The 48,432-nt window shown below is 61.9% G+C and carries 58 protein-coding genes and 2 tRNA genes (1 of these 60 only partly in view); 18 read left to right on the forward strand and 42 right to left on the reverse strand.

What is annotated here, in order from left to right; all coding sequences use genetic code 11:
• The 3 genes from mnmA to MJ643_RS09155 form a co-directional block, all read right to left on the reverse strand.
• Window positions 1-391, reverse strand: partial view of a tRNA 2-thiouridine(34) synthase MnmA gene (gene mnmA / locus MJ643_RS09145; RefSeq protein ID WP_013973295.1) — the 5' portion only. The gene continues 734 nt to the left of window position 1, outside the view; only the first 391 of its 1,125 coding nucleotides appear in the window; the start codon lies at window positions 389-391; the stop codon falls past the left edge of the window.
• Between the two features lie 60 nt (window positions 392-451).
• Window positions 452-892, reverse strand: coding sequence for an NUDIX hydrolase (locus MJ643_RS09150; RefSeq protein ID WP_023662388.1), 441 nt, complete (start codon window positions 890-892; stop codon window positions 452-454).
• A gap of 191 nt (window positions 893-1,083) precedes the next feature.
• Window positions 1,084-3,309: an NADP-dependent isocitrate dehydrogenase gene (locus tag MJ643_RS09155; RefSeq protein WP_013973293.1), complete on the reverse strand. Its 2,226-nt coding sequence runs from the start codon at window positions 3,307-3,309 to the stop codon at window positions 1,084-1,086.
• 427 nt (window positions 3,310-3,736) lie between these two features.
• Here MJ643_RS09155 and icd point away from each other — a divergent pair, with 427 nt between their 5' ends.
• Window positions 3,737-4,993 (forward strand): NADP-dependent isocitrate dehydrogenase, encoded by a 1,257-nt coding sequence (gene icd / locus MJ643_RS09160; RefSeq protein WP_013973292.1) that lies wholly within the window; start codon window positions 3,737-3,739, stop codon window positions 4,991-4,993.
• Between the two features lie 73 nt (window positions 4,994-5,066).
• On the opposite strand, the gene cspD is transcribed toward icd, so the two are convergent.
• Window positions 5,067-5,327 carry a cold shock domain-containing protein CspD gene (gene cspD, locus MJ643_RS09165; RefSeq protein ID WP_013973291.1) on the reverse strand — a complete coding sequence of 87 codons (261 nt, stop codon included), beginning with the start codon at window positions 5,325-5,327 and terminating at the stop codon, window positions 5,067-5,069.
• A 229-nt stretch (window positions 5,328-5,556) separates the two neighbouring features.
• Here cspD and clpS point away from each other — a divergent pair, with 229 nt between their 5' ends.
• Together clpS and clpA are read left to right on the forward strand one after the other, a co-directional pair.
• A complete protein-coding gene (gene clpS / locus MJ643_RS09170) occupies window positions 5,557-5,919 on the forward strand; it encodes an ATP-dependent Clp protease adapter ClpS (protein WP_208209150.1) in 363 nt (120 codons plus the stop codon).
• A gap of 30 nt (window positions 5,920-5,949) precedes the next feature.
• Entirely contained in the window at window positions 5,950-8,220 is a 2,271-nt protein-coding gene (gene clpA, locus MJ643_RS09175) for an ATP-dependent Clp protease ATP-binding subunit ClpA (RefSeq protein ID WP_013973289.1), read from the forward strand.
• 84 nt (window positions 8,221-8,304) lie between these two features.
• Here clpA and infA read toward each other — a convergent pair whose 3' ends face one another.
• From infA to aat, 3 genes are all read right to left on the reverse strand, one after another.
• Window positions 8,305-8,523 carry a translation initiation factor IF-1 gene (infA, locus tag MJ643_RS09180; protein ID WP_002553999.1) on the reverse strand — a complete coding sequence of 73 codons (219 nt, stop codon included), beginning with the start codon at window positions 8,521-8,523 and terminating at the stop codon, window positions 8,305-8,307.
• A 102-nt stretch (window positions 8,524-8,625) separates the two neighbouring features.
• Complete coding sequence (locus tag MJ643_RS09185) at window positions 8,626-9,333, reverse strand: arginyltransferase (protein ID WP_013973288.1); 708 nt, start codon at window positions 9,331-9,333, stop codon at window positions 8,626-8,628.
• Between the two features lie 55 nt (window positions 9,334-9,388).
• Window positions 9,389-10,069, reverse strand: coding sequence for a leucyl/phenylalanyl-tRNA--protein transferase (aat, locus tag MJ643_RS09190; protein ID WP_013973287.1), 681 nt, complete (start codon window positions 10,067-10,069; stop codon window positions 9,389-9,391).
• A 445-nt stretch (window positions 10,070-10,514) separates the two neighbouring features.
• Between aat and MJ643_RS09195 the strand changes: the two genes are divergently transcribed.
• The 6 genes from MJ643_RS09195 to cysG all read left to right on the forward strand — a co-directional run bounded on the left by MJ643_RS09195 (window position 10,515) and on the right by cysG (window position 18,114).
• Window positions 10,515-13,004: a DNA translocase FtsK gene (locus MJ643_RS09195; RefSeq protein ID WP_024087387.1), complete on the forward strand. Its 2,490-nt coding sequence runs from the start codon at window positions 10,515-10,517 to the stop codon at window positions 13,002-13,004.
• A 62-nt stretch (window positions 13,005-13,066) separates the two neighbouring features.
• Window positions 13,067-13,702, forward strand: a complete 636-nt coding sequence (gene lolA / locus MJ643_RS09200; RefSeq protein ID WP_003258873.1) for an outer membrane lipoprotein chaperone LolA — start codon at window positions 13,067-13,069, stop codon at window positions 13,700-13,702.
• A gap of 12 nt (window positions 13,703-13,714) precedes the next feature.
• A complete protein-coding gene (locus MJ643_RS09205; RefSeq protein WP_013973284.1) occupies window positions 13,715-15,040 on the forward strand; it encodes a replication-associated recombination protein A in 1,326 nt (441 codons plus the stop codon).
• Window positions 15,037-15,411 carry a fluoride efflux transporter CrcB gene (crcB, locus tag MJ643_RS09210; protein ID WP_013973283.1) on the forward strand — a complete coding sequence of 125 codons (375 nt, stop codon included), beginning with the start codon at window positions 15,037-15,039 and terminating at the stop codon, window positions 15,409-15,411. Before MJ643_RS09205 ends, crcB begins: the two co-directional genes overlap by 4 nt.
• Window positions 15,412-15,441: 30 nt before the next feature.
• Window positions 15,442-16,722: a serine--tRNA ligase gene (serS, locus tag MJ643_RS09215; RefSeq protein WP_003258877.1), complete on the forward strand. Its 1,281-nt coding sequence runs from the start codon at window positions 15,442-15,444 to the stop codon at window positions 16,720-16,722.
• Entirely contained in the window at window positions 16,723-18,114 is a 1,392-nt protein-coding gene (gene cysG / locus MJ643_RS09220) for a siroheme synthase CysG (protein ID WP_013973282.1), read from the forward strand.
• 116 nt (window positions 18,115-18,230) lie between these two features.
• Here the strand turns inward: cysG and MJ643_RS09225 are convergent, their stop codons facing one another.
• The 8 genes from MJ643_RS09225 to MJ643_RS09260 all read right to left on the reverse strand — a co-directional run bounded on the left by MJ643_RS09225 (window position 18,231) and on the right by MJ643_RS09260 (window position 24,135).
• Window positions 18,231-19,190, reverse strand: a complete 960-nt coding sequence (locus MJ643_RS09225; protein ID WP_013973281.1) for a glutathione S-transferase family protein — start codon at window positions 19,188-19,190, stop codon at window positions 18,231-18,233.
• A gap of 92 nt (window positions 19,191-19,282) precedes the next feature.
• Window positions 19,283-20,287, reverse strand: a complete 1,005-nt coding sequence (locus MJ643_RS09230) for a glycosyl transferase family protein (protein WP_013973280.1) — start codon at window positions 20,285-20,287, stop codon at window positions 19,283-19,285.
• Window positions 20,284-20,619 carry a TusE/DsrC/DsvC family sulfur relay protein gene (locus tag MJ643_RS09235; protein WP_013973279.1) on the reverse strand — a complete coding sequence of 112 codons (336 nt, stop codon included), beginning with the start codon at window positions 20,617-20,619 and terminating at the stop codon, window positions 20,284-20,286. Before MJ643_RS09235 ends, MJ643_RS09230 begins: the two co-directional genes overlap by 4 nt.
• Window positions 20,616-20,912, reverse strand: coding sequence for a sulfurtransferase complex subunit TusB (tusB, locus tag MJ643_RS09240; RefSeq protein WP_013973278.1), 297 nt, complete (start codon window positions 20,910-20,912; stop codon window positions 20,616-20,618). The genes MJ643_RS09235 and tusB overlap by 4 nt, the downstream gene beginning before the upstream one ends.
• Window positions 20,912-21,271 carry a sulfurtransferase complex subunit TusC gene (gene tusC, locus MJ643_RS09245; protein WP_024087386.1) on the reverse strand — a complete coding sequence of 120 codons (360 nt, stop codon included), beginning with the start codon at window positions 21,269-21,271 and terminating at the stop codon, window positions 20,912-20,914. The genes tusB and tusC overlap by 1 nt, the downstream gene beginning before the upstream one ends.
• Before the next feature lies 1 nt (window position 21,272).
• Window positions 21,273-21,665 (reverse strand): sulfurtransferase complex subunit TusD, encoded by a 393-nt coding sequence (gene tusD / locus MJ643_RS09250; RefSeq protein WP_013973276.1) that lies wholly within the window; start codon window positions 21,663-21,665, stop codon window positions 21,273-21,275.
• Between the two features lie 184 nt (window positions 21,666-21,849).
• Window positions 21,850-23,229: a uracil-xanthine permease family protein gene (locus tag MJ643_RS09255; protein WP_013973275.1), complete on the reverse strand. Its 1,380-nt coding sequence runs from the start codon at window positions 23,227-23,229 to the stop codon at window positions 21,850-21,852.
• A gap of 234 nt (window positions 23,230-23,463) precedes the next feature.
• Window positions 23,464-24,135: a Bax inhibitor-1/YccA family protein gene (locus MJ643_RS09260; RefSeq protein WP_003251184.1), complete on the reverse strand. Its 672-nt coding sequence runs from the start codon at window positions 24,133-24,135 to the stop codon at window positions 23,464-23,466.
• Window positions 24,136-24,269: 134 nt separating this feature from the next.
• Between MJ643_RS09260 and MJ643_RS09265 the strand changes: the two genes are divergently transcribed.
• Window positions 24,270-24,357, forward strand: a tRNA-Ser gene (locus MJ643_RS09265).
• Between the two features lie 389 nt (window positions 24,358-24,746).
• Here MJ643_RS09265 and MJ643_RS09270 read toward each other — a convergent pair.
• The 4 genes from MJ643_RS09270 to MJ643_RS09285 all read right to left on the reverse strand — a co-directional run bounded on the left by MJ643_RS09270 (window position 24,747) and on the right by MJ643_RS09285 (window position 27,896).
• Window positions 24,747-24,932: a hypothetical protein gene (locus MJ643_RS09270; protein ID WP_013973222.1), complete on the reverse strand. Its 186-nt coding sequence runs from the start codon at window positions 24,930-24,932 to the stop codon at window positions 24,747-24,749.
• A 320-nt stretch (window positions 24,933-25,252) separates the two neighbouring features.
• The gene (locus tag MJ643_RS09275; protein WP_013973221.1) at window positions 25,253-25,453 is read right to left on the reverse strand and encodes a hypothetical protein; all 201 of its coding nucleotides are present in this window, start codon (window positions 25,451-25,453) and stop codon (window positions 25,253-25,255) included.
• A 120-nt stretch (window positions 25,454-25,573) separates the two neighbouring features.
• Entirely contained in the window at window positions 25,574-26,152 is a 579-nt protein-coding gene (locus MJ643_RS09280) for a cysteine hydrolase family protein (protein ID WP_013973220.1), read from the reverse strand.
• 838 nt (window positions 26,153-26,990) lie between these two features.
• Entirely contained in the window at window positions 26,991-27,896 is a 906-nt protein-coding gene (locus tag MJ643_RS09285; protein ID WP_208209151.1) for a LysR family transcriptional regulator, read from the reverse strand.
• A 98-nt stretch (window positions 27,897-27,994) separates the two neighbouring features.
• Between MJ643_RS09285 and MJ643_RS09290 the strand changes: the two genes are divergently transcribed.
• Window positions 27,995-28,756 carry a TSUP family transporter gene (locus MJ643_RS09290; protein ID WP_023662099.1) on the forward strand — a complete coding sequence of 254 codons (762 nt, stop codon included), beginning with the start codon at window positions 27,995-27,997 and terminating at the stop codon, window positions 28,754-28,756.
• 1 nt (window position 28,757) lies between these two features.
• Here the strand turns inward: MJ643_RS09290 and MJ643_RS09295 are convergent, their stop codons facing one another.
• From MJ643_RS09295 to MJ643_RS09315, 5 genes are all read right to left on the reverse strand, one after another.
• Entirely contained in the window at window positions 28,758-30,182 is a 1,425-nt protein-coding gene (locus MJ643_RS09295; protein ID WP_208209200.1) for a GGDEF domain-containing protein, read from the reverse strand.
• A 137-nt stretch (window positions 30,183-30,319) separates the two neighbouring features.
• Window positions 30,320-32,149, reverse strand: coding sequence for an SLC13 family permease (locus MJ643_RS09300; protein WP_024087381.1), 1,830 nt, complete (start codon window positions 32,147-32,149; stop codon window positions 30,320-30,322).
• A gap of 138 nt (window positions 32,150-32,287) precedes the next feature.
• Entirely contained in the window at window positions 32,288-32,671 is a 384-nt protein-coding gene (locus MJ643_RS09305; protein ID WP_013973215.1) for a glycine zipper domain-containing protein, read from the reverse strand.
• A gap of 74 nt (window positions 32,672-32,745) precedes the next feature.
• Window positions 32,746-32,937: a hypothetical protein gene (locus tag MJ643_RS09310; protein WP_003257401.1), complete on the reverse strand. Its 192-nt coding sequence runs from the start codon at window positions 32,935-32,937 to the stop codon at window positions 32,746-32,748.
• Between the two features lie 129 nt (window positions 32,938-33,066).
• Window positions 33,067-33,357, reverse strand: a complete 291-nt coding sequence (locus tag MJ643_RS09315; RefSeq protein ID WP_013973214.1) for an RcnB family protein — start codon at window positions 33,355-33,357, stop codon at window positions 33,067-33,069.
• Between the two features lie 114 nt (window positions 33,358-33,471).
• On the opposite strand from MJ643_RS09315, the gene MJ643_RS09320 reads away from it, so the two are divergent.
• Together MJ643_RS09320 and MJ643_RS09325 are read left to right on the forward strand one after the other, a co-directional pair.
• Window positions 33,472-33,822 (forward strand): hypothetical protein, encoded by a 351-nt coding sequence (locus tag MJ643_RS09320; RefSeq protein ID WP_016498900.1) that lies wholly within the window; start codon window positions 33,472-33,474, stop codon window positions 33,820-33,822.
• 232 nt (window positions 33,823-34,054) lie between these two features.
• Window positions 34,055-34,876, forward strand: a complete 822-nt coding sequence (locus MJ643_RS09325; RefSeq protein ID WP_013973212.1) for a class I SAM-dependent methyltransferase — start codon at window positions 34,055-34,057, stop codon at window positions 34,874-34,876.
• Here MJ643_RS09325 and MJ643_RS09330 read toward each other — a convergent pair whose 3' ends face one another.
• The 4 genes from MJ643_RS09330 to MJ643_RS09345 all read right to left on the reverse strand — a co-directional run bounded on the left by MJ643_RS09330 (window position 34,877) and on the right by MJ643_RS09345 (window position 38,038).
• The gene (locus tag MJ643_RS09330) at window positions 34,877-35,644 is read right to left on the reverse strand and encodes an SDR family oxidoreductase (RefSeq protein WP_015270905.1); all 768 of its coding nucleotides are present in this window, start codon (window positions 35,642-35,644) and stop codon (window positions 34,877-34,879) included. It lies immediately after the preceding gene.
• Between the two features lie 36 nt (window positions 35,645-35,680).
• Window positions 35,681-36,748, reverse strand: coding sequence for a phosphotransferase family protein (locus MJ643_RS09335; protein WP_013973210.1), 1,068 nt, complete (start codon window positions 36,746-36,748; stop codon window positions 35,681-35,683).
• A 205-nt stretch (window positions 36,749-36,953) separates the two neighbouring features.
• Window positions 36,954-37,271: an SCP2 sterol-binding domain-containing protein gene (locus MJ643_RS09340; RefSeq protein ID WP_003257405.1), complete on the reverse strand. Its 318-nt coding sequence runs from the start codon at window positions 37,269-37,271 to the stop codon at window positions 36,954-36,956.
• A gap of 56 nt (window positions 37,272-37,327) precedes the next feature.
• Entirely contained in the window at window positions 37,328-38,038 is a 711-nt protein-coding gene (locus MJ643_RS09345) for a histidine phosphatase family protein (RefSeq protein ID WP_013973208.1), read from the reverse strand.
• A gap of 197 nt (window positions 38,039-38,235) precedes the next feature.
• Between MJ643_RS09345 and sohB the strand changes: the two genes are divergently transcribed.
• Both sohB and MJ643_RS09355 read left to right on the forward strand, forming a co-directional pair.
• On the forward strand, window positions 38,236-39,255 hold the full coding sequence (gene sohB / locus MJ643_RS09350) for a protease SohB (RefSeq protein WP_013973207.1): 1,020 nt from the start codon (window positions 38,236-38,238) through the stop codon (window positions 39,253-39,255).
• A gap of 154 nt (window positions 39,256-39,409) precedes the next feature.
• A tRNA-Cys gene (locus tag MJ643_RS09355) sits at window positions 39,410-39,483 on the forward strand.
• Window positions 39,484-39,585: 102 nt separating this feature from the next.
• On the opposite strand, the gene MJ643_RS09360 is transcribed toward MJ643_RS09355, so the two are convergent.
• The 10 genes from MJ643_RS09360 to MJ643_RS09405 are packed head-to-tail and all read right to left on the reverse strand — an operon-like array spanning window position 39,586 to window position 44,104.
• The gene (locus MJ643_RS09360; protein ID WP_247726769.1) at window positions 39,586-40,650 is read right to left on the reverse strand and encodes an integrase; all 1,065 of its coding nucleotides are present in this window, start codon (window positions 40,648-40,650) and stop codon (window positions 39,586-39,588) included.
• Window positions 40,651-40,653: 3 nt separating this feature from the next.
• Complete coding sequence (locus MJ643_RS09365) at window positions 40,654-40,890, reverse strand: DUF4224 domain-containing protein (protein ID WP_085590818.1); 237 nt, start codon at window positions 40,888-40,890, stop codon at window positions 40,654-40,656.
• Window positions 40,891-40,929: 39 nt separating this feature from the next.
• Window positions 40,930-41,427 carry a hypothetical protein gene (locus tag MJ643_RS09370; protein ID WP_247726770.1) on the reverse strand — a complete coding sequence of 166 codons (498 nt, stop codon included), beginning with the start codon at window positions 41,425-41,427 and terminating at the stop codon, window positions 40,930-40,932.
• A gap of 51 nt (window positions 41,428-41,478) precedes the next feature.
• The gene (locus MJ643_RS09375; RefSeq protein WP_196171147.1) at window positions 41,479-41,676 is read right to left on the reverse strand and encodes a hypothetical protein; all 198 of its coding nucleotides are present in this window, start codon (window positions 41,674-41,676) and stop codon (window positions 41,479-41,481) included.
• A gap of 46 nt (window positions 41,677-41,722) precedes the next feature.
• Window positions 41,723-42,073: a hypothetical protein gene (locus MJ643_RS09380; RefSeq protein ID WP_247726771.1), complete on the reverse strand. Its 351-nt coding sequence runs from the start codon at window positions 42,071-42,073 to the stop codon at window positions 41,723-41,725.
• Window positions 42,070-42,489, reverse strand: a complete 420-nt coding sequence (locus tag MJ643_RS09385; protein ID WP_247726772.1) for a hypothetical protein — start codon at window positions 42,487-42,489, stop codon at window positions 42,070-42,072. The genes MJ643_RS09380 and MJ643_RS09385 overlap by 4 nt, the downstream gene beginning before the upstream one ends.
• 11 nt (window positions 42,490-42,500) lie before the next feature.
• On the reverse strand, window positions 42,501-42,752 hold the full coding sequence (locus MJ643_RS09390; RefSeq protein ID WP_247726773.1) for a hypothetical protein: 252 nt from the start codon (window positions 42,750-42,752) through the stop codon (window positions 42,501-42,503).
• Window positions 42,749-43,072: a hypothetical protein gene (locus MJ643_RS09395; protein ID WP_247726774.1), complete on the reverse strand. Its 324-nt coding sequence runs from the start codon at window positions 43,070-43,072 to the stop codon at window positions 42,749-42,751. The genes MJ643_RS09390 and MJ643_RS09395 overlap by 4 nt, the downstream gene beginning before the upstream one ends.
• Window positions 43,073-43,121: 49 nt before the next feature.
• Window positions 43,122-43,382: a hypothetical protein gene (locus MJ643_RS09400; RefSeq protein WP_247726775.1), complete on the reverse strand. Its 261-nt coding sequence runs from the start codon at window positions 43,380-43,382 to the stop codon at window positions 43,122-43,124.
• Window positions 43,379-44,104 (reverse strand): hypothetical protein, encoded by a 726-nt coding sequence (locus MJ643_RS09405; protein ID WP_247726776.1) that lies wholly within the window; start codon window positions 44,102-44,104, stop codon window positions 43,379-43,381. Before MJ643_RS09405 ends, MJ643_RS09400 begins: the two co-directional genes overlap by 4 nt.
• Before the next feature lie 47 nt (window positions 44,105-44,151).
• Here MJ643_RS09405 and MJ643_RS09410 point away from each other — a divergent pair, with 47 nt between their 5' ends.
• Window positions 44,152-45,156, forward strand: a complete 1,005-nt coding sequence (locus MJ643_RS09410; protein ID WP_247726777.1) for a hypothetical protein — start codon at window positions 44,152-44,154, stop codon at window positions 45,154-45,156.
• A 23-nt stretch (window positions 45,157-45,179) separates the two neighbouring features.
• Here the strand turns inward: MJ643_RS09410 and MJ643_RS09415 are convergent, their stop codons facing one another.
• Window positions 45,180-46,103 carry a DNA cytosine methyltransferase gene (locus MJ643_RS09415; RefSeq protein WP_247726778.1) on the reverse strand — a complete coding sequence of 308 codons (924 nt, stop codon included), beginning with the start codon at window positions 46,101-46,103 and terminating at the stop codon, window positions 45,180-45,182.
• 121 nt (window positions 46,104-46,224) lie between these two features.
• Between MJ643_RS09415 and MJ643_RS09420 the strand changes: the two genes are divergently transcribed.
• A complete protein-coding gene (locus MJ643_RS09420; RefSeq protein WP_247726779.1) occupies window positions 46,225-46,908 on the forward strand; it encodes a hypothetical protein in 684 nt (227 codons plus the stop codon).
• Window positions 46,905-47,201: a hypothetical protein gene (locus MJ643_RS09425; protein ID WP_247726780.1), complete on the forward strand. Its 297-nt coding sequence runs from the start codon at window positions 46,905-46,907 to the stop codon at window positions 47,199-47,201. Before MJ643_RS09420 ends, MJ643_RS09425 begins: the two co-directional genes overlap by 4 nt.
• A gap of 53 nt (window positions 47,202-47,254) precedes the next feature.
• Here the strand turns inward: MJ643_RS09425 and MJ643_RS09430 are convergent, their stop codons facing one another.
• The 3 genes from MJ643_RS09430 to MJ643_RS09440 all read right to left on the reverse strand — a co-directional run.
• The gene (locus tag MJ643_RS09430) at window positions 47,255-47,764 is read right to left on the reverse strand and encodes a hypothetical protein (RefSeq protein WP_247726781.1); all 510 of its coding nucleotides are present in this window, start codon (window positions 47,762-47,764) and stop codon (window positions 47,255-47,257) included.
• On the reverse strand, window positions 47,761-48,030 hold the full coding sequence (locus MJ643_RS09435; RefSeq protein WP_247726782.1) for a hypothetical protein: 270 nt from the start codon (window positions 48,028-48,030) through the stop codon (window positions 47,761-47,763). The genes MJ643_RS09430 and MJ643_RS09435 overlap by 4 nt, the downstream gene beginning before the upstream one ends.
• A gap of 19 nt (window positions 48,031-48,049) precedes the next feature.
• A partial coding sequence (locus MJ643_RS09440; RefSeq protein WP_247726783.1) for a helix-turn-helix transcriptional regulator occupies window positions 48,050-48,432 on the reverse strand: 383 nt, incomplete at its 5' end.

Genomic DNA, 48,432 nt, shown 5'->3' on the forward strand with positions numbered 1-48,432 from the left:
TGGCGATCAGGTCGGCACCCAGCGACAGGGCGTAGTCGAGGAACGCCTTGAACTTGATTTCGCGGTTGCAGAGGATGTCCGGGTTGGGCGTGCGGCCGGCCTTGTACTCTTCGAGGAAGTGCTCGAACACGTTGTCCCAGTATTCGGCGGCGAAGTTGGCGGTGTGCAGCTTGATGCCGATGCGGTCGCACACGGCCTGGGCGTCGGCCAGGTCTTCACGGGCGGTGCAGTATTCGGTGCCGTCGTCTTCTTCCCAGTTCTTCATGAACAGCCCTTCCACCTGGTAGCCCTGCTCCATGAGCAGAAGGGCGGAGACGGAAGAGTCCACGCCGCCGGACATGCCGACGATGACGCGGGTCTTGGCGGGGTCTTTGAGTGCTGGGCTGGTCATGGGTACCGGTGTGTATCAAAGGGGGAAAAACGCCAATTCTATCAAACCTGCGGCGGCGCGTCAGTCGCGCAGCAGGTCGAGGCTGTGCAAGGGGCCTTTGAGGTAATCGTCGAGACAGCGTGGCACCAGTTCGCTGCGCCAGCGGGCAGGGTCGGCCAGCAGTTCGTCGCGGGTCAGCCACACGGCGCGGACGATGTCGCTGTCCAGTGCCAGGTCGGCGTGATGGCGCACGGGGCGGGCGGCGAAGCAGACGCGCTGGTAGGTCACGCCGTTGCTTGGGGCGGTGTACAGGTAGATGCCGACCACGCCGGTGAGCTCGACTTCCCAGGCGGTTTCTTCGAGGGTTTCGCGCAGGGCGGCCTGGGGCAGGGTCTCGTTGGGTTCGAGGTGGCCGGCGGGCTGGTTGAAGACGTGCTGGTTGGCTTTGAACTCTTCGACGAAAAGGAACTTGCCTTCGTGTTCGACGATGGTGGCGACGGTGATGTGGGGTTGCCAGGTCATGAACAGCTCCTTAGAGGCCTGCACAGCCCTTGTGGGAGCGGGTTTACCCGCGAATGCGTCAGTGGATTCGCCATCGCATTCGCGGGTAAACCCGCTCCTAAAGAGTCCGCGCTGGCGGCCAGAAATCGTTTATCCAGAAAGCACAAACCCCGGTGCGTGGCCGGGGTTTGTGCTGTTACTTCAAGCGAACCTTACAGGGCGGCAATGGCGCTGTTCAGGGTCTGGCTTGGGCGCATCACCTTGGCGGTCAGCTCGGCATCCGGAGCGTAGTAGCCACCGATGTCGGCCGGCTTGCCCTGGACGGCGTTGAGCTCGGCGACGATGGTCTCCTCGTTCTCGGTCAGGGTCTTGGCCAGTGGTGCGAAGCGTGCCTGCAGGGCAGCGTCGTCGTTCTGCGCAGCCAGGGCCTGGGCCCAGTACAGGGTCAGGTAGAAGTGGCTGCCGCGGTTGTCGATACCGCCAACTTTGCGCGAAGGCGACTTGTTGGTGTCGAGGAACTTGCCGGTGGCCTGGTCCAGGGTATTGGCCAGCACTTTGGCGCGCGGGTTGTCGTAGGTGTTGCCCAGGTGCTCCAGGGAAGCGGCCAGGGCCAGGAATTCACCCAGCGAGTCCCAGCGCAGGAAGTTCTCTTCCACCAGCTGCTGCACGTGCTTCGGTGCCGAACCGCCGGCGCCGGTTTCGAACAGGCCACCGCCGTTCATCAGTGGCACGATCGACAGCATCTTGGCGCTGGTGCCCAGTTCCATGATCGGGAACAGGTCGGTCAGGTAGTCGCGCAGTACGTTGCCGGTCACCGAGATGGTGTCCTTGCCTTCGCGGATGCGGGCCAGGGAGAACTTGATGGCGTCGACCGGTGCCAGGATGCGGATGTCCAGGCCGGTGGTGTCGTGATCCTTCAGGTACTTCTGCACCTTCTCGATCATCACGCCGTCGTGGGCGCGGGCCGGGTCCAGCCAGAACACTGCAGGGGTGTTGCTCAGGCGGGCACGGTTGACGGCCAGCTTGACCCAGTCCTGGATCGGCGCGTCCTTGACCTGGCACATGCGGAAGATGTCGCCGGCTTCGACGTTCTGCTCGAGAACGACCTGGCCTTTGCTGTCGACCACGCGCACGACACCGTCGGCCTTGATCTGGAAGGTCTTGTCGTGGGAGCCGTATTCTTCGGCCTTCTGTGCCATCAGGCCGACGTTCGGTACGCTGCCCATGGTGGTCGGGTCGAAGGCGCCGTTGGCTTTGCAGTCTTCGATGGTGGCCTGGTAGATGCCGGCGTAGCAGCGGTCCGGGATGATCGCCTTGGCATCCTGCAGTTCGCCAGCGGCGTTCCACATCTTGCCCGAGTCACGGATCATGGCCGGCATCGAGGCGTCGACGATGACGTCGCTCGGCACGTGCAGGTTGGTGATGCCTTTGTCGGAGTTGACCATGGCCAGGGCCGGACGCTGGGCGTACAGGGCCTGGATGTCGGCTTCGATCTCGGCCTGCTTCTCGGCTGGCAGGTCCTTGATGCGGGCATACAGGTCGCCGATGCCGTTGTTGGCGTTGAAGCCAACTTCAGCCAGGGCGGCGGCATGCTTGGCCAGCACGTCGTTGTAGAACTCTTCGACGATGACGCCGAACATGATCGGGTCGGAGACCTTCATCATGGTGGCTTTCAGGTGTACCGACAGCAGCACGCCGGAAGCCTTGGCATCGGCGATCTGCTCGGCGATGAAGGCTTTCAGGGCCTTGCGGCTCATGGTGGCGCAGTCGATGACTTCGGCAGCTTTTACCGCAGTCTTTTCTTTCAGTACGGTGGTGTTGCCGTCTTTGCCGACCAGCTCGATGCGCAGGCTGTCGTCAGCTTCGATCAGTGCGGCTTTCTCGCTGCCGTAGAAGTCGCCCTGGGTCATGTGGGCAACGTGCGACTTGGAGTCGGCAGCCCAGGCGCCCATCTTGTGCGGGTGCTTGCGGGCGTAGTTCTTGACCGACAGCGGCGCGCGGCGGTCGGAGTTGCCTTCGCGCAGGACCGGGTTCACGGCGGAACCTTTGATGCGGTCGTAGCGGGCGCGGGATTCTTTCTCTTCCGCGGTGGCCGGCTCGTCGGCGTAGTCAGGGATGTTGAAGCCCTTGCCTTGCAGTTCCTTGATCGCGGCTTTCAGCTGCGGTACCGAGGCGCTGATGTTCGGCAGCTTGATGATGTTGGCTTCCGGGGTGGTAGCCAGCTGGCCCAGTTCCGCCAGGTGATCGCCTACTTGCTTCTCTGCGCCCAGTTGCTCCGGGAAGGCGGCGAGGATGCGGCCAGCCAGGGAGATGTCGCGGGTTTCGACGGCGATGTCAGCCGAAGCGGTGAAGGCTTCGATGATTGGCAGCAGCGAGTAAGTGGCGAGGGCGGGGGCTTCGTCGGTGAAGGTATAGATGATCTTGGAACGGGTGGGCATGCGGGTTAACTCTCTGTGTGCTGAGCGTGCTCGAGTCTCGTGGTGCGCAGGGTAGGCGCATCGCCCTGGCAGCGCCATGAGCAGAAAGTCGAGAGGCTGCGAGCGGTGATGGTGGATGCATCAGTCGAGCGTCAAGTGCTGAGCTGCGGTAACAACCCAGGCTTTATGGCCAGGCTTTGTGTCCATTCATGGCCAAGGGCGGTCCGCATTTTTCCAAGGGATCGCCCCGATGACCCTTCGGTCGCGGCGGAGTATACCAAACCATTCGGGCTAATCAGCAAGGCCAAGTGATATCGGCCCATTTATAAGACCAAAGACTAAGCGGCAATGTGGCGGGTTGTCGCATGCCTTGCAGGTCGGCAGATGTGGTTTAGGCTCAGTGGATCGCATGATGTCCAATCACACCCGACAGCGGAGTAGTGCAAGCATGGGATACCAGAAAATCAAGGTTCCGACCGACGGCACCAAGATCACCGTCAATGCCGACCATTCGCTCAACGTTCCTGACAACCCGATCATTCCCTATATCGAGGGCGACGGGATTGGCGTCGATGTCTCGCCGGTAATGATCAAGGTGGTCGACGCCGCCGTGCAGAAGGCCTACGGCGGCAAACGCAAGATCGCCTGGATGGAGGTGTACGCCGGCGAAAAAGCCACCCAGGTGTACGACCAGGACACCTGGTTGCCGCAGGAAACCCTCGATGCCGTGCGTGATTACGTGGTGTCGATCAAGGGGCCGCTGACCACGCCGGTGGGCGGGGGTATCCGGTCGCTCAACGTGGCCTTGCGCCAGCAACTGGACCTGTACGTGTGCCTGCGCCCGGTGCTGTGGTTCCAGGGCGTGCCCAGCCCGGTGAAGAAGCCAGGTGATGTGGACATGGTGATCTTCCGCGAGAACTCCGAGGATATCTATGCCGGCATCGAGTGGAAGGCCGGCTCGCCAGAGGCGAACAAGGTGATCAAGTTCCTCAAGGAGGAAATGGGCGTTACCAAGATCCGCTTCGACCAGGACTGCGGCATTGGCGTCAAGCCGGTGTCTCGCGAGGGCACCAAGCGCTTGGTGCGCAAGGCCCTGCAGTACGTGGTGGATAACGACCGCGAGTCGCTGACCCTGGTGCACAAGGGCAACATCATGAAGTTCACCGAGGGTGCCTTCAAGGACTGGGGTTATGAAGTGGCGCGCGACGAGTTCGGGGCCGAGTTGCTCGATGGTGGCCCGTGGATGAAGTTCAAGAACCCCAAGAGTGGGCGCGAGGTCATCGTCAAGGACGCCATCGCCGACGCCATGCTGCAGCAGATCCTGCTGCGCCCGGCCGAGTACGACGTGATCGCCACCCTCAACCTCAACGGTGACTACCTGTCCGACGCCCTGGCGGCGGAAGTGGGTGGTATCGGCATTGCGCCGGGTGCCAACCTGTCCGACACCGTGGCCATGTTCGAGGCCACCCACGGCACCGCGCCCAAGTATGCCGGGCAGGACAAGGTCAACCCGGGTTCGGTGATCCTGTCGGCGGAGATGATGCTGCGGCACATGGGCTGGACCGAGGCGGCAGACCTGATCATCAAGGGTACCAACGGCGCGATTGCCGCCAAGACCGTGACGTATGACTTCGAGCGCCTGATGGACGGCGCCACACTGGTGAGCAGTTCAGGCTTTGGCGATGAAATGATCAAGCATATGTAGGGCAATGGAAAACCGGCCGCTTCCATTAAAGAAGCGGCCGGCTTGTTCGTATACCGGCAGGCGGCTCAGCAGATCAGGCGTCGGCAGTGCTGCCGGCTGGCCGTGCGCTGGTCGGCGCAGGCGCGGCAGTGGAAGCGCTGCAGATCTTGACTGCGTGCAGGCCTTTGGGGCCTTGGATAATCTCGAAACTCACGGCCTGGCCGGCCTTGAGCGTCTTGTATCCGTCCATCTGGATGGCTGAGTAATGAGCGAACAAGTCTTCATCCTTGCCCTCTTCATTGATGAATCCGTAGCCCTTGGCATTGTTGAACCACTTGACTTTACCGCTTGCCATCCCTATGTCCCTCTGCAAAGGACTCCATCACTGGAGTATCATCCACTCATCCGCATACGAACCATGCGAAAAATCTGGTTGACTGCGCGGATCTTTATCGACCACGGTGGGTTCTTATTGGTTGTAACACCGTTTTGCCGATAGTCAAGGTCGCCCGGCGCCTGCGCTGGCCGTGCCCTTCGCAGTCAACCCACAACCTTAACCTGTCGCTCATGATGAAATTCTTTCCATGCATGCACCTAGTGAGATTCGACTAACATTCAATCAGGATCGCTCGCAATCGAATGAGGACGACGGCTCAGGTCTTGCAGTTCAGGAAGCCAAGCCGATCCTGCAGGCGCCACCTATGTACAAGGTGGTTTTGTTCAACGATGACTACACGCCGATGGATTTCGTCGTCGAAGTGCTCGAGACGTTCTTCAATCTGAACCGCGAGCTGGCGACCAAGATCATGCTGACCGTCCATACCGAAGGGCGGGCAGTGTGCGGATTGTTTACCCGTGACATCGCCGAAACAAAGGCTATGCAGGTCAACCAATACGCCAGGGAAAGCCAGCATCCGCTACTCTGTGAAATCGAGAAGGACGGTTAATCGCCGACCACTTGGGTATGAGGTGAAGCTATGTTAAACCGCGAGCTCGAAGTCACCCTCAATCTTGCCTTCAAGGAGGCCCGTTCGAAGCGTCATGAGTTCATGACCGTCGAACATCTGCTGCTGGCACTCCTTGACAATGAGGCTGCCGCGACCGTTCTGCGCGCCTGTGGCGCCAATCTCGACAAACTCAAGCACGACCTGCAAGAGTTCATCGATTCCACCACGCCCCTGATTCCGGTCAACGACGAAGATCGTGAAACCCAGCCGACCCTGGGCTTCCAGCGTGTACTGCAGCGTGCCGTGTTCCACGTGCAAAGCTCCGGCAAGCGTGAAGTCACTGGCGCCAACGTGCTGGTTGCGATCTTCAGCGAACAGGAAAGCCAGGCCGTGTTCCTGCTCAAGCAGCAGAGCGTGGCCCGTATCGACGTGGTCAACTACATCGCCCATGGCATCTCCAAGGTGCCGGGCCATGGTTCGCATTCCGAAAGCGACCAGGAAATGCAGGACGAAGAGGGCGGCGATACCGCCTCTTCGAGCAACCCGCTGGATGCCTATGCCAGCAACCTGAACGAGCTGGCCCGTGCCGGCCGTATCGACCCGCTGGTAGGTCGCGAGCAGGAAGTGGAGCGCGTGGCGCAAATCCTTGCCCGTCGGCGCAAGAACAACCCGCTGCTGGTGGGTGAGGCAGGTGTGGGCAAGACCGCCATCGCCGAAGGCCTGGCCAAGCGCATCGTCGATGGCCAGGTGCCCGACCTGCTGGCGCAGAGCGTGGTGTATTCCCTCGACCTCGGCGCACTGCTGGCGGGTACCAAATACCGTGGCGATTTCGAGAAGCGCTTCAAGGCGCTGCTCGGCGAGCTGCGCAAGCGCCCGCAGGCGATCCTGTTCATCGATGAAATCCACACCATCATTGGTGCCGGTGCGGCGTCGGGCGGGGTGATGGATGCGTCCAACCTGCTCAAGCCGCTGCTGTCGTCCGGTGAGATCCGTTGCATCGGTTCGACCACCTTCCAGGAATTCCGCGGCATTTTCGAGAAGGACCGTGCCCTGGCACGGCGCTTCCAGAAGGTTGATGTCAGCGAGCCGTCGGTCGAAGACACCGTGGGCATCCTGCGTGGCCTGAAAGGGCGCTTCGAAAGCCACCACAACATCGAGTACAGCGACGAAGCCTTGCGCGCCGCCGCTGAACTGGCCTCGCGCTACATCAATGACCGGCACATGCCGGACAAGGCCATCGACGTGATCGACGAAGCCGGTGCCTACCAGCGCCTGCAGCCGGAGGCCAACCGCGTCAAGCGCATCGACGTGCCGCAGGTCGAAGACATCGTCGCCAAGATTGCGCGCATTCCGCCGAAGCACGTCACCAGTTCCGACAAGGAACTGCTGCGCAACCTCGAGCGTGACCTGAAGTTGACCGTATTTGGTCAGGACCAGGCGATCGATTCGCTGGCCACCGCTATCAAGCTGTCCCGCGCCGGCCTCAAGTCGCCGGACAAGCCTGTCGGTTCGTTCCTGTTCGCCGGCCCGACCGGCGTCGGCAAGACCGAAGCTGCACGGCAGCTGGCCAAGGCGCTGGGGGTTGAGCTGGTGCGCTTCGACATGTCCGAGTATATGGAGCGCCACACCGTGTCGCGCCTGATCGGTGCGCCTCCTGGCTATGTTGGCTTCGATCAGGGTGGTTTGCTGACTGAGGCGATCACCAAGCAACCGCACTGCGTATTGCTGCTCGACGAAATCGAGAAGGCCCACCCGGAAGTCTTCAACCTGCTGCTGCAGGTGATGGACCACGGCACCCTGACCGACAACAACGGGCGCAAGGCCGACTTCCGCAACGTGATCCTGATCATGACCACCAACGCTGGCGCTGAAACCGCCGCGCGGGCCTCGATCGGCTTTACCCATCAGGACCATGCGTCCGATGCCATGGAAGTCATCCGCAAGAGCTTCACGCCGGAGTTCCGCAACCGCCTGGACACCATCATCCAGTTCGGCCGCCTGAGCCACGAGACGATCAAGAGCATCGTCGACAAGTTCCTTATCGAACTGCAGGCGCAGCTGGAAGACAAGCGTGTGTTGCTGGAGGTCAGCGATGATGCGCGCGGTTGGCTGGCGGCCTCGGGCTACGACGTGCAGATGGGTGCGCGGCCGATGGCGCGGCTGATCCAGGACAAGATCAAGCGGCCGCTGGCCGAGGAGATCCTGTTTGGCGAACTGGCCGAGCATGGCGGCGTGGTGCACGTCGACCTGCGCGATGGCGAGCTGGTGTTCGACTTCGAGACCACGGCTGAGGTTGCGTGATAGATGGGGCTGCAAAGCAGCCCCCTACAATCCTGAAGGCACAAAAAAGCCCGGCACATGGCCGGGCTTTTTCATGGCTTGAGCTTAGCGCGCACGGTAGGTGATGCGGCCCTTGCTCAGGTCGTAGGGCGTCAGTTCGACGCGGACCTTGTCGCCAGTGAGAATACGGATGTAGTTCTTGCGCATCTTTCCGGAGATGTGCGCGGTTACGACGTGCCCGTTTTCCAACTCCACGCGGAACATGGTGTTGGGCAGGGTGTCGACGACAGTACCTTCCATTTCGAAGCTGTCTTCTTTCGACATGCAGTAGAGCCCTCGGATCCAGTGTTGGCCCGACGCATAACCGCACCGGGCAAAAAAGTGGCGTGGATTATGCCCGAAAACTGTGTGTCAAGCCAATGCCTTTCAGTTGAGGGTGACCCAGCGCTGGTTTATCAGCAATTCGATAGGTCGATACTGTGTCTTGTAGTTCATTTTCTTGCAGTTCTTGATCCAGTAACCCAGGTAAACCGCTTCCAGGTCCTGGCGCAGGGCTTCGGTAATCTGCCAGAGAATGGCAAAGCGGCCCAGGCTCCGGCGTTCTTCGTCCGGCTCGTAGAAGGTGTACACAGCCGACAGGCCGTTGGGCAGCAGGTCGCACACCGCCACCGCCATCAAGCGGCCTTCCAGGCGGAACTCATAGAACCAGCAGAACGGCAGGTCGCGCACCAGGAAGGTGGAGAACTGATCGCGGCTGGGCGGGTACATGTCACCGTCGGCATGGCGCGTTTCGATATAGCGCCGGTACAGTTCGAAGTACTCTTCCTTGAACGCTGGACGTGCGGCGGTCACGGTCAGGTCGGCGTTGCGCTTGAGGATGCGCCGTTGCTGGCGGTTTGGGATGAAGCGCGCCGCCGGGATGCGTGCCGGCACGCAGGCATTGCAGTTCTGGCAGTGCGGGCGGTACAGGTGGTCGCCACTGCGGCGGAAGCCCATTTCCGACAAATCGGCGTACACGTGCACGTCCATCGGCTGGCTGGGGTCGAGGAACAGCGTGGTTGCCTGTTCGTCGGGCAGGTAGCTGCAGGAGTGGGGTTGAGTGGCATAGAACTTCAACCGCGCCAACTCTGTCATGATCAACCCCCTCGGTGAGACTTTGTTTAAGTGTAAGCCAGCTACGGGAACTCGCCTAGGAAAGCCATGTGGCGCTGTTGGGCTGGTCGAGGTGGCGTGCCAGGTAGTCGGCAAACTCGGCGCGGCTGATGGCGTGGGCTCCCAGGCTGTGCAAATGGTTGGTTGGCATCTGGCAGTCGATGAGGACGAAACCGGCTTGGCGCAGGTGGTTGACCAAAGTCACGAAGCCGACCTTGGAAGCGTTGTCGGCGCGGCTGAACATCGATTCACCGAAGAACAACTGGCCCATGGCCAAGCCATACAGACCACCGACCAGCTCGCCGTCCTGGCGCACCTCCACCGAATGGGCGATGCCGCGTCGGTGCAGCTCGCAGTAGGCGGCACGCATGGTGTCGGTGATCCAGGTGCCGTCGGCGTAGTCACGTGGCGCGGCGCAGGCGGCGATCACCGCGGGGAAGTCTGTGTCGAAGCTGACCTGGTAACGGCCCTGGCGCATCAGCTTGGCCAGCGAGCGCGACACGTGCAGCTGGTCCGGGAGCAGCACCGTGCGCGGGTCGGGTGACCACCAGAGGATCGGCTGGCCGTCCTGATACCACGGGAAGCAGCCATGGCGATAGGCCTGCACCAGGCGCTCGGGGCTCAGGTCGCCGCCGGCAGCGAGCAGGCCGTTGGGGTCATGCAGGGCCTTTTCCAGAGGCGGGAAGGTCAGCGAGTCGCGGGTCAGCCAGGTGAGCATGGTCTATCGTGCGGTGGGGGAGGGGAGAGGGCAGCATGGCGCGGGTGAAAAGCAGGGTCAATCTCTTTGGCTTCTTCGCGGGCGCGCCCGCTCCCACAGGCCATGTGCAGGCTCTGAAGCCTGCGGGGTACCTGTGGGCGCGGGCAAGCTCGCGAAGAGGCCGGCACAGGTGATGAAAATAGGCAATTTCCTACACATTCATGAAGCCGCAGGCACCATCCGCTACATTTGCTGTCACACCTGTGCAAAAACACAGCATAAGCCTTTGTCACAAAAGAAAATGCATGCTCAAATTGCAGCTATATGAAAGTCGCCCCCGGCCAAATCCCCATCTGGCGTGCCGCCATGGCGGCTGGCGGGCAGTAATGTTAAAAGTAGTGGTTCATTGGCCGCACCGTCGGCCGATCACTATTGGACGCGCAGCACGCGCAGGAATAGACGCGTTTTGAAGAAATCCACCGCAACTCCAGCTCCCTTGCCCGTCCCTCTGTGGCGGCAGCAGCTGCATTATCGCCTCAAGGAAGGTGCGTTGATCGCTGTCGGCGCCCTGTGCCTGTACCTGTGGATGGCGCTGCTGACCTACGATACGTCGGACCCGGGCTTCAGCCACACCAGCAACGTCGACCAGGTGCAGAACGCCGCCGGGCGTGCCGGTGCCTACTTCGCCGACATCCTGTTCATGGTGCTGGGGTACTTCGCCTACATCTTCCCGCTGCTGCTGGCGATAAAGACCTGGCAGATCTTCCGCGAACGCCACCAGCCCTGGGACTGGAGCGGCTGGCTGTTCTCCTGGCGGCTGATCGGCCTGGTGTTTCTGGTGCTGTCTGGTGCGGCGCTGGCCCATATCCATTTCCACCCGCCTGCGAGCATGCCGTTCTCCGCCGGTGGTGCATTGGGCGAGAGCCTCGGCGACCTGGCGCGCAACCTGCTGAACGTGCAGGGCAGCACGCTGATGTTCATTGCCCTGTTCCTGTTCGGCCTGACCGTGTTCACCGACCTGTCGTGGTTCAAGGTGATGGACCTGACCGGCAAGATCACCCTCGACCTGTTCGAGCTGGTGCAGGGCGCCGCCAACCGTTGGTGGGAAGCGCGCAACGAGCGCAAGCGCCTGGAGGCGCAGCTGCGTGAGGATGAACCGGTGGTCAAGGCCGCGCCAATGACCGCCGACAAGCGCGAACCGGCCAAGCCGGCGCTGCGCGAGCGCATTTTCAAGCGTGAAGAAGCACCTGCCCAGCCGGTCGAACCACGTGAGCCAACCCTGTCGCGCGAGCCTGTGGTGCCACGCGAGTCGCCGGCACCTCGTGAGCCGGTAATCTCTCGCGAACCACCTGCCGCGGCCCCGATGATCGTGCCGCCGACACCCGCCAGGGCGCCGGAGCCGAGCAAGCGGGTGATGAAGGAGAAGCAGGCGCCGCTGTTCGTCGACAGCGCGGTGGAAGGCACCTTGCCGTCGATCTCCATCCTCGACCCGGCCGAACAGAAGAAGATCGAGTACTCGCCGGAATCCCTGGCCGGTGTCGGCCAGCTGCTGGAAATCAAACTCAAGGAATTCGGCGTGGAAGTGGCGGTGGACTCGATCCACCCGGGCCCGGTGATTACCCGTTACGAAATCCAGCCGGCCGCCGGTGTGAAGGTCAGCCGTATCGCCAACCTGGCCAAGGACCTGGCGCGTTCGCTGGCAGTGACCAGTGTGCGTGTGGTCGAGGTCATCCCCGGCAAGACCACCGTGGGTATCGAGATCCCCAACGAGAACCGGCAGATGGTGCGTTTCTCCGAAGTGCTGGCCACGCCGCAGTACGACGAGCAGAAATCGCCGGTCACCCTGGCCCTGGGCCACGACATCGGCGGCAAGCCGGTGATCACCGACCTGGCCAAGATGCCGCACCTGTTGGTGGCCGGTACTACCGGTTCCGGTAAGTCGGTGGGTGTGAACGCGATGATCCTGTCGATCCTGTTCAAGTCCAGCCCGGAAGACGCGCGGCTGATCATGATCGACCCGAAAATGCTCGAACTGTCGATCTACGAGGGCATCCCGCACCTGCTGTGCCCGGTGGTCACCGACATGAAGGACGCCGCCAACGCCTTGCGCTGGAGCGTGGCCGAGATGGAGCGGCGCTACAAGCTGATGGCGGCCATGGGCGTGCGTAACCTGGCCGGCTTCAACCGCAAGATCAAGGACGCCCAGGAAGCCGGCGAGATCATCCATGACCCGCTGTACCGCCGCGAGAGCATGGACGACGAGCCGCCTGCGCTGAAAACCCTGCCGACCATCGTGGTGGTGGTCGACGAATTCGCCGACATGATGATGATCGTCGGCAAGAAGGTCGAAGAGCTGATCGCCCGTATTGCCCAGAAGGCGCGGGCCGCCGGTATCCATCTGATCCTCGCTACCCAGCGCCCGTCGGTGGACGTGATTACCGGCCTGATCAAGGCCAACATCCCGACCCGCATGGCATTCCAGGTATCGAGCAAGATCGACTCGCGGACCATCATCGACCAGGGTGGTGCCGAGCAGTTGCTGGGCCACGGTGACATGCTGTACATGCCGCCGGGCACTAGCCTGCCGATTCGTGTGCACGGCGCGTTCGTCTCCGACGACGAGGTGCACCGCGTCGTCGAAGCGTGGAAGCTGCGCGGCGCTCCGGACTACAACGACGACATCCTCAACGGTGTCGAGGAGGCCGGCAGCGGCTTCGAAGGCGGCGGCGGTGGTGGCGATGGCGAAGATTCGGAAAGCGACGCCCTGTATGATGAGGCCGTGCAGTTCGTGCTGGAAAGCCGCCGCGCGTCCATCTCGGCCGTGCAGCGCAAACTGAAGATCGGCTACAACCGCGCCGCCCGCATGATCGAAGCCATGGAAATGGCCGGCGTGGTCACCCCCATGAACAGCAACGGCTCGCGGGAAGTGATCGCCCCGGGCGGCCCGCGCGACTGACGAACACCTTGCCGGGCGCCAACGGTGGCGCCCGGCCTTTTCAATGCTCGATGAGGACTCCCATGCGCGCGATTCGCATGCTGTTGGTTTCTGCCCTGGCCGCGGCTTCTGTGTCGGCCACCGTATCGGCTTTTGCCGGTGAGCAAGACGTACAACGCCTGACCCAATTGCTGGAAAAGTCGCAGACCATCGAGGCCAACTTTTCCCAGCTGACCCTGGACGCCGGCGGCACCAGCCTGCAGGAAACCTCCGGCAAGATGACCGTCAAGCGCCCGGGCCTGTTCTACTGGCACACCGATGCGCCGCAGGAGCAGGTGGTGGTATCCGACGGCAAGAACGTCACCCTGTGGGACCCGGACCTGGAACAGGCGACCATCAAGAAGCTCGACCAGCGCTTGAACCAGACCCCGGCGCTGCTGCTGTCCGGTGACGTGTCGAAGATCAGCCAGAGCTTCGACATCAGCTCGAAGGAGCAGGGCGAAGTGATGGACTTCACCCTCAAGCCGAAGACCAAGGACACCCTGTTCGACTCGCTGCGCGTGTCGTTCCGCAAGGGCCTGATCAACGACATGCAACTGATCGACAGCGTCGGCCAGCGCACCAACATCCTGTTCAATGGCGTGAAAGCCAACCAGGCGGTGCCGGACAGCAAGTTCAAGTTCGACATCCCCAAAGGCGCGGACGTCATCAAGGAGTAACCAGAGCTCGCCATGGACCTGTTTCGAAGCGAACCCGTCGCCCAGCCCCTGGCCGCTCGTCTGCGCCCGTCCAACCTGGACGAGTACGTCGGCCAGGAGCACCTGCTGGCGCGCGGCAAACCGCTGCGCGAAGCGCTGGAGCAGGGTGCGCTGCACTCGATGATCTTCTGGGGGCCGCCGGGGGTGGGCAAGACCACCCTCGCGCGGCTGCTGGCGCAGTTCTGCGATGCGCACTTCGAAACGGTGTCGGCGGTATTGGCCGGGGTGAAGGAGATTCGCCAGGCGGTCGAGGTGGCCAAGCAGCAGGCTGGCCAGTACGGCCGCCGAACCATCCTGTTCGTCGACGAAGTGCACCGCTTCAACAAGTCGCAGCAGGATGCCTTCCTGCCCTATGTGGAAGACGGCACCCTGCTGTTCATTGGCGCCACCACCGAAAACCCGTCGTTCGAGCTGAACAACGCACTGCTGTCGCGGGCGCGGGTGTATGTGCTCAAGAGCCTGGACGAGGCGGCGCTGCGCAAGCTGGTCAACCGCGCGTTGACGGAAGAGCGCGGCCTGGGCAAGCGCAACCTGCGGGTTGGCGATGACGCCTTCAAGATGCTGATGGCCGCCGCCGACGGCGATGGCCGGCGCATGCTCAACTTCCTGGAAAACGCCTCGGACCTGGCTGAAGACGGCAGCGAGATCGATGTCGAGATGTTGCAGAGCCTGCTCGGCGACAGCCGCCGCCGCTTCGACAAGGGTGGCGAGGCGTTCTACGACCAGATTTCCGCGCTGCACAAGTCAGTGCGTGGCTCCAACCCCGATGGCGCCCTGTACTGGTTCGCGCGCATGCTCGATGGCGGCTGCGATCCGCTGTACATTGCCCGCCGCGTGGTGCGCATGGCCAGCGAAGACATCGGCAACGCCGACCCGCGCGCGCTCAGCCTGTGCCTGGCGGCCTGGGATGTGCAAGAGCGCCTGGGCAGCCCCGAGGGCGAACTGGCGGTGGCCCAGGCCATCACCTACCTTGCCTGTGCGCCGAAGAGCAACGCGGTGTACATGGGCTTCAAGACCGCCCTGCGCGAGGCTGCCGAGCATGGCTCGCTGGAAGTGCCGTTGCACCTGCGCAACGCCCCGACCAAGCTGATGAAGCAACTGGGCTACGGCGACGAGTACCGCTATGCCCACGATGAACCCGACGCCTATGCCGCCGGCGAAGACTACTTCCCCGAGGAACTCGAGCCGCGCCAGTACTACCAGCCGGTGCCCCGTGGCCTGGAACTGAAGATTGGCGAGAAGCTGCGCCACCTTGCCGACCTTGACCGCAACAGCCCCCGCCAACGGAGAAAGCCGTGATTGCACTGATTGCCGCCGTCAGCGCTGGCGGTATTGCCGGTACCTTGTTGCGCTTTGCCACCACCAACTGGGTGTCTGCCTACTGGCCACGGCACTTCTATCTCGGTACGCTGGCGGTCAACCTGGTTGGCTGCCTGCTGATCGGCCTGCTTTATGGTCTGTTCTTGCACAAGCCGATCGTGCCGGTCGAGCTGCGCGCCGGGCTGATCGTCGGCTTCCTCGGCGGCCTGACGACTTTTTCCTCCTTTTCGCTGGATACCGTACGCCTGCTGGAAAGCGGGCAAGTGCCCCTGGCTTTGGGCTATACCGGTATCAGCGTGGTGGGCGGGCTGCTCGCGACCTGGGCCGGCCTGTCCCTGACCCGATTCTGAACCAACACCTACACATAACGAGAGAACGATATGCTCGATTCCAAACTGTTACGCGGCCAACTTCAGGAAGTGGCAGATCGCCTGGCCTCCCGTGGCTTCAGCCTGGATGTCGCGCGCATCGAATCACTGGAAGAGCGCCGCAAGGCGGTGCAGACCCGCACCGAGCAGCTGCAGGCCGAGCGTAACGCCCGTTCCAAGTCCATCGGCCAGGCCAAGGCCAAGGGCGAAGATATTGCGCCGCTGATGGCTGACGTCGAGCGCATGGCCAACGAACTGGCTGCCGGCAAGACCGAACTGGACGGCATCCAGGCCGAACTGGATGGCATCCTGCTGACCATCCCCAACCTGCCGGACGCCAGCGTACCGGTTGGTGCCAGCGAAGACGACAACGTCGAAGTGCGCCGTTGGGGTACGCCGAAGGCTTTCGACTTCGAAATCAAGGACCATGTCGCCCTCGGCGAAGTCAGCGGTGGCCTGGACTTCGAAGCTGCCGCCAAGCTGTCTGGCGCGCGTTTTGCCGTGCTGCGTGGTCCAGTTGCCCGCCTGCACCGCGCCCTGGCGCAGTTCATGATCAACCTGCACACCGGCGAGCACGGTTACGAGGAGCACTACACCCCATACCTGGTCCAGGCCCCGGCCCTGCAGGGTACCGGCCAGCTGCCGAAGTTCGAGGAAGACCTGTTCAAGATCAGCCGCGAAGGCGAGGCCGACTTCTACCTGATCCCGACTGCCGAAGTGTCGCTGACCAACCTGGTGGCCGGTGAAATCCTCGATGCCAAGCAGCTGCCACTGAAGCTGGTTGCCCACACCCCGTGCTTCCGCAGCGAAGCCGGTGCTTCCGGCCGTGACACCCGCGGCATGATCCGCCAGCACCAGTTCGACAAGGTCGAGATGGTACAGGTGGTCGAGCCGTCCAAGTCGATGGAAGCCCTGGAAGGCCTGACTGCCAACGCCGAGCGCGTGCTGCAGCTGCTGGAGCTGCCGTACCGCGTGCTGGCCCTGTGCACCGGCGACATGGGCTTTGGCGCGGTGAAGACCTACGACCTGGAAGTGTGGGTACCAAGCCAGGACAAGTACCGCGAAATCAGCTCGTGCTCCAACTGCGGCGATTTCCAGGCGCGCCGCATGCAGGCCCGCTGGCGCAACCCGGAAACCGGCAAGCCAGAGCTGGTGCATACCCTCAACGGCTCCGGCCTGGCCGTAGGCCGTACCTTGGTTGCCGTACTGGAAAACTACCAGCAGGCCGACGGTTCCATCCGTGTGCCGGAAGTGCTGAAGCCTTACATGGGCGGCGTCGAGGTCATCCGCTAAATGGATTACCTGCCGCTGTTCCACAAGCTGCAGGGCGGCCGCGTGCTGGTCGTTGGCGGCGGTGAGATCGCCTTGCGCAAAGCGCGCCTGCTGGCCGACGCTGGCGCCGCGCTGCGCGTGGTTGCACCGGATGTCGACGGCCAGTTGGCCGCGCTGGCCCGGGAAGGTGGCGGCGAGGTGCTGGTGCGCGGCTATCAGGCAGCCGACCTGGTCGGTTGCCGGCTGGTGATTGCGGCCACCGACGACCCTGGGCTCAATGCCCAGGTGTCGGCGGATGCGCAGGCCCTCAGCCTGCCGGTCAACGTGGTGGATGCGCCGGCCCTGTGCACGGTGATCTTCCCGGCGATCGTCGACCGTTCGCCGTTGGTGGTTGCGGTGTCCAGTGGCGGTGATGCTCCGGTGCTGGCGCGTTTGATTCGCGCCAAGCTGGAGGCCTGGATCCCGTCCGCCTACGGCGAACTGGCCGGCCTGGCCGCACGCTTCCGCGACAAGGTCAAGGCCTTGTACCCGGACGTTAACCAGCGCCGAGGCTTCTGGGAAACCGTGTTCCAAGGGCCGATTGCCGAGCGTCAGCTGGCCGGGCAGGGCGCCGAGGCCGAGCGCCTGCTGCAGGCGATGGTCGACGGTGCACCGGTGCAGCAGGGCGGTGAGGTGTACCTGGTGGGGGCTGGCCCGGGCGATCCGGACTTGCTGACCTTCCGCGCCTTGCGCCTGATGCAGCAGGCCGACGTGGTGCTGTACGACCGCCTGGTGGCACCGGCGATCATCGAGATGTGCCGCCGCGATGCCGAGCGTATCTACGTGGGCAAGCGTCGCGCCGACCATGCCGTGCCTCAGGACCAGATCAACCGCCTGCTGGTCGACCTGGCCCGGCAGGGCAAGCGTGTGCTGCGCCTGAAGGGCGGCGACCCGTTCATCTTCGGCCGGGGCGGCGAAGAGATCGAAGAGCTGGCCGAGCACGGCATCCCGTTCCAGGTGGTGCCGGGCATTACCGCAGCCAGCGGTTGTTCCGCCTATGGCGGGATTCCGCTGACTCACCGCGACTATGCCCAATCGGTGCGTTTCGTGACCGGGCACCTGAAGGATGGCACCAGCAATCTGCCGTGGCATGACCTGGTAGCGCCGGCGCAGACCCTGGTGTTCTACATGGGCTTGGTGGGGTTGCCGACCATCTGTGCCGAGCTGATTCGCCATGGCCGCGCGGCCAGTACCCCTGCGGCGCTGGTGCAGCAGGGGACTACGCGTAATCAGCGGGTGTTCACCGGCACCCTGGCGGACTTGCCGGACCTGGTGGCGCAGCATGAAGTGCATGCGCCGACCCTGGTGATTGTCGGGGAAGTGGTGCAGTTGCGTGACAAGCTGGCCTGGTTCGAAGGCTCGCAGAACAGCTGAAATCGTTGGGGCCGCTTTACGGCCCATCGCGACACAAGGCCGCTCTTACAGGAGACAGCGATACCCTGTAGGAGCGGCCTTGTGTCGCGATGGGCTGCAAAGCAGCCCCTGCAATCTCAAGCCTGCCAAATCCCCTTGCCTGCCAACCGCTCCCGATCATGCGGCAGATTGAAGTCCTGCAGTGGCCCCTTGGGCACGATCCCGTTCGGGTTGATGGTCTTGTGGCTCATGTAGTAGTGCTTCTGGATATGCTCCATGTCCACTGTGCCCGCCACCCCCGGCCACTGGTACAGCTCACGCAGCCAGTTCGACAGGTTGTGATAGTCGCTCAGGCGGCGCAGGTTGCACTTGAAGTGCCCGTGGTACACCGCATCGAAGCGCACCAGGGTGGTGAACAGGCGCACATCGGCCTCGGTCAGGTATTCCCCGGCCAGGTAGCGGTTGCGGCTCAGCAAGTCTTCCAGGTAGTCCAGTTCGTTGAACACTTCGTCAAACGCAGCCTCGTAGGCTTCCTGCGTAGTGGCAAAGCCTGCGCGATACACGCCGTTGTTCACCGCCGGGTAGATGCGCTCGTTCAGCGCCTCGATGGTCGGGCGCAGTGGCTCTGGGTACAGGTCCAGTGTATTGCCGGTCAGTTCATTGAACGCGCTGTTGAAGATGCGGATGATCTCCGACGACTCGTTGTTGACGATGCGTTTCTCTTTCTTGTCCCACAGCACCGGTACAGTCACGCGGCCAGTGTAGTGCGGGTCATCCTGGGTGTAGCGCTGGTGCAGGTACTGCAGCGCGTCGAGGTGGTCGCCGCTGGAACCTTGCTGCTGGTCGAAAGTCCAGCCATGGTCCTGCATCAGCCAGCTGACCACCGACACGTCGATTAGTGGCTCCAGGCCCTTGAGGGCACGGAAGATCAGGGTGCGGTGCGCCCAGGGGCAGGCTAGCGAGACGTACAGGTGGTAACGGCCAGCTTCGGGAGCGGGCAGCTGATTGCGGCGTTGGGCGTTTTCGCGTTTGAACGTGCCGTCCTTGCCGTTCTCATACCACTGGTCATGCCAGCGGCCGTCGATCAAAAGGCCCATGGTGAGCTCCTCGGAACAAAGTTGTTTGTCGTTGGAGCCCAGTCTAGGGAAAAACGTTCGAATAACTAGCGCAAAGACTGCGCTCTTACTATCTAGTTATTAGATTGGTTGCGTGCGCCCCAGTAACCGCGTGCCGTGGCGAAAGCCTGCTCACGGTCTTGGCCCAGGCCGCGCAGGGCAAGGGCGATGGTTGCGACCACGGCCATCTCACCGTAGCTGTCCTCGGTCTCGCCGCGCCAGACCGCCAGCAATTGCTCCGGCTGCAGGCTTGCCGGCTTCACGTGGCGGCGTTCGCTCAGCGCTGGCCACTCCTCGTCCCAGGCTTCGCCGGCGGTGGTGCCGTATAGATGGCTGATGACATCGGGGTTGACCTCGATCTCGCCGCCATCACCCTTGATTACCACGACATGGTCGCCCAGCAGGCGGCTGGCCTCGCGGTGTACTGCCTGGTAGCCGGGGTGGAAGATGCTCTGCAGGCCACAACGCGCAGCCAGCGGGTTGAGCACCCGGGCCAGCGAATGGATGGGCGAACGCAGGCCCAGGGTGTTGCGCAGGTCGATCATGCGCTGCAACTGCGGCGCCCAGTCCTGCAGCGGGAAGAAGGCCAGGCGTTGCTGATCCAGGGCCCGGCTGACCGCAGCCCAGTCACGGCACAACGGAATTTCCAGCAAGGACAGCAACTGCTCGGTGTACATGCGCCCGGCGGTATGTGCACCGCCACCGTGCATGAGGATGCGCACGCCATTGTTGGCCAGGCATTTGGCAGCCAGCAGGTACCAGGGTAGGTGGCGCTTCTTGCCGGCGTAGGTGGGCCAGTCCAGGTCCACGGCGATGCGCGGCGACTGCAAGTGGGCGCGCAGGGCCTCGGTGAAGCCGGCCAGTTCTTCGGCGCTTTCTTCCTTGTGCCGCAGCAGCATGAGGAAGGCACCGAGCTGGGCATCTTCGACCTTGCCTTCCAGCAGCAGGGTCATGGCCGTGCGGGCTTCTTCACGGGTCAGGCCACGCGCGCCGCGCTTGCCTTTGCCAAGAATGCGCACGAACTCGGCGAACGGGTGTTCGGCAGGGGTTTCCAGGGTAAGCGGGCGAGGTTCTGTCATATGCAGTTGGTCGGCTTGGGCAGGCCCGCCAGCTTGGCGGCCAGTTTGGCGGGAGTGCCGTTGAACAGGCGGTTGAGGTGCGAGCTGTTGCCCTTGTCCGGGCCCAGTTTGAGGGCCGTGTACTTGATCAGCGGGCGCGTGGCCGGGGACAGCTGGAATTCCTGGTAGAACTGGCGCAGCAGTTCGAGGATTTCCCAGTGGTCCGCCGTCAAAGGGATGCCCTCGCGCGCGGCCAAAGCCTCGGCGGCGGCATGCGACCAGTCTTGCAGGTCGACCAGGAAGCCGTCCTTGTCCAGGGCGATCGCCTGATCGCCAACGTTGAGGGTATTCATAGCCAGCTGTTGACCTTGTCGTAATGCAGCGACAGTTCGACGAACCCGGGGTAGTCCAGGGCCTTGGCCAGCTCGTTGCCGACCGCGCGGGCCTGCACGTCTTCTTCCAGGGCGAACAGGCGCTGGGTCAGGCCGGCGGCTTGCAGCTGGCGGTGCGGTTCGCTGCCGGTGCGCAGGGCATATACAGCATCGCCGCACAGCAGCAGGGCGTCGTCGGTGCCGAGCAGGCGCAGGCAGGTGGCCAGGCGCTCGTCGCCAAACGGGGAGTGGGCAATTACATGCAGGGTCGTCATCAGAGCGTTACCACCTGGTCGAAACGGGCGATCAGTGCGGTCAGGGCCGCGTCGTCCAGCACTTGCACTGGCAGCGCCAGATTGTCGGCTTCCAGGCCGCGGCGAGTGAGGCTGTGGCTGCAGGCGAACAGGTCCTCGACGCCGAACATTGGCAGCGCCTGCAAGTTGGCGGCCAGGTTCTTCTGTTGCACGACGGTGGGCTGCTGGTCTGCGGCGAGCTGGAACACGCCGTCATCGAGGAACAGCATGCCCAGCGGCAGATCGAACGCGCCGCCAGCCAGGGCGATGTCCAGTGCTTCACGGGCCGATGGGCCGTTCCAGGGCGCCTGGCGGCTGATGATCAACAAGGATTTGGCCATTTCAGTCGCCTCCGAAGCAGACAAGGCGATCGGCAACTTGCGCCGCCTCATGAAGCTGGCCAAGCCCCGACAGCTCCCAAGGCTTGGGCAGGTTCACGGCCGGGCGCTGGTAGCGGTTGGCCTCGGCCTCGTCGAGCACGCCACGGCGCAAGGCAGCGGCGATGCACACCACTGCGTCCAGCTGGTTGGCTGCAATGAAGGCGCGCCATTGGCCGGCAACATCCAGCTCGTCCTGGGGGGCGACCACGTTGGCCGAGGCACTGTGTACCCCGTCCTGGTAGAAGAACAGCCGGGCAATCTCATGCCCGCCGGCCAGCACCGCTTCGGCGTAGCGCAGGGCACGCCGCGAGGAGGGCGCATGGGCCGGGGAGAACACCGCGATAGCGAATTTCATGGATAACTCATGCAAAAGGAATGGTGCCATGATAAAGCAAAAAAGCCCGCGCCCGCTTGTACATGGCGGGGCGGGCTTTCTGTCTTGCACCAATCTTCAGGTCTACGCGGCCTCGTGTAGGAGCGGCCTTGCGTCGCGATGGGCTGCATAGCAGCCCCATGGCCCTGACAGAAGGGCTCCAGGCTCAAGCCTGTTCCTTGCTCTCCGGCAAGAACCAGTTCAACACCAGGGCACAGATACCCCCGGTAGCCACGCCCGACTCCAGCACATTGCGAATCGCCGCCGGCATGTGCGCCAGGAACTCCGGTACCTGCGCCACACCCAGGCCCAGGGCCAGCGATACAGCAATGATCAGCAGGGCACGACGGTCCAGGCGGGTGCTGGCCAGGATATTGATCCCCGAAGCCGCAACCGCCCCGAACATGACCATGGCCGCACCACCCAGCACCGGCTCCGGCACCGCCTGGATCACCCCGGCAACGCTCGGGAACAGCCCCAGCAGCACCAGCATCACGGCAATCCACATACCGATATGGCGGCTGGCGATCCCGGTCAGCTGAATCACGCCATTGTTCTGGGCAAAGATCGAGCTCGGGAAGGTGTTGAACAAACCGGCCAGCAGCGAGTTGGCCCCGTTCACCAGCACACCGCCCTTGATCCGCTGCATCCACACCGGCCCTTCGACCGGCTGGCGCGACACCTTGCTGGTGGCGGTGACGTCACCGATGGCTTCCAGCGAAGTTACCAGGTAGATCACCAGCATCGGGATGAACAGTGCCCAGGAGAAACCCAGGCCGAAGTGCAGCGGCGTCGGCACCTGGAACAGCGCAGCTTCGTGCATGCCGGTGAAATCCAGGCGGCCCAGGTAGCCCGCCAGCGCATAGCCGACCGCCAGGGCGATAACGATGGCGCAGCTGCGCATCCACACCACCGGGATGCGGTTGAGGATGACGATGATCGCCAGCACCACGCCCGACAGCAGCAGGTTCTCGCCATTGGCGAAGGTGCCATTGGCCATGGCGCCGAAGCCACCACCCATGCTGATCAGGCCGACCTTGATCAGGGTCAGGCCGATCATCAGCACCACGATGCCGGTTACCAGCGGGGTAATCAGGCGTTTGACGAAGGGCAGGATGCGCGACACGCCCATCTCGACGAACGAGCCGGCGATTACCACGCCAAAGATGGCCGCCATCACACCTTCTACCGGCGTACCTTGCTTGACCATCAGCGCCCCGCCGGCAATCAGCGGGCCGACGAAGTTGAAGCTGGTGCCCTGGACGATCAGCAGCCCGGCACCGAACGGCCCGAAGCGTTTGCACTGGACGAAGGTGGCGATACCCGAGATGACCAGCGACATGGAGACGATCAGGTTGGTATCACGTGCCGAAACACCCAGTGCCTGGCAAATCAGCAGGCCAGGGGTGACGATCGGCACGATGATCGCCAATAGGTGCTGCAGTGCTGCCAGCAGGCCGATCAACAGCCGTGGCTTGTCCTCCAGACCAAGCACCAGTTCATTGGCAGGCGCCGCCGCGCCTGGGCTGTGTTCGTGTGAGCTCATTGCGAGAAGCTGCCCCGGAAGAAAAAGGAGCGCATTCTACGGGGTTGAACGCGAATTGGGGTAGAGAAAAGCATGATGGCGGCATGCAAGCCTGAATCCTGCGGGGACCCTGTGGGAACGGGTTCACCCGCGAAGAAACCAACGTGGAGCTTGGCACCGGCTGCGCCGGTGTTCGCGGGTGAACCCTCCCCAAAAAAAAGCCCGCCGAAGCGGGCTTTCTCTTGCAGCAATCAATCAGTCATCACGACCCATGATGCCAAACAGCTGCAGCAGGCTGACAAACAGGTTGTAGATCGACACATACAGGCTGATGGTCGCCATGATGTAGTTACGCTCGCCACCGTGAATGATCGCGCTGGTCTGGAACAGGATGCAGACCGACGAGAACAGCACGAAGCCAGCGCTGATCGCCAGTTGCAGGCCGCTGATCTGGAAGAAGAAGCTGGCCACGACAGCACCCAGCAGGACAAAGAAGCCCGCAGTGATGAAGCCGCTGAGGAAGCTCATGTCCTTGCGGGTAATCAGCACATAAGCCGACAGGCCGCCGAACACCAGGGCAGTCATGGCAAATGCCGAGCTGACCACCTCGGCGCCACCGGCCATGCCCAGGTAGCGGTTGAGGATAGGGCCGAGGATAAAACCCATGAAGCCGGTGAGCGCGAAGGTGGATACCAGGCCCCAGGCCGAATCACGCAGTTTGTTGGTAAGGAAGAACAGCCCGTAGAAGCCGATCAGTACCACGAACACGTTCGGGTAGCCGACGCGCATCTGCTGGGCCACGAAGGCCATGACACCGCTGAAGGCGAGCGTGAGCGCCAGCAGGCTGTAAGTGTTGCGCAGGACCTTGCTGATCTCCTGCTGCTCGACCTGCTGGCCGTGGTGTACGGCGTAATCCTGTTCGCGCATGGCGACACTCCTTGGTAAACCTGTGGTTTTCAAACGTTCAGATGCTAGGAGTCTATCAGAGCTCCCGCAACCCGCGACACAGAGAGTTTGACAGCTTGTTTCATTACGGTATTATGGCGGCCGCAAAACGAGCTGGAAGCGTGGCCGAGTGGTTTAAGGCAACGGTCTTGAAAACCGTCGATGGGCAACTATCCTAGAGTTCGAATCTCTACGCTTCCGCCATATTCAAAGCCCTGATTATTCAGGGCTTTTTGCGTTTTTGGGGCATAGGAAACCATCCGTGGGACCATCCGTGGGTATCGTTTGTTTCGGCGCTTCCGATACTTCTTGCTTGGTCGGTTTCGCCAAGGCTCCAACTTACCTGGCTTCATCCCATTCTTACAGGCACGAAAAAGCCCGCCGAGGCGGGCTCCTCGCTTGCTACTGAGCGCTAGCCGCAGCCTCTCAAGCCAAATTGCATTACTGACAACTGCGCGGAAATCGGATCCGTAGGCTGGAAAGCTTGAGGTCTGCACTGTATCTGTGGAAGCGGCATCAGCCGCGAACACCGGCGCAGCCGGAGCCATACACGGCTTTGCATTCTTCGCGGGCATGCCCGCTCCCGCAGGTTTTTATTGCAGGGTCACTGGCTTCATGGCATCCGGTAATTGACGAATAGCTGCCTCTATCCGCTCGATCGGTGCCGCGAGTTCGTCCGCCTCCTTGTCCTTGCCCTCCCTTCTCAGGCGGTCACGCTCAAGGCGCAGGTTAAGCAAATTCTTCTGTAGTTTCAGGGCCGAGGTATTGAACGGATCCATGCTTTTCTCATGCTGTAGGCTTCCGTGCCGCTGTAGGAAAACTGGACCGTAGCAGTTCGAATTTGCTGGAGAAACTGATGTTTCATACAGGCAAATCCCACTACATAGATTCTTCCTACATTGCGCGGCAAAAGATCCTACAGTCAGCGTTTCAAATCATGTCTTTCAAACCCTCCTGAGCCCGCATGGTAGGTGGCGATGATAGGTGTTTGGCAATGCAGGCCCTCAAGGCGGATTGATCCAGAGGCTGCAGTGCTTTTCGAAACCTTATGTAGCAATTGCCGCCCCGCGCGCTACAGGTGGTCCGCATCCATCACCGCCTAGGTGAATGTCTGAGGCGCTTCCTGCGGCAAGTTGTTAAGCGGGTCGAAGTCATCCGCCGCTGTAGCGGCTGGCTGGGGCTGCTGTGCTGCAGCCGTGGTGATGTCCGCCGTCAGCAGGCCAGGTGGCAGCAGGGTACAGGCGAGCAGTGTACGGCTGAAACGGTGTGGCAGGGTGGTGGTCGAGTGGCGGGTAGACATCGGGCATCTGCGCCCATCCGCTTCGCCAAGAGCAGGTGCAGATGGTGCGCCCGCTCAATGGCTGGGTCTGGTGTCGCCGCCATGGCAATGACGAGTTGGCTGGCTGCCTGCGCAGAAGCTTCAGCGGTTGACCTGAAGCGAGTCACCGATCAGAACCTGCTCCGTGCGCAGGATGCGCGCGTAATCCAGAGCCAGGTTGCTCAACGACAGCGCATGTACATCCTCCGCCGGCCAAAGCCGGCCTTGCAGGTCGTGCTGGTCAAAGGTGAAGCAGGCATCTTCCACCACCACCACATCGAAACCGAGATTGCCCGCCGAGCGTGCGGTGGATTCCACGGAGTTGTTGGTTATTACCCCGGCGATGACCAGTGCGTTGATGCTGCGCGCATGCAGCCAGCGCTCCAGGCCGGAGTTGGCGAAGGCATCGGGCACATGTTTGTCGAACACGGTTTCGCTGGCCAGTGGGGTAAATGCGGGCTGGAATTCGCAACCGGACTGGCCCGGCCAGAACACCGAGTCTACCGAGCGGGACAGGTGGCGCACATGGATCACCGGGCGTCCTGACCGACGCCACGCAGCCAGCAGATCGCCTATACGCAGTTCGGCCTCAGGGTTGTTGCGCCGGCCCAGGCGCGGGTGGTGGATACCAATCTGAAGGTCGATCAACAACAGGGCAGCGTTGGTGGCGAAAGCGGTCATGAAGGGATGGCACTCCTGGCAGGTTCGAGCGCTTGACCCTAGCACAGCGTGGATGACTGCAAAAATTGCTGTCACGCGTAAGGGCCAGATGCGCCGCTCTTGTGGGAGAGGGCCCAGCCCTTTGGGCTGCGCTGTCGCGTAGATAACTGAAATTGCAAGCAATCCGCGTACCGGTGGGAGCGGCTTTAGCCGCGAAGAATCCAACGCGGTGCATGGCACCGGCTGCGCCGGTGTTCGCGGCTGAAGCCGCTCCCACAGGGCCCCTGCTAATTCAATGAGTTATGTGCAGTTCTACGGGAGCGGCGCCTTGTGTCGCGAAAGGGGCGCGCAGCGGCCCCAGGTTTTCGATGCATCCCTCAAGATTGCCGGGGCCGCCCTGCGGCCCTTTCGCGAAGCAAGGCCGCTCACACAAAAGAACCGGGTGCCTCACATCTGATCCGCTTTTTTTCCATAAAGCTGAATCTGTAACGGTATCAGCCCAAGCCCGACAATATGCCCATTCCCGCATCACACTTGTAGAGGTTCCAATGGGCAAGCTCGCGCTATTCCTGGGTGGTTTTCTGCTGCTGACCATTCTGATCGGTATCCTTGGCACCATTCCGCCAAGCTGACGTTCACCACACCTATCCCTCGCGGCCTGCCTGTCCTTCGGGCGGGCCCATTCCTCTTCATTGTTGGCCGATTCACCCTACCGATTTGTACGATAAGTCATTCTTTGCACTGGGAAAACTGTCCACAAAAAACGTGGGTAGGTCTGTGGATAAAGTTCTGCAAGCCAAGCCCGCGGCGGGCTCTGTTAAATTGAGCAGAAATTGAACAGCCGTTTCAGGGCGTTGTTTCAGTAGGCTAGGCCGGTGCGGCGCAGGGCTGCCAGCAGGTCGCGTACCCGCGCCGGCAGCTCGCCGGCGGGGTACACGGCATGCATCTGCGGGTCCTGGCCGTTGCTGGAGGTCAGGCGGTACTGCGGGCATACCCGCACCAACCGCCCGGCCTTGACCTGTGCTTCGCCGACCCAGGCGGCCAGGCGGGCGATACCGGCGCCGGCCAAGGTGCTGTGGTACACCGCGTCACCTGAGTCCAGGCGCAGCCTGGGCCTGGGGCGCAGGCTGGTGATCTGGCCGTCGCGGCAGAAGTGCCAGGCCTTTAGGATGCGCGGGGCGGTGTGCAGGATCAGCGCGTGGCCTTCGAGGTCCTCGGGTTGTTGTGGCGTGCCGGCCAGGGCCAGGTATTCAGGGCTTGCATACAGGTGGCGCTGGTAATCCCCAAGTGGGTAGCCGATCAGCTCGCTCGACTGTGGGAAGGCACCGCGCACCACGAAATCGAACTTGCCTTGCAGCGGGTCCAGGGCCCCGTCGCTGTACTGCACGTCCAGGGTTACCTGGGGGTGGCAGCGGGAAAACTCGGCAAGCACTTGGGGCAGTACATGTTCACCCAGTACCTGCGGCACGGCGAAGCGGATCCAGCCTTGTGCACTGCCGCTGAGCGCGGCCAGTTCGTCGGCGGCATCACGTTGCACATCCAGCAAGCGTTCGGCGTGTGGCAGCAGGCGCTCGCCGGCTTCGGTCAGGGTCACGGCATTGGCGTTGCGGTTGAGCAGTTTGCTCCCGGCGTTGTCTTCCAGGGTTTGCACTGCGCGGGTAACCGCGCTGGGTGAGCGCCCCAGGGAGCGGGCCGCGGCGACGAAGCTGCGCTTATGCGCCACGCTGACGAACGCCTGAATTTCCCGCAGCATGTCCAACGCCATTGCCTGCTCCTCGTTGCAGTTTTCGCAATATGGCATTTCAACACAAGCGCGGCACTTTGATTAGCCTTGAAAGCGTCTTCACTGCCTGGAACCGCGTCATGATGGATATCGCTGTGCTTTCCGTGTTTGCCTTCGCCGCTGGCCTGATCGACGCCGCCGTGGGTGGCGGTGGGCTGATCCAGATCCCGGCCTTGTTCAATGTGCTGCCCACCGCGCAACCGGCGGCACTGCTCGGTAGCAACAAGCTGGCGTCGGTGTGTGGCACGGCCTTCGCTGCGCGTTCGTTCATCCGCAGGGTGACGCTGGACTGGGGGTTGATCGTGCCGGCAGCGCTCAGTGCCTTCGTCATGTCGTTCGCCGGTGCCGCCACGGTGTCGCTGGTGCCGCCCAGCGTGATGCGCCCGGCGGTGCTGGTGCTGATCGTGCTGATGGCCATCTACACCTTCTGCAAGAAGGACTTCGGCACGCTGCACAAACCCACAAGGATCGGCCGCAAGGAGCAGTGCCTGGCGGTACTGATCGGTGGTGCGATCGGCTTTTACGATGGCCTGTTCGGGCCGGGTACCGGCAGCTTCCTGATCTTCCTGTTCATCCGCTTCTTCGCTTTGGACTTTCTGCACGCCTCGGCATCGGCCAAGGTGGTGAACATCGCCACCAACCTGGCGGCTCTGGTGTTCTTCGTGCCATCAGGCAATGTGCTGTACGCCATCGCCTTGCCCATGGCGGTGTGCAACATCCTCGGCGCGCTGACCGGTACCTGGCTGGCGGTGCGCAAGGGCGCGGGCTTTGTGCGTGGGTTGTTCCTGGTGCTCTTGTGCGTGCTGATCGCCAAGTTGACGTGGGACCTGCTGGGTGGCTAGCTCACATCGCCTGGCGTTGTGGCTCGGCCTGTTCGACGCGATTGCGGCCATGGGCCTTGGCCCGGTACAGCGCCTGGTCGGCGCGTGCCAGCAGTTCATCGAGGGTGGGGACCGGCATGTCGGCGGCACAACCGGCCAGGCCGATACTGACGGTAACCTGCAGGGACTGGCCGGCCTGCATCACATGCAGCTCCTGCACCGCACGGCGCAGGCGCTCGGCAGTGAACTTGGCCCGATCTGGCGCCAGGCCCGGTAGGACCACGACAAATTCCTCGCCGCCCAGGCGAGCGAACAGTTCACCATCGTGCAACTGGTCCTGCAGGGTGCTGGCGAACTGGCGCAGCACCTGGTCACCGACCGCATGGCCATGGACATCATTGATCGACTTGAAGTGGTCGATGTCCAGCATCATCAGGGTCAGCGGCAGCGCTTGGGCGTGTTGCTGGCGGCTTTCCAGCAGCGCGTTGGCGCGGCGGGTGAAGGCGCTGCGGGTGAGCACACCGGTGAGGTGGTCGATGCTGGCCTGATGCGCCAGGCGGGCCATCAGGCTGCGGTTGGCCTGGCTGACGCAGGCCACCACCAGCGGCCCGAGCACCAGCATGGCGATGCCCAGGCGCGCCGACATCAGTGTGGTCACTCCGGGCTCGCTTTGCGGCACGCTGAAATGCATGAGGTTTTGCGCCACCGCCACGATCAGCGTGCTGCCAGCGGTGAGTGTCAGCAGAGAAACCAGGAACGGTGAGTAAGTCCAGGCACACCACAGCAGCGCGGCAATCGGGAAGGCAATGGCCCCGGGACCGCCGAAGGCAATGCTGAACGCCAGCGAGGCCAGCAGCACCAGCAACGGCGCCAGGCGGATGGCCTGGGCGCCACCGCGCACCAGCGCTCTTGCCGAAGGGGTCGTCAGCAGCACTGGCAGCACCAGCACGCTGGTCGAGAACTGTTCACTGAACCAGGCCAGCCAGGTGGCGCGCAACGACTGTTCGAACCACGGCGCGGCCACTGCCGCCGCCATGCTGGCAGCCACTATTGCCCCGGCGGCACTGGCGCCGAACACGCTGAGGACGCCGTGGGGAGAACGCATCCGTCGGTGCAGGCGCGGCAAGAGCGAGAGCATCAGCCAGAGGGTGACCACCACGCCCAGGTTGCACAGGTTGAACCATAGGGCAGGCACCCAGGCGCTGCCGCACAGCAGGTCGGCGCCGACCATGGCCAGCCAGACCAGGGTAAAGCCCGTCAGCGTGGCTTGGCGGGGGTAGCGCAGTAGCACCCCAGCCAGGACCGCATTGACCGGCCAGAACAGCGACAGGGATTCGATCGGGCGGGCCAGGATGCCGCCCAGGGTCAGGGCGAAGGTCAGGCCGAGTAGAACGACGTAGTGCAACAAGCGCGATTGGGCTGGAAAAACCATGGGCTCGACCGGCAAGGCGGAAACGAAATCCAGGACAACGGCTTGAAGCACCTGGGGCAATTGCGCATAAGTGTGTTTCGTCAGGGGACTTGATGTCAATCTGCCGCGATCGGTCGAGATAATGCCAAATCGCCTTCATTCGTAGCCAAACCCTACAGCCCGAAGAACCACGGCACCATCAACACGGTCACCAGCATCACCAATACTGTGAACGGCACGCCAACTTTGACGAAGTCGGCGAAGCGGTATTGCCCCGGGCCAAGTACCAGGGTGTTCACCGGCGATGACACCGGCGTCATGAAGGCCGCCGAGGCAGCCAGCGCCACGGTCATGGCAAACGGGTAGGGCGACATGCCCAGCTGCGTGGCGGTGCTGACAGCCACGGGTGCCATCAGTACCGCAGTGGCCGTGTTGGAGATGAACAGGCCGATCACCGCCGTGACCGCGAACAGGCAGGCAAGGATGGCACTGGGGCCGGCACCGCCCAGCACGCTGACCAGGCCGCCCACTGCCAGGTCGATGCCGCCGGTTTTCTGCAGTGCCTGGGCAAAGGGCAGCATACCGACGATCAGCACCAGGCTTTGCCAGTGGATGGCCCGGTAGGCGCTGTTCATGTCGATGCAGCGGCCTGCGCCCATCAGCAGGCAGCCGATCAGCGCGGCAATGACATTGGGGACCGCGCCGCTGACCATCAGCCCGACCATCACCGCCAGGCTCAGCAACGCCTGTGGTGCGCGGGTGCGGGCGGGCGCGACCAGGTCGATTTCTGCGGGCAGGCTCAGTACCAGGAAGTCCTTGGGCTTGCTTTGCAACTGGCGCACGGCTTTCCACGGGCCGACTACCAGCAGGGTGTCGCCCAGGCGCAGCTTTTCTTCCACCAGCTGTTCTTCGATCGCCACCTGCTCGCGGCGCAAGCCGACAACGTTGAGGTCGAAGCGCGTGCGGAAGGCCAGTTCGAGGACGCTCTTGCCGAGCAGTTTCGAACCCGGTGGCAGCAATACCTCGGCCATGCCCAGCTCCTGGGACTGGTCGATGAAGTAGGCCGCCTTGAAGTGCAGCGGCTCCAGCTGCATGGTCTGGCACAGGCTGCGCAGGTCGTCGCGGTTGGCGAACAGGTCGAGCAGCAGCACATCGCCCTGGTGCAGCACGGTGCTGGAGTCGGCGGCGATCACCCGCGTGGTGAACTTGTGCTGGCGCTCGATACCGATCACGTTGGCGCCATGCCGGGTGCGCAGCTCCAGCTCGCCCAGGGTATGACCGATCAGCGGCGAGTGGGGGCGGATGCGCAGGCGCCGTTCACGGCCATTGAGCTTGTAGTCCAGCACCAGGTCCAGCAGGGTGCGGCGGCTTTCCACGCGGCCGTCCTTGCGCACTTCGCCATTCAGCCAGTGCCGGGTCAGCAGCATGTAGCCGATGCCCAGCACCAGCACCACCAGGCCGAACGGGGTGAAGCTGAAGAAGCTGAAGCCCGCTTCGCCATGGCGTACCAGCTCGCTGTGTACCACCACGTTGGGCGGTGTGGCCACCAGGCTGAGCATGCCGCTGATCAGGCCGGCGAAAGCCAGCGGCATCATCAGGCGGGCGGGCGAAAGCTGCAGGCGTGCAGCGATGCTCAGCACCACCGGAATGAAAATGGCCACCACGCCGGTGGAGCTCATCATCGAACCCAGCCCCGCCACGGCTACCATCAGCAACACCAGCAGGCGCGCCTCGCTGTTGCCGGCCCGCTCGCTCATCCATTCGCCGATACGGTAGGCAATGCCGGTGCGCACCAGGCCTTCACCGATCACGAACAAGGCGGCGATCAACACCACGTTGGGGTCACTGAAACCGGCCAGCGCCTGCTCCACGGTGAGGATGCCCGACAGCGGCAGGGCGAGGATCACCAGTAGCGCGACCACGTCCATGCGTGGGCGGTTGATGACGAACAGGGTGATGACGATGGCCAGCAGGCCAAGCACCCATAGCAGCTCTTGGTTCATGGGGAGGCGGTGTTCCTTCACACGGGGGCACGATAGACAGTAGCAGCCAGTGTGCCGGATTGTGCTGAAGGGGGTATTGATGTACTGCAGGGTTTGCAAAACAAAAGGGGCCGCATTGCGGCCCCTTTGTCACTGGAATCAGTGACGGTGACGGTGGTGCTTGCCGTTGTTGTCGCCCAGGTGGTTGCCGATGGCACCACCGGCCGCACCACCCAGGCCGGCACCCACGGTGGAGCCGGTCTTGCCGCCCACCGCGCCGCCCAGCAGCGAACCGCCCGCCGAGCCCAGGCCACCGCCAATGGCGGCTTCGGTACGGTTGCCCTTGCGTGCACCTACCGCACTGCCGGCTGCGCCGCCGAGGCCGGCGCCGATGGCCGCCCCCGTTTTGCCGCCGATCTGTTGACCGACAACGTTACCCAGAACACCACCCAGGCCACCGCCAATGGCGGCGGTACCGTCACCGGCGAAAGCGCCCTGGCACAGCAGCAGGCCGAGGGCAAGGGAAGGCAGAGTCAGACGCATGATACGAACCTCAAAGGAATCATCAGGTTAAGGTGCCGCGCAATGGGCGGCGGGCCAGGGTTGAAAAAGACGTTTCAGCGGTAGTAGCGGTCACCACGATATCGACGATAGTCGTCATCATCGTCGTCGCGGTCATGCCGATGGTGGTGGCGATGGTCACGGTCACGGTCACGCCAGCCATCGTCGTCGTCATGGTAGCGATGGCTATGGCACCCGGCAGTCAGCAGGACAACAGCAATCAGCGAAAGGCTTGCAAGACGGGTCATCACGATATAGGTCCTTGATCCGCAAAGGTTTACGGCACACCTCCTGAGACTGGAAAGGATCCATTTGGTTTCGCTGGCAGGCAAAAAATTGTCGTGCCAGCGAGAGCGGCGGGAGTGAAGAGTGTTGAATCAGCGGGCTGACTGGATCGCCAGCACCACACCGTTGGTGATCTGCACCAGCACGTAGCGCCCACCCATGTTTACCCAGTGGCTTTCCTTTTCCGGTGCTGGCAGGCCCTTGGCTTTCCAGTCCTTGATAGCCTGGTCATCGCGTTTGTACTGGTCGGGTGCCTTGTCGCCGACCTTGAGCTCGCGGTTGTGGGTTTCTGGTGCGGTGACGCTTTCTTCGCTGGAGGGGGCTGCGGTGGCAGCCAGGGGCAGGCTGGCAAGGACGGCGAACAGCAGGTGGTGCAGTTTCATGGTTATCTCCTTGTGAAGGAATGCCTTATCTGCGACAGCCACCTGAGCGCGACAATTCACTCGCGATGCTTGCCAGTGCTAGAGTCGCCTTCTTTTTTATCCTGAGGATGGAACATGCGTGCGATTCTGCCGATGGCCGCGGCGTTGATGCTGGTCGGTTGTGCTTCTGCGACCATGGAAACGGCCCGCGGCGGCAAGCCGACCGCGCAACTCGACTCGCACAAGGCGCCGGAACTGGTGGCCCAGTGCATCCAGTTCAGCTGGCAGGAAGAGAAGGTATTCGGCGACGACGCCAGTGGTTATCTGGAACCACGCAAGCAAGGTGGCTTCACCGTGTATACCCGTGAGGCCGAGGCGTTCGTGGACGTGTACCCGCAGGCGGGCGGGGCGCGGGTGGATTACTACGCGCAGAAGAACGACGGTGTGGCCCTGCAGCGCCGGGCGGCGGCGGCGACCTGCCTGTAACGGCTGGCGACTGCACATGGCTGGCTGACTTGGCAGGGGCTCTGTGTGGTCTGGTGGGAGCGGGCGCGCCCGCGAACACCGGCGTAGCCGGTGCCAGCCACCGCGTTGTTTCTTCGCGGGCACGCCCGCTCCCACAGTGACCGCACCAGCTTTACAATTTTTAGCAAGGCTGTCCTGTCGCAGGGAGCTTGGTGGGGGCTAGCATGAGCCCCCACGAATCAAGGAAGACACCATGGACCGCTCACTGCAACTCAACCGCGCCAGCTGGGATGAACGTGCCCCGCTGCACGCTGCTTCCAACGACTACGAAGTCGAACGGCTCGTCCAGCATCCCGAACACCTTTCCGAAACCGTACGCTTCGACCTGCCATTGCTTGGCAATATCGACGGGCTCAACGCCGTGCACCTGCAGTGCCACATCGGTACCGATACCCTCTCGCTGGCGCGCCTTGGTGCCAAGGTCTGTGGCCTGGACTATTCCGTGGCTTCGCTGGCCGAAGCGCGTGCGTTGGCCCAGCGCTGTGCGGCACCCATCGCGTATGTCGAGTCTGACGTCTACGCCGCCGACAAGGTGTTGCCGGCCGGCACGTTCGACCTGGTCTACACCGGCATCGGCGCGCTCTGCTGGCTGCCTCGCATCGAGCCGTGGGCGCGTACTGTCGCGGCCCTGCTGAAGCCGGGTGGGCGGTTGTTCCTGCGCGACGGGCACCCGATGCTGATGGCAGTCAACGAAGACCACCAGGACCGCCTGCAACTCGAATACCCGTACTTCGAACACGAAGAGCCGACGGTGTGGCACAACGACCAAACCTACGTCGAAACCGAGCAGCGCCTTTCCCACACCGAAACCCACGAGTGGAACCACGGCTTGGGCGAGGTGATCAGCGCCTTGCTGGCCCACGGCCTGCAACTGACCGCCCTGGTCGAGCACCAGAGCATCCCCTGGGAGGCGCTGCCGGGGCAGATGGTCAAGGGCGACGACGGTGAATATCGCCTGCGCGAGCAGCCCGCACGCCTGCCCCTGAGCTACACCCTGGTTGCAGTAAAAGCCTGATCAGGACAGGTAGCCACCGTCGACATTGAGTGCGGTACCGGTGGTGTAGCTGGAGGCATCGCTGGCCAGGTACAACACTGCGCCGGCCATTTCCTTGGGGTCGGCCACGCGCTTGAGCGGGATCTGCTGCAGCGCGGCATTGAGGATGGCGTCGTTCTTCACCAGTGCCGAGGCGAACTTGGTGTCGGTCAGGCCCGGTAGCAGGGCGTTGCAGCGGATCCCGAACTGCGCGCACTCCTTGGCGAAGACCTTGGTCATGTTGATGACTGCCGCCTTGGTCACCGAATAGATGCCCTGGAACAGGCCGGGTGAAACCCCGTTGATAGACGCCACGTTGATGATGCTGCCGCCACCATGCTCGCGCATCAGCTTGCCGGCCTCGACCGACATGAAGAAGTAGCCACGGATGTTCACGTCCACGGTCTTCTGGAAAGCCCCTGGGTCGGTATCCAGTACGTTGCAGAACTGCGGGTTGGTAGCGGCGTTGTTGACCAGGATGTCCAGCCGCCCGAATTGTTCGCGGATGCCGGCAAACACCTGCTGGATCTGCTCCAGTTCACCGATGTGGCAGGCCACCGCCGTGGCCTTGCCACCGGCGGCGATGATGGCGTCAGCCACCTGCTGGCAACCGTCGAGCTTGCGGCTGGACACGATCACATGGGCACCTTGCTGGGCCAACAGGTGGGCGATGGCCTCGCCGATGCCACGGCTGGCGCCGGAAACGAAGGCAATCTTGCCGTCGAGGTCGAACAGGTGGGTCTTGGACATGCTGTTTTCCTTGTTATCCGTCGTCGAGGTCGGGGCTCAGAGGCTGGACTTGGCGATGACCTGCAAGGTCATCTGCTCCAGCAAGCGGTTCATGTGGATGAACTGGGCAAAGCGCTTGTCCTGGGTCTGGCCGTGGTAATAGCGGTAGTAAATCTGCTGGACAATGCCGGCCAGGCGGAACAGGCCATAGCAATAGTAGTAATCGAAGTTGTCCAGGCGGATGCCGGCGCGCTCGGCGTAGTAATCGACGAACTGGCGGCGGGTGAGCATGCCCGGCGCGTTGCTCGGCTGGCGACGCATCAGCTGCACTGGGGCCGGGTCGTCGGCCTCGATCCAGTAGGCCAGGCTGTTGCCCAGGTCCATCAGCGGGTCGCCCAGGGTGGCCATTTCCCAGTCCAGCACACCGATGATGCGCATGGGGTTGTCGGCATCGAGGATCACGTTGTCGAAACGGTAGTCGTTGTGCACGATGCCGGGTCGCGGGTGGTCGGCGGGCATTTTCTCGTGCAGCCAGGCAGTCACCTGTTCCCAGCGAGGGGCGTCGGGCGTCAGGGCCTTTTCATAGCGGCTGGTCCAGCCCTCGATCTGGCGCTGTACATAGCCCTCCGGTTTGCCCAGGTCGGCCAGGCCGCAGGCGTTGTAGTCCACCTGGTGCAGTTCCACCAGGCGGTCGATGAAGCTCTTGCACAGGGCCTCGGTGCGGTTGGCGTCGAGGCCCAGCTCGGCCGGGATGTCCGAGCGCAGGATAACGCCCTTGACCCGCTCCATCACATAGAACTCTCCGCCGATCAGGCTGCTGTCGGTGCAGTGCACATAGGCCTTGGGGCAGTAGGGGAAGCCGCTGTTCAGCTGGTTGAGAATGCGAAACTCGCGGCCCATGTCGTGGGCCGACTTGGCCTTCTGCCCGAACGGTGGACGGCGCAGCACGAAGTCGCGGCCCGGGTAGCTGACCAGGTAGGTAAGGTTGGAGGCGCCGCCAGGGAACTGGCTGATGCTCGGCAGGCCATCCAGGCCGGGGATGTTTGCCTTGAGGTAAGGGTCGATGACAGCCGCGTCGAGTTCTTCGCCGGGGCGTACCTGGGTGGACTGGTCGGTGAGCGTCATGCGTTTTCCTTATTCTCGATCGCAAGGACTATTGGTTAATCTAATGGTCTGCCTAGGATGGAACAAGCGTGCCAGATGCCATATAGGTGAGGGTGTTGCTGTCTGATCAACTGCCTTGATGAAGCGACAGGGCCCGAACAGGCGGGCAAAAAAAAACCGAAGCCGGTCAGGCTTCGGTTTTTCGATCATCCGCTATTTCCAGCCCTCAGGACGGGAACAGCTCGCTGAGCTTCATCGACAGCATCATGTCGCCTTCAACGCGCAGCTTGCCGCCCATGAATGCCTGCATGCCGTCGGTTTCGCCGCTGACGATACCCTTCAGGGTTTCGCTATCCATCACCAGGGTGCAGTTGGCATCCGGGTTTTCGCCTTCCTGCAGGTCGCAGGTGCCGTCCTTGACGATCAGCGCGTAGTGCTTGTCTTCGTCGGTGATGTTGAAGCCGAACACCAGGTCCAGGCCGGCGGCAGCGGATGGGTTGAACTTCTCTTGCATCTTTTTAACGGCATCAGCTACGGAGGTCATGGCGCATTCCTTATAGAGTGATTTACACGTCCCCGCAGGGACACAACAAGCCGGGCTCATCGATAGGTGACAAGCTCCGGCGCCCTCAACAGCTGCACATGGGCCTGGCTGTTGAAGGAAGCCAGTGCCACGTCGCGGCCGCGGAACTTCAGCTGGCTGAGCGACGTGTTGATGATCTGCCAGTTCAGCGCGAACGCCTGTCCGGGGGTAATACGGGTGACCAGGTGAAGCAGGGCGGCAATGGTACCGCCCGAGGTGAAGATGGCGATATTGTCGCCGCTACCGGCGGCATCCAGTACGCGCTGCAGGCCGCCTTGCACGCGGGCGGTGAACGCCTGCCAGGTCTCCAGGCCATCGTCGGCATGTTCGCCATCGTGCCAGCGCTGCACCATCAGTGCGAACAGGCGCTGGAACTCGCTGCGGTGCTGCGCGCCATTGCGCAGGATGTGCAGGGCGTCGGGCTCCTGCGGCAGCAGCCCGGGCAACAAGGCGCGGATCACACCATCGGCATCGAACTCATTGAATGCTGTATCGGTCTCAACAGCCGGCACCGGGCAGCCATTGGCGTGCAATGCATCCAGGGCTAGGCGCGCGGTATCCTGCTGGCGGCGCAGGTCGCCTGCCACGCAGCGGTCCAGCCTTACACCGAGCTGGGCCAGGTGCTCACCCAGGGCCTGGCTCTGGCGCACGCCCACGGGCGAGAGGACATCGTAGTCATCGGCGCCGAAGGAGGCTTGGCCATGTCGGATCAGGTAGAGGTTGCCCACGAAAGGTTCCGGCCTGTTGGAGGTTGCTGCGAGGTTAGGATGCGGCACACGGGCTGTCAACGAAAAAACATACAAGCGTTTGAAAAGGTTGTTTGAAAGATGTTGCCAGCGTTTGCCACGGCTGGCAGCACCTCAGGCGCAACGGTATGCTTGCTACAGTTACGCGCCGTTGTGGCGCAAGTCTTGAAGGAGTCAACGTGGAGTTTCTTGCTGAATACGCAAGCTTTCTCGCCAAAACCGCCACCCTGGTCATCGCCATCCTGATAGTGCTGTCGGCCATCGCCGGGCTGCGCGGCAAGGGGCGGCGCAAATCGGGTGGGCAATTGCAGGTCACCCGCCTGAACGAGTTCTACAAGGACCTGCGCGAGCGCCTGGAATCCGGCCTGCTCGACAAGGCCCAGCTCAAGGCCTTGCGCAAGCAGCAGGCCAAGGCGGAAAAGCGGCAGAAAAAAAGCAAGGCCGAGGAAAAGGGCCGGGTCTTCGTGCTGGATTTCGATGGCGACATCAAAGCTTCTGCCACCGAAAGCCTGCGCAACGAAATCACCGCGCTGCTCACCCTCGCCACCCCGCGCGACGAGGTGGTGCTACGCCTTGAAAGCGGTGGTGGCCTGGTGCACAGCTATGGCCTGGCCGCATCGCAGCTAGCGCGCATTCGCCAGGCCGGCATCCCGTTGACCGTGTGCATCGACAAGGTAGCCGCCAGTGGCGGGTACATGATGGCCTGCATTGGCGAGAAGATCGTCAGCGCACCGTTCGCCGTATTGGGTTCCATTGGCGTGGTGGCGCAGCTGCCCAACGTCAACCGCCTGCTGAAGAAGCACGATATCGATTTCGAAGTGCTGACCGCCGGTGAATACAAGCGCACCCTGACCGTGTTCGGCGAGAATACCGAGAAAGGCCGGGAGAAGTTCCAGGAAGACCTGGACATCACCCACCAGTTGTTCAAGGACTTCGTTGCCCGCTATCGCCCGCAGCTGCACATCGACGAAGTGGCCACCGGCGAAGTCTGGTTGGGCGTCGCGGCACTCAACCGCAAGCTGGTGGACGAGCTGCAGACCAGCGACGAGTACCTCAGCGAACGCGCGCGCAACGCCAACCTGTTCCACCTGCATTACGCCGAACGCAAGAGCCTGCAGGAGCGAATCGGCATGGCTGCCAGTGGCACCGTGGAGAACACAGTGGTGGGCTTGTGGAGTAAACTCGGCCGTCTGCGCTAACACCTTGAACCCGTTGAAATTTTTTTTCGTTCAGGGGGTTGCAAGGTTAAAGGAATGAAGACATAATGGCGCCCATCGAAACGCAGCAAACTTTGAAAAAGGTTCAGCGTTTCAAGGAGATAGCGAAGCGCAAGCTGCTAGATCCGACCTTTGAGGCCGAGTAGCAAAGTGGTTATGCTCCGGATTGCAAATCCGTCTACGCCGGTTCGATTCCGACCTCGGCCTCCACCATTCGAAAGCCCCGCAGATTAAGGTCTGCGGGGTTTTTCTTTGTGCGCAGAAAACCCGGATCGTTTCCGCATCTTTGGGCATCGTTTCCGCATCAGCCCTTTATTTGGTGGGGCTGACCACTTCGCCGACACGGCGGTAAACGCGCTTGGTGATTTCCTCCTTGGAGTGCCCAAGCAGCCGGCTGGCGTGGCTGATGTCCTCGATCTCCGACGCTGCCTTCGGTCGAATATCGCGGAACTGGAACTGTCGAACTTTAATGGCCAGGTCTGTGTTGCCATCGGCAGTCAGCTTGCGGGCAGCCCTGTCCCGCGCTTCGCTGAAGCGGTTCCTCAGCATCTCCCAGCTCATACGCAGGCCTGAGTCGTTGGTGATGAGGCGTGAGTTGCGTACACCCTGCAGCTTTCGCCGCTCCAGTAGCGCCTCGATGAACAGGCCAAGGCCGGTCAGTTCGCCGTTGACGTGCCGCCGGATGCGCAACTTCTTGTCGGTCTTGTTCTGGTCGACCCACAGGTAGTCCTCGTCCAGGTCGACGGTGCTGAACTTCAGGGTGTCCGCAGGGCGCTGGCCGGCCAGGTAGGCTAGGTCCATGGCATCCTTGAGGCCCTGGTCGCCTTCGGCATACACCGCATCCCAGATTTCGTCAGCCGCGTAAAAGTCGCGCACCTTCTCTTTGTTGCGGCGAACCGCCAGGCATGGGTTGCGCTCGGCAAACCCCCATTCCATAGCCATGGTAAAAACGTGCGAGAGCAGGGCGATTTCCCGGTTTGCCCGGGTTTTTGCGCTGCGGGCGTCCCGGTACTGGGCAATTACCGGGGGGCTGATGGCCTCGATGGGCGCGTCAGCGAACGCCTTGCGCAGGCGCTCCAGCTCGTACTTGTTGTCCTTCTGCGTGCGTGGCGACTTGCCCGGGATGATGTCCCGCTCGTACCGGTCAAACAGCTCGCCCATTGTCGCCATCACTTTCGGCTTCGCCTTATGCTCCAGGCGCGCCCATTCCAACTTGGCCTCTGCGAGGTCAGTCCCCAGCGGCACTTCCTGCCGCTTCCCGTCTGCATCCCTCCCGTCGTAGTAATACCCAACCCACAACTTCCCGCTTTTCAACTTGCGGACCCGCCGCAACATCCGCGGCGGCAGGTCCTTGTTCGATGCCTTCCTGGTGCGCATCTGTTACCCCACGCGCGATAAGTCCAATGTCCATGTTTCAGTCGTGGCATTCGTTGCCGTTGGCTTGACGCCTGCCATCTTGAGGCGGGCATACACCCGACCGACAATGGGCCGCCTGGCCCGGGTGAGCGTGTACTGCCAGCCGTTATTGGCCAGCCACGCGATCTGTTTGCTCGGGAGCTGGTAGCCGGTCACCCGCACCACCTCTTCCTCATCGAGAAACTCGCTTGCATGTTCCATGGGATGGTCTCCACGCCGCCGGTGGCGGCAGGTTGGTGGTCAGGCGGGAGTTTTTTCGAGCACTGCGTCGGCGACCTTCAGTGCGGCCTGGGCATCGTTGACGTAGGCCGGATCGAAGCCGCCCGCGTAATGGATAACTCGCTGGCAGGAATCCAGCTCTTTGCGCACCAGGCGAAGCGCCTGCACCAACTCTTCCTGCAGTGCGCCCTCGGCACGCCCGATATCCCAGAACTCAAGGCCCCAGTGATCGGCAGGCGGTGGGTTGTTGTTCTGCTTGCCTGTGGCAAGGGCGCCGATGATGACGTCACAGACCGAGCGCTTGTAGACGTTGTCGCCGTCAAGGCTGAGGCCGCCGCGCCGGCGAAGCGTGTTGATCACCTCGTCGACGTTGAGTCCGCCGTCCTTCAAAACGATGTCCAGCTCCGGCTCGCCGGGCGTGTAGATCACCAGAGCCAGCTTGGCGCCTGGGTTAAGGTTTTCGCTGATCATCACCAGCGCGTCGTTGGCGACCTGGTGGAATCGGTTGGTTGCGGACATAGGGAATCCTCGCCCGCGCATGTCGGCGGGCTTGAGTAGTTGAGGGAGGGGTTAGGCGAGTTCGGCCGCGAATGCGTCGACCAGGGCCTGGCTGGTGAAGTTGATCGGGAGGGCATCTGTGCTCTTGCCGTCACTGATCAAGACCCAGCCATTCTTGTAGAGGGTGCAGGTGTTGCGGCCAAGGCGGACGCGGGCGATCGGCAGCCCGCCGAAGGGAAGCCAGCGATTGATGCGGTAGATCAGCTTCATCGCGGCCCCCTGTAGATCAGGTAGGCCATGTACATCAGGGGCAGGATCATTGCTTCCTCTCCTGTGCGCGGCGTGCAGCGCCTTCCATGATTGCGATCGACATGCGCCGCCGCTCTTGCACTGCCGGGCTGTCGGGGTCGTAGTTGGGCCCGAGGTATGTTTTCGGGTCAGTGGCCATCGCCCGCTTGATGCGTTGGAAGTGCTCGTCACGCTGCCAGACGCAGCTCCAGGTCAAGAACGGCTTCTTGCCTTTCTCCTCGCCCTCGGCCAGTTTCCAGATGGCCTGGCGGTCAAAGGTCATGAGGCCGTCCATGGCGCACACGGCCAGGCGCAGCTCGTCGTAGTCTGGGCGCTCTCCGGATTTGGCTGCTTCGATGATTTCGCCGAGACTTCTCATGGCCGGCCACCGGCGGCCAGGGCCTCAGCCTTCAGCGACGAGTACGCCACGCCATCCAGCGCGCTGTCCTCGTGGAACTTGTCGGGGTTCTGCCACTGGCGCACATCCTTCAGCACCTGAAGCAGCAGCCACCCTTCGGCCTCGGTAAGGTCGCGGCCGGTGATGGCGTTGAAGGCCTGGACGGTACGGCCCATGCTGCGCTCGCCGCCTGGAGCGTCGTACTGCTTGCCACGCTCGGCCTGAACGTCGATGGCAGCCTGCAGGAAGTAAGTGGAGTCTTTGACTGCAAGTCGGGTTGCCAATGTGCTGAAGGCGCTTACCGCAGCTGCTCCGCCCAGCGCGGCATTTTCAGTCCGCAGCTGCTCAATGACTTCCTTGTAGTGCTCGATGTCACCGCGAAGCGCAGCATTTTCCATGTACTTGTCCATTAGAGCTCATACCTCTCATCAATCCAGCGCCCAGGCGCCAGTGCGGGTGTAGGTTCGGGTTGGGTTTCGTGCGGGGAGAGCTGGCGCTGGTTGCCGGCCTGCAGCTGGCTGTCGGGGATGCAGCTGATGCCGACCCCATTGAGCAGGTAGCAGGTGACGCCGCGCTGGCTGTCGTGCTGCACGTCGATGACGTTCTCGGTTGCGCTGGCGCCGGTGGCCAGCAGCAGGAGGCAGAGGGCGAGGCGGCTCATAACCGCACCTCGCCAGTGGCTGCGAAGCGCTGGAGGATCGGCAACAGGGCGGTGACCTGCTCCCGGCTCAGGTGCATGCGCGTTTTCAGCAGCACTTGGTCGGGGATTGGGTATGGCACCCAGCCCACGGTTTCCTTGGTTTCTACTCCGAAGGCGGCGGCCTGTCTGGCCATGATCTGCGGCTCAGCGTTTTCCACGCCCAGCCAGATGGCCTCGGGCTCGACCAGGCTGCTGAGCTGGACGTTGCAGCGGGCTCCGTAGAGGTCAGAAAACTCGAGCAGGGCAAAGCCCCGGCCCGTCGTGCTCGGTACGATTTCCATGGGTTGGCCTTGGCCGCCATATCGCGGCAGTGAATAGAGGGGAGAGGGGTTACAGCTTTGGAGTGCAAATGTTCTCTTGCGGGTCGGAGTCTGCGGCGCGCATGTAGGCCGCCATGTCGCCCATCTGTTCGACGATGAAGCGCTCTTCGTCTGCTGCAGCAGTAATGATCCTTTCGCGGCGCTTCTTGCAGAGCCGGCAATCGACCTTGACCCAGTCGCCTGACAGCTCGGAGGATTCTCCTAGCCAGGTGCCACACGGTGCTTGCTCAAGGTCTTCCAAGTCAGTGAATGGTGCGAAGTGCGTCTTCACGACTTCACCTGCGGCTCTGCGCTGGCGGACAGGGCGGTGCAAACCTTGCCGCGAAGCTTGTCGATAGCGTCCCACCAATCTTTTCCATATCGGTGAGCCAGCTTTGCGTGTCCATCATGTGCGGTCATGATGTACATGAACTCGTCGGCTTCACGCAGCAGCGCATCCCTCTCGGCCAGCTGCGCGCGCAAGTCGTCGATGTGCTTGAAGTCTTCTGCGAGCTGGGCTTCAAGCTCGCTATACGCCTTCTTGTTCTCAATCAAAGCCTCACGCAGCCGCTCAACCTCGCCAGGATCGGCGTGCCTGAAGACTGGGAACGGCCCCTCGTACAGGTCGGGGTTAAGCCGTTGGTCATATCGTGCAAGCCCGAGCGTCCCAGCAAGGCTGCCTTTGAGGGTCTTAGCTAGCCACGCCACCGGCTCGCCATCGCGCTGCTCCGCAGGCGCTGCGTCGGTCAACGGCCCCAGCCCAACAATCGGCAGCCCAGTCTCCGCCGCATCCCGCTCTGCCTCTTCTTTGGTCCACCAGAAGGCAGTACCAACCATCCAGGCTATAGGCTCGGGGTGGGGCTGCGGTGCTGGCTGCGGTGCTTTCTCCAGCAGTGCACTCCAAAGAGACCTTGCAAGGTCCGGGTGCATGCATACGCCATTGAGCATTTCACGGGTCGGCACGCGCGGCACGCTGACCATCTCGGTGTTGCTGGATCGGTTTACTGTGGGCATGGGGGTTCCTCACGGATATAGTCCGCGCTCTGGATGGAGGTGATGTTATGGATTTTGCGAAAGCCTACAAAAAATGCAGAAGAGCGCAGGCCCTAGGTCGAGGCCTGAAATCAGTAGAGGCGTGTCTTGAAAGAGAATTTACCGACTTTATAAAAATTGAAGAGGCTGAGGTAAACGGCTTCTGGCCGATCCACGGTTACAGAGTGACTACTCTAGATGGGACAGCTTTTTTTCCGAGAAGTCTTTCTGAACTCCCAAGGGCATCCGGACTAGCGTGGTATCGCGAAGTATTTTCTTCGGCAGATATAGTGGTGCCACCCTATTATACTATTGGGGTTCTGGGGAAACACGCGGCGGAAATAAACAGTGCAGTAACCCAAGATGAAAAGCTTAGGCTCGGCGATCGCATGCTTTTAGATATTTATCCACCTGATGGACTGGCAAAGCTAATTGAAAGCGTTTGGTCCGCAAGGAAAACCTTTGATCAATTTCATTCCCAGCTAGTAGAGTCATCAAAAGCATACTGTCTTGGATTGTATAATATTGCCATCGTAGGTCTACTGCCTTGCATAGAGGGTATCGTTAGGCAGCTGGGACTGGCCTCAGGACTGAATGTAGGTAAGGAAGTAAGCATACGATCGCTGAGTGTAGTGTTTAAACGGCTGCAACAGAAAGAAATTGATATGATGATGGAAGGTTATGACTGGTATCCAAGAAACGAATTATCGATATCGTTTCTTGATCGCTTTCATGAGCGCATCCAAATGTTTGAAAACATATCAAGTTATTTGGGATCGAAACTTTATCTGCATACTGAATCTGCTCCTGATTATCTAACTTTGAATCGGCATGGGATTTCACACGGCTTTTTTCAGGGTTACGCGACACCAGCAAACTATCTTCGGCTATTTAATCTGCTGAGTTCACTTTCTTTCGCTGCAGCCATGGTTGAAGGGGAAGGCAGTTTGATGCCTCCAGGCCAAACTCCAGAATCGGAAATTCTTACTATTTGCCTGCTGAAATGTGCTGCGCTAAATCACCTGATCCGCTAATTTAATCGGGGCATCGCCGTAGGTCAGCCGGCTTTCATCAGGGCTTCAATGACGCGCTGACCGGCCAGCGGCGGTACCGCGTTGCCGGCCATGTGCATGGTCAGCCGGTGGTTGTCGGGACGAAGGGTGTCGGCCGGGAATGACATGGCGGCCAGGGCCTCGTCGGCGCTAAGCATCCGCATGCGGTCGCCGTCGACCAGGGCCCAGCGGTCCAAGGTGGTGATTGTGCCGATCGGTCTGTTGATGTCCCGGCCGGTGGTGCCGGAGCCCTTGCCGTAGTACGGCATGATGAAGCGGTCGCCGAAGCGCTGGCGGCCGTTGCGCACCCGGTCGAGCGTGGCCTGGGCGCGGCCTGGCTTCTCGATCAGCGACCAGCGCCCGGCGTCGAAGTCGAGGAAGCTGCTGGCCGGCACGTGCTCGCACTGTTGCAGTTGCAGCTGGATTGGCGCCTTGCTCTTGGTGCAGATCAGGAACAGGCGCACCCGGTGCTGCGGCACGCCGAGGTCGGCGCAATCAACGATGTGGGGCGCGACTTGGTAGCCCAGGCGCCGCATCGCATCCACCCAGCTGGGGTAGAGCACCCAGTTCACGAACTCGGGCACGTTCTCGACTACCCAAGCATCCTGGTCCAGCACCTCAGCAGCAGACGGCACGGCCCATGCTGTCGAGCGCGATGCGTCATGCTCCGGGTTCCCGCTCTTTTTGCCGCGGGCATTTGTGAAGCCTTGGCAGCATGGTGACGCTATACCGATATCAGTACGTGGCACTGCTGCCCAGTTGGCCTGGTGCAGGTCCTGACATACGTGGTCAGTGTCTTGATGATTGGCAGCGTGCCACTTCACTGCCTCTGGCCAGTGGTTTGCCGCCCAGAGAACCTGGACCCCTGCGGCGCGCGCGCCGGTGCTCCATCCGCCAAGGCCGGCGAACAGGTCGATTGCTGAAGACATTTTTCCTCCGGTGTATTTGCCCCAAAATGTACCTACCTTAAGGTCATCGAATACTAAGCTCTTGATTTTGAGAGCAATAATGAGATGATGGCATTTTGGGCTTTTCAATAGGCGTGAGAGCATGGAGTTTGAGGGCGTTTCGTATACAGGTCGGGATTTGAGGCACCAGATTTTTGCAAATATGCATAGGCGAAGGAGCCAAAATCTCAGCTTTTTACTCGGATATTTTGTTGTGTTTATCTTTGCATTCAGTGCAGTCCTTCTGGTTCCCCCAGTTCAAGGGATACTGAACAAAAAAGAACTTATTTTAGCTGCAGAGCTTGAAGGGATGAAGAAAATCCCAGAGCTGGAAAAAACTCTCGCTAAAATTGAGGGGCAAATTTCTCTGCTTAATTCAGGTTCCGTCGGTGCCCGGTTGGATAAGTTGGAAAGCTTGACCTCAAGTCAGTCTTTCAATGCGGTTCAGGTCCGCACTCTTTCACAGCTAAATCAGGAGCTTTCCTCTTTAAAAAGTTACATGTTTAAGGATACGCGTGAAATTGTAGAATTCAAGGAGATGCAGTCCAACTACTCGAAACTTGTTTCGGATCAGTCCTCTTATGCTACGAAAGAAGCTCTCTCCAGCCAAATTTCCAATCTCCAATGGGCTTTAGGCCTTTCGTTAGGTTTTTTTGGCCTGTTGTTTACCGTTTTGTTCGGGTCGTGGTGGTTCGTTGGTCGTAGAGGGCAAGATCAGCCCGTCCCGACTCGTCCTGTTCGAGGTGCAAATTCCGGGGCTGATAACGAAAGCGGGGTGGCAGAATGATTTATGATGTCACTGTGGTGATGTACGAGCCGATTGTTTCGCAGGATAGTATCGCAAAAGTTCATGCGGTGATGGAGGAGCTGGGCTTTTCTCAAAAGGTCACCACAACTGATAAGCGATCACTTGGCTTACCTGCTGATATGTATATGGGCAAATTTGAAGGTGAAGGGCTCAGGAAAGTTAGAGATGATTTGTCTGCTTCGCTTAAAGATAAGATGTCTGGCAGCGGTCTGAAAAATCGATTTATTTTGTTGGTATCTCCCCCTGCTGCTTGGAGTATACGAAACACTTAATTGGCGTCCTGTACGGAACAGCGCGCCGTAGTGCAATACCCGGTGCGCTTTCATCACAAGGTTTTATGGGTATCTGTTAAATTTGCTGAATGATGGGCGAGTGGCGTTGTTTGTTCTGCCTGATTCCAGGCGCCGACAGCGGCAAAGATCTTGGCGGCCTCTGCCTCGTCGAGCGTTGTGTCGGTAGGGATGGCGATCCAGCCGGCCGCCACCAGGTGATTAGGGTTGGCCGTGGCCCGCAGGTCTGTGTAGGTCGCCTCGATCACGTCGGTCAGGTGCTCGGCTCGGTAGTTGCCTTGCGGCGCAACCTCGATCGACTTGTTGTACCGCTCGCCGAACTCAGTCCGACAAAGCACGCTGAGGTAGATGGTCCACCGGTGCGGGATATCGCAAACGGCGTCGACGACCTGGCGCACGCGGATCTGCCTGAGGTTCTTCCAGTTGATCAGCACCTGCTGGCCGCTGGGGTCGATGTTCACCACGGCGGCGTGGTTGGCGGAGACCAGCGCCCGGCAGGTCCGCTCCAGGCGTGCCCGCATGTTGTGCGGTTTGCGCTTGCTCATTGCCGAGCGCCTGTCTTGCTCGCCGCCCCTGCCTCGCAGGCATCGACAAAGCGCATCGCCGCCTTGTAGCTGTAGGCGAAGCCTTGCACGGCGCCGGTAGCGATTTCGACCACGTCCCAGATCTTCCCCTTTCCCGAAGCCTGATAGCGGGGAGCGCCGTTCCCAATCTTGGCGAATGCCTCGTCGCGGGCTTCCTGGGTACGTGCCAGAAGGGCCTTGAGCATGTCCAGCTTCTCTTGGAAGGCAGGGTGCATTGCTGTCTGCATGGGGTGATCCTCGGTAGGGTCAGGCGTGGTACTCGAAGGCCTCGGCCTTGCGAACGATTCGAACTTGGGCGGTGCGTCGCTCCGGCGCGCGGCGGTCGCGGCGCATCGGGTCGCTGTCGTTGATGACCGAGTGCATGGCGATGAGACCAGCGAGGGCGATGCACAGCGGACTGATGATTTGCTGACGCATCGCCTTGGTTACCGCCTCGATGCGGCGGCCGGCCTCCAGCTTGAACAGCGCGGCTTCGATGCGGTTGGCCACGGTGCCCGGGCTGACCGACATCTGGCGGGCGATTTCTTTGGTGGTGAGGCCTTGGGCCACCCACAGCAATGCTTCGAGCTCACGGGGAGCCAGCGCCTTGCCGAGCTGGCCAATCCATGAGCCGCAAGTGATCGTTTCCA

This window comes from Pseudomonas sp. PNPG3, from assembly GCF_023093815.1.
Taxonomy (GTDB): domain Bacteria; phylum Pseudomonadota; class Gammaproteobacteria; order Pseudomonadales; family Pseudomonadaceae; genus Aquipseudomonas; species Aquipseudomonas asiatica.

Excerpts from the sequence above, each read along its gene's own strand:
- MJ643_RS09395 (WP_247726774.1), bottom strand. The coding sequence starts at position 43,072 with ATGGAAATCGTACCGAGCACGACGGGCCGGGGCTTTGCCCTGCTCGAG.
- MJ643_RS09280 (WP_013973220.1), bottom strand. The coding sequence starts at position 26,152 with ATGACCGCTTTCGCCACCAACGCTGCCCTGTTGTTGATCGACCTTCAG.
- MJ643_RS09365 (WP_085590818.1), bottom strand. The coding sequence starts at position 40,890 with ATGGAACATGCAAGCGAGTTTCTCGATGAGGAAGAGGTGGTGCGGGTG.
- MJ643_RS09255 (WP_013973275.1), bottom strand. The coding sequence starts at position 23,229 with ATGAGCTCACACGAACACAGCCCAGGCGCGGCGGCGCCTGCCAATGAA.
- MJ643_RS09405 (WP_247726776.1), bottom strand. The coding sequence starts at position 44,104 with ATGCCCACAGTAAACCGATCCAGCAACACCGAGATGGTCAGCGTGCCG.
- MJ643_RS09230 (WP_013973280.1), bottom strand. The coding sequence starts at position 20,287 with ATGACAGAACCTCGCCCGCTTACCCTGGAAACCCCTGCCGAACACCCG.
- MJ643_RS09335 (WP_013973210.1), bottom strand. The coding sequence starts at position 36,748 with ATGACGCTCACCGACCAGTCCACCCAGGTACGCCCCGGCGAAGAACTC.
- MJ643_RS09155 (WP_013973293.1), bottom strand. The coding sequence starts at position 3,309 with ATGCCCACCCGTTCCAAGATCATCTATACCTTCACCGACGAAGCCCCC.
- tusD (WP_013973276.1), bottom strand. The coding sequence starts at position 21,665 with ATGAAATTCGCTATCGCGGTGTTCTCCCCGGCCCATGCGCCCTCCTCG.
- MJ643_RS09285 (WP_208209151.1), bottom strand. The coding sequence starts at position 27,896 with ATGGCGTTGGACATGCTGCGGGAAATTCAGGCGTTCGTCAGCGTGGCG.
- MJ643_RS09370 (WP_247726770.1), bottom strand. The coding sequence starts at position 41,427 with ATGTCCGCAACCAACCGATTCCACCAGGTCGCCAACGACGCGCTGGTG.
- tusB (WP_013973278.1), bottom strand. The coding sequence starts at position 20,912 with ATGACGACCCTGCATGTAATTGCCCACTCCCCGTTTGGCGACGAGCGC.
- MJ643_RS09315 (WP_013973214.1), bottom strand. The coding sequence starts at position 33,357 with ATGAAACTGCACCACCTGCTGTTCGCCGTCCTTGCCAGCCTGCCCCTG.
- tusC (WP_024087386.1), bottom strand. The coding sequence starts at position 21,271 with ATGGCCAAATCCTTGTTGATCATCAGCCGCCAGGCGCCCTGGAACGGC.
- MJ643_RS09310 (WP_003257401.1), bottom strand. The coding sequence starts at position 32,937 with ATGACCCGTCTTGCAAGCCTTTCGCTGATTGCTGTTGTCCTGCTGACT.
- serS (WP_003258877.1), top strand. The coding sequence starts at position 15,442 with ATGCTCGATTCCAAACTGTTACGCGGCCAACTTCAGGAAGTGGCAGAT.
- MJ643_RS09420 (WP_247726779.1), top strand. The coding sequence starts at position 46,225 with ATGGAGTTTGAGGGCGTTTCGTATACAGGTCGGGATTTGAGGCACCAG.
- MJ643_RS09410 (WP_247726777.1), top strand. The coding sequence starts at position 44,152 with ATGGATTTTGCGAAAGCCTACAAAAAATGCAGAAGAGCGCAGGCCCTA.
- cspD (WP_013973291.1), bottom strand. The coding sequence starts at position 5,327 with ATGGCAAGCGGTAAAGTCAAGTGGTTCAACAATGCCAAGGGCTACGGA.
- MJ643_RS09185 (WP_013973288.1), bottom strand. The coding sequence starts at position 9,333 with ATGACAGAGTTGGCGCGGTTGAAGTTCTATGCCACTCAACCCCACTCC.
- MJ643_RS09360 (WP_247726769.1), bottom strand. The coding sequence starts at position 40,650 with ATGCGCACCAGGAAGGCATCGAACAAGGACCTGCCGCCGCGGATGTTG.
- MJ643_RS09380 (WP_247726771.1), bottom strand. The coding sequence starts at position 42,073 with ATGAGAAGTCTCGGCGAAATCATCGAAGCAGCCAAATCCGGAGAGCGC.
- MJ643_RS09320 (WP_016498900.1), top strand. The coding sequence starts at position 33,472 with ATGCGTGCGATTCTGCCGATGGCCGCGGCGTTGATGCTGGTCGGTTGT.
- clpS (WP_208209150.1), top strand. The coding sequence starts at position 5,557 with ATGCATGCACCTAGTGAGATTCGACTAACATTCAATCAGGATCGCTCG.
- MJ643_RS09205 (WP_013973284.1), top strand. The coding sequence starts at position 13,715 with ATGGACCTGTTTCGAAGCGAACCCGTCGCCCAGCCCCTGGCCGCTCGT.
- MJ643_RS09300 (WP_024087381.1), bottom strand. The coding sequence starts at position 32,149 with ATGAACCAAGAGCTGCTATGGGTGCTTGGCCTGCTGGCCATCGTCATC.
- MJ643_RS09275 (WP_013973221.1), bottom strand. The coding sequence starts at position 25,453 with ATGTCTACCCGCCACTCGACCACCACCCTGCCACACCGTTTCAGCCGT.
- MJ643_RS09430 (WP_247726781.1), bottom strand. The coding sequence starts at position 47,764 with ATGAGCAAGCGCAAACCGCACAACATGCGGGCACGCCTGGAGCGGACC.
- cysG (WP_013973282.1), top strand. The coding sequence starts at position 16,723 with ATGGATTACCTGCCGCTGTTCCACAAGCTGCAGGGCGGCCGCGTGCTG.
- MJ643_RS09330 (WP_015270905.1), bottom strand. The coding sequence starts at position 35,644 with ATGTCCAAGACCCACCTGTTCGACCTCGACGGCAAGATTGCCTTCGTT.
- MJ643_RS09375 (WP_196171147.1), bottom strand. The coding sequence starts at position 41,676 with ATGAAGCTGATCTACCGCATCAATCGCTGGCTTCCCTTCGGCGGGCTG.
- MJ643_RS09305 (WP_013973215.1), bottom strand. The coding sequence starts at position 32,671 with ATGCGTCTGACTCTGCCTTCCCTTGCCCTCGGCCTGCTGCTGTGCCAG.
- MJ643_RS09150 (WP_023662388.1), bottom strand. The coding sequence starts at position 892 with ATGACCTGGCAACCCCACATCACCGTCGCCACCATCGTCGAACACGAA.
- MJ643_RS09390 (WP_247726773.1), bottom strand. The coding sequence starts at position 42,752 with ATGAGCCGCCTCGCCCTCTGCCTCCTGCTGCTGGCCACCGGCGCCAGC.
- MJ643_RS09425 (WP_247726780.1), top strand. The coding sequence starts at position 46,905 with ATGATTTATGATGTCACTGTGGTGATGTACGAGCCGATTGTTTCGCAG.
- MJ643_RS09435 (WP_247726782.1), bottom strand. The coding sequence starts at position 48,030 with ATGCAGACAGCAATGCACCCTGCCTTCCAAGAGAAGCTGGACATGCTC.
- MJ643_RS09385 (WP_247726772.1), bottom strand. The coding sequence starts at position 42,489 with ATGGAAAATGCTGCGCTTCGCGGTGACATCGAGCACTACAAGGAAGTC.
- icd (WP_013973292.1), top strand. The coding sequence starts at position 3,737 with ATGGGATACCAGAAAATCAAGGTTCCGACCGACGGCACCAAGATCACC.
- MJ643_RS09325 (WP_013973212.1), top strand. The coding sequence starts at position 34,055 with ATGGACCGCTCACTGCAACTCAACCGCGCCAGCTGGGATGAACGTGCC.
- aat (WP_013973287.1), bottom strand. The coding sequence starts at position 10,069 with ATGCTCACCTGGCTGACCCGCGACTCGCTGACCTTCCCGCCTCTGGAA.
- MJ643_RS09270 (WP_013973222.1), bottom strand. The coding sequence starts at position 24,932 with ATGGATCCGTTCAATACCTCGGCCCTGAAACTACAGAAGAATTTGCTT.
- MJ643_RS09235 (WP_013973279.1), bottom strand. The coding sequence starts at position 20,619 with ATGAATACCCTCAACGTTGGCGATCAGGCGATCGCCCTGGACAAGGAC.
- clpA (WP_013973289.1), top strand. The coding sequence starts at position 5,950 with ATGTTAAACCGCGAGCTCGAAGTCACCCTCAATCTTGCCTTCAAGGAG.
- MJ643_RS09225 (WP_013973281.1), bottom strand. The coding sequence starts at position 19,190 with ATGGGCCTTTTGATCGACGGCCGCTGGCATGACCAGTGGTATGAGAAC.
- lolA (WP_003258873.1), top strand. The coding sequence starts at position 13,067 with ATGCGCGCGATTCGCATGCTGTTGGTTTCTGCCCTGGCCGCGGCTTCT.
- MJ643_RS09340 (WP_003257405.1), bottom strand. The coding sequence starts at position 37,271 with ATGACCTCCGTAGCTGATGCCGTTAAAAAGATGCAAGAGAAGTTCAAC.
- MJ643_RS09260 (WP_003251184.1), bottom strand. The coding sequence starts at position 24,135 with ATGCGCGAACAGGATTACGCCGTACACCACGGCCAGCAGGTCGAGCAG.
- infA (WP_002553999.1), bottom strand. The coding sequence starts at position 8,523 with ATGTCGAAAGAAGACAGCTTCGAAATGGAAGGTACTGTCGTCGACACC.
- MJ643_RS09415 (WP_247726778.1), bottom strand. The coding sequence starts at position 46,103 with ATGTCTTCAGCAATCGACCTGTTCGCCGGCCTTGGCGGATGGAGCACC.
- MJ643_RS09290 (WP_023662099.1), top strand. The coding sequence starts at position 27,995 with ATGATGGATATCGCTGTGCTTTCCGTGTTTGCCTTCGCCGCTGGCCTG.